At 72.1% G+C, this 57,397-nt stretch carries 51 protein-coding genes, 4 tRNA genes and 1 pseudogene (1 of these 56 cut by a window edge); 48 read left to right on the top strand and 8 right to left on the bottom strand.

What is annotated here, in order from left to right:
* The 20 genes and pseudogenes from K313_RS0108685 to pepN all read left to right on the top strand — a co-directional run.
* Window positions 1–21 carry the 3' end of an NADH-quinone oxidoreductase subunit D gene (locus K313_RS0108685; RefSeq protein WP_019286416.1) on the top strand. It extends 1,326 nt beyond the left edge of the window, so 21 of the gene's 1,347 nt are visible here — the last part of the coding sequence; its start codon lies off the left edge, out of view; it ends in the stop codon at window positions 19–21.
* Entirely contained in the window at window positions 21–953 is a 933-nt protein-coding gene (gene nuoE / locus K313_RS20565) for an NADH-quinone oxidoreductase subunit NuoE (RefSeq protein ID WP_029211288.1), read from the top strand. Before K313_RS0108685 ends, nuoE begins: the two co-directional genes overlap by 1 nt.
* Window positions 950–2,269, top strand: coding sequence for an NADH-quinone oxidoreductase subunit NuoF (nuoF, locus tag K313_RS0108675; RefSeq protein WP_029211287.1), 1,320 nt, complete (start codon window positions 950–952; stop codon window positions 2,267–2,269). Before nuoE ends, nuoF begins: the two co-directional genes overlap by 4 nt.
* Complete coding sequence (locus tag K313_RS0108670; RefSeq protein ID WP_029211286.1) at window positions 2,266–4,707, top strand: NADH-quinone oxidoreductase subunit G; 2,442 nt, start codon at window positions 2,266–2,268, stop codon at window positions 4,705–4,707. The genes nuoF and K313_RS0108670 overlap by 4 nt, the downstream gene beginning before the upstream one ends.
* Entirely contained in the window at window positions 4,704–6,134 is a 1,431-nt protein-coding gene (gene nuoH, locus K313_RS0108665; RefSeq protein ID WP_029211285.1) for an NADH-quinone oxidoreductase subunit NuoH, read from the top strand. Before K313_RS0108670 ends, nuoH begins: the two co-directional genes overlap by 4 nt.
* Window positions 6,127–6,894, top strand: coding sequence for an NADH-quinone oxidoreductase subunit NuoI (gene nuoI, locus K313_RS20560; protein ID WP_019286411.1), 768 nt, complete (start codon window positions 6,127–6,129; stop codon window positions 6,892–6,894). The genes nuoH and nuoI overlap by 8 nt, the downstream gene beginning before the upstream one ends.
* Complete coding sequence (locus K313_RS0108655; protein WP_019286410.1) at window positions 6,891–7,658, top strand: NADH-quinone oxidoreductase subunit J; 768 nt, start codon at window positions 6,891–6,893, stop codon at window positions 7,656–7,658. The genes nuoI and K313_RS0108655 overlap by 4 nt, the downstream gene beginning before the upstream one ends.
* A complete protein-coding gene (nuoK, locus tag K313_RS0108650; RefSeq protein ID WP_019286409.1) occupies window positions 7,655–7,954 on the top strand; it encodes an NADH-quinone oxidoreductase subunit NuoK in 300 nt (99 codons plus the stop codon). Before K313_RS0108655 ends, nuoK begins: the two co-directional genes overlap by 4 nt.
* A 13-nt stretch (window positions 7,955–7,967) precedes the next feature.
* Window positions 7,968–9,911 carry an NADH-quinone oxidoreductase subunit L gene (gene nuoL / locus K313_RS0108645; RefSeq protein ID WP_029211284.1) on the top strand — a complete coding sequence of 648 codons (1,944 nt, stop codon included), beginning with the start codon at window positions 7,968–7,970 and terminating at the stop codon, window positions 9,909–9,911.
* On the top strand, window positions 9,911–11,449 hold the full coding sequence (locus K313_RS0108640) for an NADH-quinone oxidoreductase subunit M (protein WP_019286407.1): 1,539 nt from the start codon (window positions 9,911–9,913) through the stop codon (window positions 11,447–11,449). Before nuoL ends, K313_RS0108640 begins: the two co-directional genes overlap by 1 nt.
* 44 nt (window positions 11,450–11,493) lie before the next feature.
* Window positions 11,494–13,062: an NADH-quinone oxidoreductase subunit NuoN gene (gene nuoN, locus K313_RS0108635; protein ID WP_029211283.1), complete on the top strand. Its 1,569-nt coding sequence runs from the start codon at window positions 11,494–11,496 to the stop codon at window positions 13,060–13,062.
* 5 nt (window positions 13,063–13,067) lie between these two features.
* On the top strand, window positions 13,068–14,093 hold the full coding sequence (locus tag K313_RS0108630; RefSeq protein ID WP_051274069.1) for a polyprenyl synthetase family protein: 1,026 nt from the start codon (window positions 13,068–13,070) through the stop codon (window positions 14,091–14,093).
* A 70-nt stretch (window positions 14,094–14,163) separates the two neighbouring features.
* Window positions 14,164–14,712 (top strand): annotated as a pseudogene (locus tag K313_RS24790) (alanine racemase); the annotation flags it as partial.
* Window positions 14,713–14,962: 250 nt separating this feature from the next.
* Entirely contained in the window at window positions 14,963–15,352 is a 390-nt protein-coding gene (locus tag K313_RS24785; RefSeq protein ID WP_019286404.1) for a type III PLP-dependent enzyme domain-containing protein, read from the top strand.
* Complete coding sequence (locus K313_RS24780; protein ID WP_308191363.1) at window positions 15,349–15,768, top strand: FAD-binding protein; 420 nt, start codon at window positions 15,349–15,351, stop codon at window positions 15,766–15,768. The genes K313_RS24785 and K313_RS24780 overlap by 4 nt, the downstream gene beginning before the upstream one ends.
* Window positions 15,747–16,652, top strand: a complete 906-nt coding sequence (locus K313_RS20550; protein WP_338021328.1) for a D-arabinono-1,4-lactone oxidase — start codon at window positions 15,747–15,749, stop codon at window positions 16,650–16,652. Before K313_RS24780 ends, K313_RS20550 begins: the two co-directional genes overlap by 22 nt.
* Before the next feature lie 96 nt (window positions 16,653–16,748).
* A complete protein-coding gene (locus K313_RS0108605; RefSeq protein ID WP_029211280.1) occupies window positions 16,749–18,572 on the top strand; it encodes a hypothetical protein in 1,824 nt (607 codons plus the stop codon).
* Between the two features lie 94 nt (window positions 18,573–18,666).
* Window positions 18,667–20,751, top strand: coding sequence for a GGDEF domain-containing protein (locus tag K313_RS0108600; protein WP_029211279.1), 2,085 nt, complete (start codon window positions 18,667–18,669; stop codon window positions 20,749–20,751).
* Window positions 20,752–20,813: 62 nt separating this feature from the next.
* The gene (gene htpX / locus K313_RS0108595) at window positions 20,814–21,674 is read left to right on the top strand and encodes a zinc metalloprotease HtpX (RefSeq protein ID WP_019286402.1); all 861 of its coding nucleotides are present in this window, start codon (window positions 20,814–20,816) and stop codon (window positions 21,672–21,674) included.
* A gap of 128 nt (window positions 21,675–21,802) precedes the next feature.
* On the top strand, window positions 21,803–24,292 hold the full coding sequence (gene pepN, locus K313_RS0108590; protein ID WP_029211278.1) for an aminopeptidase N: 2,490 nt from the start codon (window positions 21,803–21,805) through the stop codon (window positions 24,290–24,292).
* Between the two features lie 116 nt (window positions 24,293–24,408).
* Here pepN and K313_RS0108585 read toward each other — a convergent pair whose 3' ends face one another.
* Window positions 24,409–25,308, bottom strand: coding sequence for an AEC family transporter (locus tag K313_RS0108585; RefSeq protein WP_029211277.1), 900 nt, complete (start codon window positions 25,306–25,308; stop codon window positions 24,409–24,411).
* A gap of 54 nt (window positions 25,309–25,362) precedes the next feature.
* Window positions 25,363–25,860, bottom strand: a complete 498-nt coding sequence (locus K313_RS0108580) for a YajQ family cyclic di-GMP-binding protein (protein ID WP_019286399.1) — start codon at window positions 25,858–25,860, stop codon at window positions 25,363–25,365.
* A gap of 147 nt (window positions 25,861–26,007) precedes the next feature.
* Between K313_RS0108580 and K313_RS0108575 the strand changes: the two genes are divergently transcribed.
* The 5 genes from K313_RS0108575 (at window position 26,008) to K313_RS0108555 (ending at window position 31,230) form a co-directional block, all read left to right on the top strand.
* A tRNA-Tyr gene (locus K313_RS0108575) sits at window positions 26,008–26,091 on the top strand.
* 133 nt (window positions 26,092–26,224) lie between these two features.
* Entirely contained in the window at window positions 26,225–27,112 is an 888-nt protein-coding gene (locus K313_RS0108570; protein ID WP_029211276.1) for a CoA transferase, read from the top strand.
* Window positions 27,109–27,873: a helical backbone metal receptor gene (locus tag K313_RS0108565; RefSeq protein WP_019286397.1), complete on the top strand. Its 765-nt coding sequence runs from the start codon at window positions 27,109–27,111 to the stop codon at window positions 27,871–27,873. The genes K313_RS0108570 and K313_RS0108565 overlap by 4 nt, the downstream gene beginning before the upstream one ends.
* Window positions 27,874–27,902: 29 nt before the next feature.
* Entirely contained in the window at window positions 27,903–29,618 is a 1,716-nt protein-coding gene (locus tag K313_RS0108560) for an NAD-dependent malic enzyme (RefSeq protein ID WP_029211275.1), read from the top strand.
* A 214-nt stretch (window positions 29,619–29,832) separates the two neighbouring features.
* Window positions 29,833–31,230, top strand: a complete 1,398-nt coding sequence (locus K313_RS0108555; RefSeq protein ID WP_029211274.1) for an MFS transporter — start codon at window positions 29,833–29,835, stop codon at window positions 31,228–31,230.
* 16 nt (window positions 31,231–31,246) lie between these two features.
* On the opposite strand, the gene K313_RS0108550 is transcribed toward K313_RS0108555, so the two are convergent.
* The gene (locus K313_RS0108550; RefSeq protein ID WP_029211273.1) at window positions 31,247–32,299 is read right to left on the bottom strand and encodes a Gfo/Idh/MocA family protein; all 1,053 of its coding nucleotides are present in this window, start codon (window positions 32,297–32,299) and stop codon (window positions 31,247–31,249) included.
* Between the two features lie 25 nt (window positions 32,300–32,324).
* Here K313_RS0108550 and K313_RS0108545 point away from each other — a divergent pair, with 25 nt between their 5' ends.
* Entirely contained in the window at window positions 32,325–32,960 is a 636-nt protein-coding gene (locus K313_RS0108545) for a YigZ family protein (protein ID WP_029211272.1), read from the top strand.
* A gap of 37 nt (window positions 32,961–32,997) precedes the next feature.
* Here the strand turns inward: K313_RS0108545 and K313_RS0108540 are convergent, their stop codons facing one another.
* Window positions 32,998–34,071, bottom strand: a complete 1,074-nt coding sequence (locus K313_RS0108540) for an AbrB family transcriptional regulator (RefSeq protein WP_029211271.1) — start codon at window positions 34,069–34,071, stop codon at window positions 32,998–33,000.
* A 109-nt stretch (window positions 34,072–34,180) separates the two neighbouring features.
* Here K313_RS0108540 and K313_RS20545 point away from each other — a divergent pair, with 109 nt between their 5' ends.
* From K313_RS20545 to K313_RS0108495, 9 genes are all read left to right on the top strand, one after another.
* Window positions 34,181–34,852, top strand: a complete 672-nt coding sequence (locus K313_RS20545) for a biotin transporter BioY (RefSeq protein WP_029211270.1) — start codon at window positions 34,181–34,183, stop codon at window positions 34,850–34,852.
* A 40-nt stretch (window positions 34,853–34,892) separates the two neighbouring features.
* Window positions 34,893–35,579, top strand: coding sequence for an energy-coupling factor ABC transporter ATP-binding protein (locus tag K313_RS0108530; protein WP_019286389.1), 687 nt, complete (start codon window positions 34,893–34,895; stop codon window positions 35,577–35,579).
* A 1-nt stretch (window position 35,580) separates the two neighbouring features.
* The gene (locus K313_RS0108525) at window positions 35,581–36,180 is read left to right on the top strand and encodes an energy-coupling factor transporter transmembrane component T family protein (protein ID WP_029211269.1); all 600 of its coding nucleotides are present in this window, start codon (window positions 35,581–35,583) and stop codon (window positions 36,178–36,180) included.
* Window positions 36,181–36,294: 114 nt separating this feature from the next.
* Window positions 36,295–37,494, top strand: coding sequence for a pyrophosphate--fructose-6-phosphate 1-phosphotransferase (locus K313_RS20540; RefSeq protein WP_034252438.1), 1,200 nt, complete (start codon window positions 36,295–36,297; stop codon window positions 37,492–37,494).
* Window positions 37,495–37,836: 342 nt separating this feature from the next.
* Complete coding sequence (locus K313_RS24470) at window positions 37,837–38,250, top strand: hypothetical protein (protein WP_029211268.1); 414 nt, start codon at window positions 37,837–37,839, stop codon at window positions 38,248–38,250.
* Between the two features lie 172 nt (window positions 38,251–38,422).
* Window positions 38,423–38,761, top strand: coding sequence for a PadR family transcriptional regulator (locus K313_RS0108510; protein ID WP_029211267.1), 339 nt, complete (start codon window positions 38,423–38,425; stop codon window positions 38,759–38,761).
* A 5-nt stretch (window positions 38,762–38,766) separates the two neighbouring features.
* Window positions 38,767–39,498: a hypothetical protein gene (locus K313_RS0108505; protein ID WP_156911254.1), complete on the top strand. Its 732-nt coding sequence runs from the start codon at window positions 38,767–38,769 to the stop codon at window positions 39,496–39,498.
* A 90-nt stretch (window positions 39,499–39,588) separates the two neighbouring features.
* Window positions 39,589–41,316 carry an NAD(P)/FAD-dependent oxidoreductase gene (locus K313_RS0108500; RefSeq protein ID WP_029211265.1) on the top strand — a complete coding sequence of 576 codons (1,728 nt, stop codon included), beginning with the start codon at window positions 39,589–39,591 and terminating at the stop codon, window positions 41,314–41,316.
* 20 nt (window positions 41,317–41,336) lie between these two features.
* Complete coding sequence (locus K313_RS0108495; protein WP_034252435.1) at window positions 41,337–42,518, top strand: aminotransferase class I/II-fold pyridoxal phosphate-dependent enzyme; 1,182 nt, start codon at window positions 41,337–41,339, stop codon at window positions 42,516–42,518.
* Between the two features lie 60 nt (window positions 42,519–42,578).
* Here K313_RS0108495 and K313_RS0108490 read toward each other — a convergent pair whose 3' ends face one another.
* From K313_RS0108490 to K313_RS0108480, 3 genes are all read right to left on the bottom strand, one after another.
* On the bottom strand, window positions 42,579–44,540 hold the full coding sequence (locus tag K313_RS0108490; RefSeq protein WP_029211263.1) for a glycoside hydrolase family 2 protein: 1,962 nt from the start codon (window positions 44,538–44,540) through the stop codon (window positions 42,579–42,581).
* A gap of 122 nt (window positions 44,541–44,662) precedes the next feature.
* The gene (locus K313_RS0108485) at window positions 44,663–45,745 is read right to left on the bottom strand and encodes a 2-oxoacid:ferredoxin oxidoreductase subunit beta (protein WP_029211262.1); all 1,083 of its coding nucleotides are present in this window, start codon (window positions 45,743–45,745) and stop codon (window positions 44,663–44,665) included.
* The gene (locus K313_RS0108480; protein WP_029211261.1) at window positions 45,742–47,652 is read right to left on the bottom strand and encodes a 2-oxoacid:acceptor oxidoreductase subunit alpha; all 1,911 of its coding nucleotides are present in this window, start codon (window positions 47,650–47,652) and stop codon (window positions 45,742–45,744) included. Before K313_RS0108480 ends, K313_RS0108485 begins: the two co-directional genes overlap by 4 nt.
* A 255-nt stretch (window positions 47,653–47,907) precedes the next feature.
* Here K313_RS0108480 and K313_RS0108475 point away from each other — a divergent pair.
* From K313_RS0108475 to K313_RS0108450, 6 genes are all read left to right on the top strand, one after another.
* Window positions 47,908–47,980: transfer RNA gene (locus tag K313_RS0108475), tRNA-Thr, on the top strand.
* Window positions 47,981–48,018: 38 nt separating this feature from the next.
* A tRNA-Met gene (locus K313_RS0108470) sits at window positions 48,019–48,095 on the top strand.
* Between the two features lie 58 nt (window positions 48,096–48,153).
* A complete protein-coding gene (gene rpmG, locus K313_RS0108465; RefSeq protein WP_029211260.1) occupies window positions 48,154–48,324 on the top strand; it encodes a 50S ribosomal protein L33 in 171 nt (56 codons plus the stop codon).
* Window positions 48,325–48,518: 194 nt separating this feature from the next.
* A complete protein-coding gene (locus tag K313_RS0108460) occupies window positions 48,519–48,965 on the top strand; it encodes an FAS1-like dehydratase domain-containing protein (RefSeq protein ID WP_029211259.1) in 447 nt (148 codons plus the stop codon).
* Between the two features lies 1 nt (window position 48,966).
* Entirely contained in the window at window positions 48,967–49,416 is a 450-nt protein-coding gene (locus K313_RS23455; RefSeq protein WP_029211258.1) for a MaoC family dehydratase, read from the top strand.
* Between the two features lie 115 nt (window positions 49,417–49,531).
* Entirely contained in the window at window positions 49,532–50,620 is a 1,089-nt protein-coding gene (locus K313_RS0108450; protein WP_029211257.1) for a UDP-N-acetylmuramate dehydrogenase, read from the top strand.
* A 122-nt stretch (window positions 50,621–50,742) separates the two neighbouring features.
* Here K313_RS0108450 and K313_RS0108445 read toward each other — a convergent pair whose 3' ends face one another.
* Entirely contained in the window at window positions 50,743–51,774 is a 1,032-nt protein-coding gene (locus K313_RS0108445; RefSeq protein WP_029211256.1) for an adenosine deaminase, read from the bottom strand.
* A gap of 175 nt (window positions 51,775–51,949) precedes the next feature.
* Between K313_RS0108445 and K313_RS20530 the strand changes: the two genes are divergently transcribed.
* From K313_RS20530 to K313_RS0108410, 7 genes are all read left to right on the top strand, one after another.
* Complete coding sequence (locus tag K313_RS20530; RefSeq protein ID WP_029211255.1) at window positions 51,950–53,155, top strand: CapA family protein; 1,206 nt, start codon at window positions 51,950–51,952, stop codon at window positions 53,153–53,155.
* A gap of 146 nt (window positions 53,156–53,301) precedes the next feature.
* A tRNA-Trp gene (locus tag K313_RS0108435) sits at window positions 53,302–53,374 on the top strand.
* A 34-nt stretch (window positions 53,375–53,408) separates the two neighbouring features.
* Window positions 53,409–53,657: a preprotein translocase subunit SecE gene (secE, locus tag K313_RS0108430; RefSeq protein WP_029211254.1), complete on the top strand. Its 249-nt coding sequence runs from the start codon at window positions 53,409–53,411 to the stop codon at window positions 53,655–53,657.
* Window positions 53,658–53,735: 78 nt separating this feature from the next.
* Window positions 53,736–54,611 carry a transcription termination/antitermination protein NusG gene (gene nusG / locus K313_RS0108425; RefSeq protein ID WP_029211253.1) on the top strand — a complete coding sequence of 292 codons (876 nt, stop codon included), beginning with the start codon at window positions 53,736–53,738 and terminating at the stop codon, window positions 54,609–54,611.
* 93 nt (window positions 54,612–54,704) lie between these two features.
* Complete coding sequence (gene rplK / locus K313_RS0108420) at window positions 54,705–55,145, top strand: 50S ribosomal protein L11 (protein ID WP_029211252.1); 441 nt, start codon at window positions 54,705–54,707, stop codon at window positions 55,143–55,145.
* 116 nt (window positions 55,146–55,261) lie between these two features.
* Window positions 55,262–55,981, top strand: coding sequence for a 50S ribosomal protein L1 (gene rplA / locus K313_RS0108415; protein ID WP_029211251.1), 720 nt, complete (start codon window positions 55,262–55,264; stop codon window positions 55,979–55,981).
* Window positions 55,982–56,090: 109 nt separating this feature from the next.
* Complete coding sequence (locus tag K313_RS0108410) at window positions 56,091–57,143, top strand: hypothetical protein (RefSeq protein WP_156911252.1); 1,053 nt, start codon at window positions 56,091–56,093, stop codon at window positions 57,141–57,143.
* Window positions 57,144–57,397: the final 254 nt, after the last annotated feature.

Genomic DNA, 57,397 nt, shown 5'->3' with positions numbered 1-57,397 from the left:
CTCGGAGGAGTGGACCGCTGATGTCAGCTTTCGATGCCCCCAACTACGGCACCCAGCCCAACCACCTCGAGCAGCCCTGGGAGCCCGAGGTCGCGGAGCGTCTGCGCACCGACGCGGCCGCCGTGGTCGCGCGCTACCCGCAGAAGCGCTCGGCGCTCCTGCCGCTGCTGCACCTGGTGCAGAGCGTGGACGGCTACGTCTCCACCCGCGGCATCGAGCTCGCGGCCGAGTTCGCCGGGGTGACGGCGGCCGAGGCGTCCGGCGTGGCCACCTTCTACACGCAGTACAAGCGGCACCGCAACGGCGACTACCTCGTCGGCGTGTGCACGAACTCCCTGTGCGCGGTCATGGGCGGCGACCAGATCTGGGACGACATCAGCGACTACCTCGGCGTGGGTCACGACGAGACGACGGCCGACGGCACGATCACGCTCGAGCGCCTCGAGTGCAACGCCGCGTGCGACTTCGCCCCCGTGGTGATGGCCAACTGGGAGTTCTTCGACAACATGACGCCGCGGTCGACGCGCGAGCTCGTCGACGCGCTGCGTTCCGGTCAGGCCGTCCGCCCCACCCGGGGACCGGACCGCGTGCACACCTTCAAGGAGGTGTCGCGCGTGCTCGCCGGCTTCCTCGACGGGCACGCGGACGAGGGCCCGAGCGGTGGCGTCGCGACCATGCGTGGCCTGCGCATCGCCCGTGAGCACGGCTGGGACATGCCCTCCTCCGCCCGCGCGGGCGAGGAGGCCACCGGGCCCGTCCCCGGCGCCGACGGTGCCGGCAGCAGCGAGAGCGGCAAGGTCGACGCCCAGCCCGGACCGGGCGAGAAGCAGAGCTCCGCCGAGGCCGAGGCCGCCGCGGGCAAGAGCTCCGAGGCCAAGCATCCCGCGACGTCGCCCGTCGACGACCAGGCGTCCGCCGGCAACACCTCCGACCCCAAGGGGGACACCAAGTGACCACCACCGAGCTGACCCCCGTCCTCACCCGCACCTGGGACCAGGAGCGCTCGTGGACGCTGGCGACCTACGAGGCCAAGGCCGAGGGCTACCAGGCCCTGCGCAAGGCCCTGTCGATGGAGCCCGACGCCGTGCTGGGCGCGGTCAAGGACTCCAACATCCGCGGCCGCGGAGGCGCTGGGTTCCCCACGGGGCTCAAGTGGAGCTTCATGGCACCCCCGGACGGCGGACCCCGCTACATCGTGGTCAACGCGGACGAGTCGGAGCCGGGCACCTGCAAGGACATCCCGCTCATGATGGCGGCGCCCCACCACCTCATCGAGGGCCTCGCGATCGCCACCCACGCCGTGCAGGGCGAGCTGGGCTTCATCTACCTCCGTGGTGAGGTCGTCCACGTCTACCGCCGCCTGCTGCGTGCGGTGGAGGAGGCCCGCGCCGCGGGCTACCTCGGCGACAACGCCATGGGCACCGGCAAGCGGATCGACATCGTCGTCCACGCCGGCGCCGGCGCCTACATCTGCGGCGAGGAGACCGCCCTGCTCGACTCGCTCGAGGGTCGTCGCGGGCAGCCGCGCCTGAAGCCCCCCTTCCCCGGGGCTCAGGGGCTGTACGCCCGCCCGACCTCGGTCAACAACGTCGAGTCCATCGCCTCCGTGCCGGGCATCCTGTTGCACGGCCCCGAGTGGTTCAAGGGCATGGGCACCGAGAAGTCCGCCGGCCACGGCATCTTCTCCGTCTCCGGCCACGTCACCAGCCCGGGCCAGTTCGAGGCCCCCTTCGGCATCACCATGCGCGAGCTGATCGAGCTGTGCGGCGGCATGCGCGACGGGCGTCGCCTGAAGTTCTGGACCCCCGGCGGCTCCTCGACGCCGATCTTCACCGAGGAGCACCTCGACGTCCCGCTCGACTTCGACTCCGTCGCCGCCGCCGGCTCGATGCTCGGCACCCGCGCGCTGCAGGTGTTCGACGAGACCGTGTCCGTCGTGCGGGTCGTCTCCCGCTGGACCGACTTCTACCGCCACGAGTCCTGCGGCAAGTGCACCCCCTGCCGCGAGGGCACCTGGTGGCTCAAGCAGATCATGGAGCGCCTCGAGGTCGGCCAGGGCCACGAGGGCGACATCGAGAAGCTCCTCGACATCTGCGACAACGTCCTGGGCCGCTCCTTCTGCGCGCTCGGCGACGCCGCCACCACGCCGATCTCCTCGGCCATCAAGCACTTCCGCGAGGAGTTCGAGGCCGGCATGCACACGCCGTGGTACGACCTCTTCCCGCCGGAGGCCTCCACTCTCTTCGCGAAGGAGACGGTGTCCCGATGACCGCCCCCACCACCAGCGCCGCCGACCTGGTCACGCTGACCATCGACGGTGTGGAGGTCCGCGCGCCCAAGGGCACGCTGATCATCCGGGCCGCCGAGCAGATCGGCATCCAGATCCCGCGCTTCTGCGACCACCCCCTGCTGGAGCCCGCCGGTGCCTGCCGGCAGTGCCTCGTCGAGGTGGCGACGCCGGGGCGTGACGGCAAGATCGCCCCGATGCCCAAGCCCCAGGCGGCCTGCACCATGACGATCGCGCCGGGCATGGAGGTCAAGACCCAGCTGACCTCGCCCGTGGCCGAGAAGGCCCAGGACGGCGTGATGGAGCTGCTGCTCATCAACCACCCCCTGGACTGCCCGGTGTGCGACAAGGGTGGCGAGTGCCCGCTGCAGAACCAGGCGATGAGCAACGGGCGCGCCACCTCGCGCTTCGAGGACGTCAAGCGGACCTATGCCAAGCCCGTCAACATCTCCTCGCAGGTGCTCCTGGACCGTGAGCGGTGCGTCCTGTGCCAGCGGTGCACGCGCTTCTCGGAGCAGATCGCCGGAGACCCCTTCATCTCGCTGACCGAGCGCGGCGCGGCCTCGCAGATCGGCATCTACCAGGAGAAGCCCTTCCAGTCCTACTTCTCCGGCAACACCGTCCAGATCTGCCCGGTGGGCGCCCTCACGGGAGCGGCCTACCGGTTCCGGTCCCGACCGTTCGACCTCGTCTCCACGCCGGGCACCTGCGAGCACTGCGCGTCCGGCTGCTCCATCCGCACCGACCACCGCCGCGGCGTGGTCCTGCGCCGCCTCGCCTCCAACAACCCGGAGGTCAACGAGGAGTGGAACTGCGACAAGGGTCGCTGGGCCTTCCAGTACGCCACGCAGGCCGACCGCCTCGACATGCCGCTCGTGCGGCGCGAGGACGGGGAGCTGCACGTCGCCTCCTGGCCCGAGGCGCTCGCCGTCGCCGCGGCCGGGCTCGAGCGGGCCCGCAGCTCGGGCGTCCTGGTCGGCGGCCGGACCTCGATCCATGACGCCTACGCCTACAGCAAGTTCGCGCGGACGGTCCTCGGCACCAACTCGATCGACTTCCGGGCCCGTCCCCACTCCGTGGAGGAGGCCGAGTTCCTGGCGTCCCACGTGGCGCTCACGGCGCCCGACCACGGCGCGGTGACCTACGCGGACCTCGATCAGGCCAAGGTCGTCCTCCTGGTGGGTCTGGAGCCCGAGGACGAGTCGCCCATCGTGTTCCTGCGCCTGCGCAAGGCCTTCCGCAAGAACCGCCTCAAGATCTACACCGTGGCGCCGTACACCTCCCGGGGCACGACCAAGCTCGGGGGCACCGTCCTGCAGGCCGCGCCCGGCCTCGAGGGCGAGGTCCTCTCCGCGGTGCGTGACGCCCAGGGCGTCTTCGCCGACGCGGGCACCGCGCTGCGCGAGGCCGGCTCCGACGCCGTGATCCTCGTGGGCGAGCGGCTCGCGGCCACCTCGGGCGGCTACTACGCCGCGATGGACGTCGCCCGCGCCACCGGCGCTCGTCTTGCCTGGATCCCGCGCCGTGCCGGGGAGCGGGGGGCGCTCGAGACCGGCTGCCTGCCCGGCCTCCTGCCCGGCGGCCGTCCCGTCACCGCCGAGGGCCTCGCCTCCCTGGCGCAGACCTGGGACGACGCGACGCTGCCCACCGAGCCCGGCCTCGACACGTCGTCGATGCTGCGCGCAGCCGCCGACGGCGAGCTGGACGCCCTGGTGGTGGGCGGTGTCGACGCGGACGACCTGCCGGACCCGAGGACGGCCCGCGAGGGCCTCGAGCGCGCCTTCGTGGTGTCGCTGGAGCTGCGTGAGTCCTCGGTGACGCGGCTCGCCGACGTCGTGCTGCCCGTCGCCGCCTTCTCCGAGAAGTCCGGCGCGTTCCTCGACTGGGAGGGCCGCGTGGGTCCGTTCCAGGCGGCGATCGAGACCGAGCTGATGAGCGACTACCGCGTCCTCGACCTCCTGGCCGGGGAGCTGGGCTCCTACCTCGGGGCCCGCACCTTCGCCCAGGTCGAGCGCGAGATGCACCGCCTCGGCCCCTGGACGGGCGCGCGGACGGGCGTCAACCCGGTGGCCCCCGTGGCTCCGGGCCGCACCGGCTCGGGCCGCGCGGTCCTCGCGACCTGGCACGAGCTGCTCGACGGCGGCTCGCTGCAGGACGGCGAGCCCTACCTCGCCGGCACGGCCGTCGAGCCCGTGGCCCGCATGTCCGTCGCCACCGCCGAGGCCGCAGGCCTGGCCGAGGGCGAGGTCGTCACCGTGCAGTCCGAGTCCGGGACCGTGACCTACCCCGTCCGGATCACCGAGGACATGGCCGACCACGTCGTGTGGATCCCCACCAGCTCCGCGGGCCAGTCGGTCCGCTCCCGCCTCGTCGCCGACAACGGCGACGTCGTCACGCTGACGAAGGGTGTTGCGCAGTGAGCACATTCCCGACCCTCGCGGCCACCGCGCTCGCGGGCACCAACCGGCTCGCGACCGAGCTCGCCCCCGGCGGGACCTACCGCGCGGACTTCAGCGACACCCCCTGGTGGCTGACGCTGATCAAGGCGCTGCTCGTCTTCGTCTACCTGATGCTCAGCGTCGTCGTCGTGATCTGGTTCGAGCGCCGCATCGTCGGCTTCCTGCAGCAGCGGCCCGGCCCCAACCGGTTCGGTCCCGGCGGCATCTTCCAGACCCTTGCCGACGGCTTCAAGCTGGTGTGGAAGGAGACGTTCACCCCGGCCAACGCCGACACCTTCATGTACAACCTGGCGCCGATCATCGCGGGGTCCACGGCCTTCATCGGGTTCTCGATCATCCCGATGGCGGGCGAGGTCAACCTCTTCGGCCACCGCACCCCGCTCCAGCTGACTGACGGCCCCGTCGCGGTCCTGCTCGTGCTGGCCGCCGGATCCATCGCCGCCTACGGCTTCATCCTCGCCGGCTGGTCCAGCGGGTCGACCTACCCCCTGCTCGGTGGCCTGCGCTCGACCGCCCAGGTGATCTCCTACGAGATCGCGATGGGTCTCTCCCTCGTCGCGGTGTTCCTGTATGCCGGATCCATGTCCACCTCGGAGATCGTCGCCAAGCAGGCGAGCCTGTGGTTCATGATCCCGGCGATCTTCTCGTTCATCGTCTACGTCATCTGCATGTTCGGCGAGACCAACCGCCTGCCGTTCGACCTCGCCGAGGGTGAGGGCGAGATCGTCGGTGGCTACCACACCGAGTACTCAGGCATGAAGTTCGGGATGTTCTTCCTCGGCGAGTACGTCAACATGTTCACGGTCTCGGCCCTGGCCACCACGCTCTTCCTGGGCGGCTGGCAGGCACCGCCGCCGCTGACGCTGATCAACGACGGCATGCTCAACCACGGCTGGTGGGGGCTGTTGTGGTTCACCCTCAAGCTGTGGGGCTTCATGTTCTTCTTCGTGTGGGTGCGCGGCACCCTGCCCCGCACGCGCTACGACCACTTCATGGCCTTCGGCTGGAAGCTCCTGATCCCGCTCACCCTGGTGTGGGTCATGGCTGTCGCCTTCGTGCGCGCCGCCATGCTCGGTCACCTCGGCGACACCGCGATCACCGCCTTCGGTCGGTCGTTCTACGTCTCCCTGCTGATCATCATCGGGGTCTTCCTCCTGGGAGCGGTCGTGGCGACCTGGCTGATCGAGAGCCGCAACGAGTCCCGTCGCGAGGCCGCGCGCCCCGAGCAGCCCGCCGAGATCGACCCCTTCGCCGGTGGCCACCCCGTGCCGCCGATGCCCGGCCAGACGCTGCGCGAGCCCACGCTCTCGAGCCACCGCACGGTGACCGCCGCTCCGGCCACCGGCCGCAGCTCCGCGAACGACCACGAGGAGGACCACCGTGGCTGACTCCAAGCCCGAGCCCGGCAGCTCGCTCGACCCCGCGTCCCGCACGGGCGGCGAGGTCAGCCGTGAGCACCGCGCCGCGCAGGACGAGCGCCCCAGGGCCAACCCCCTGATCGAGGCATTGGGCCCGCAGGCCGGCTTCGGCGTGAGCCTGCGGACCTTCTTCCGCAAGCGCTACACCGAGGAGTACCCCGAGGTGAAGCGCCCCACCGCGGCGCGCTTCCACGGCCGTCACCAGCTCAACCGCCACCCTGACGGCCTCGAGAAGTGCGTCGGGTGCGAGCTGTGCGCGTGGGCCTGCCCGGCGGACGCAATCCTCGTCGAGGGCGCTGACAACACCGAGGAGGCGCGGTTCTCGCCCGGCGAGCGCTACGGCCGCGTCTACCAGATCAACTACCTGCGCTGCATCTTCTGCGGCCTGTGCATCGAGGCCTGCCCGACCCGCGCGCTCACGATGACCAACTTCTACGAGCTGGCCGACCACACCCGCGGCGAGATGATCTTCGAGAAGCACCAGCTGCTCGCCCCCGTGCAGGAGGGCATGATCGCCGCCCCGCACCCGATGGTGGAGGGCATGGAGGAGCGCGACTACTTCCGGGGTCGGGTCACCAAGGCCACCCCCGCGCAGCAGTCCTGGGTGGACGAGCACGAGGCCCACCCGGCCGACGGCACGGCGCCCACCGGCGACCCCGTCGAGGGCGTCGACACGATCAGCTCCGGCCGGCAGGCCACCCGAGACTCGGTGAAGGGAGTCCGGCGATGACCTCCAGCGGCGAGGCCGTCTTCTTCTGGATCTCGTCGATCGTCTGCGTGCTCGCGGCGCTCGGCCTGGTCTTCGCCCGCAAGGCGGTCTACGCCGCCATGAGCATGGCCGTGATCATGGTCAACCTCGGCGCCATCTACCTCGCCCAGGGGGCTGACTTCCTCGGCATCGTCCAGGTCGTCGTCTACACCGGCGCCGTGATGATGCTCTTCCTGTTCGTCCTGATGATGATCGGCGTCGACTCGGCGGACTCGACGGTGGAGACCCACAAGGGGATCCGCGTCTGGGGCGTGCTGCTGGGCCTCGGCCTCGGCGCGCTGCTGATCGCCGTCATCGGCCAGTCCCGGCTGCCCGCCCCCGTCGGCCTGGACGAGGCCAACGCCGGCGGCAACGTCAACGGCCTCGCGGACCTGATCTTCGGGCCGTACGTCTGGACCTTCGAGCTCACGTCCGCCCTCCTGATCACCGCGGCCCTGGCGGCCATGGTGCTCGCCCACCGCGAGCGCCTCATCCCCAAGACGACGCAGCGGGTCTACGCGGAGCGGCGGTTCAAGACCGGTCGGTTCCCCGCCGGCAAGCCGGCGCCCGGTGTCTACGCCCGGCACAACGCCGTCGACACCCCCGCCCTCCTGCCGGACGGCACCCCGTCCGAGCTGTCCGTCTCCGCCGTGCTGGAGGCCCGGGACCAGGTGGCGCAGCCCGGCCAGTTCGAGGACATCGAGCACGCCATCGAGCGCGAGATCGAGGAGGGGCGCACCCGATGAGCCTCATGAACTACATCTACCTGGCGACGATCCTGTTCAGCCTCGGCGCGGTGACCGTGCTGGTGCGACGCAACGCGATCATCGTCTTCATGGGCGTCGAGCTCATGCTCAACGCAGCCAACCTCGCCTTCGTGACGTTCGCGCGCATGCACGGCACGCTCGAGGGCCAGGCCATCGCTCTGTTCGTGATGGTGGTGGCGGCGGCCGAGGTCGTGGTCGGCCTGGCCATCATCATGTCCATCTTCCGCGCGCGCCGGTCGGCCTCGGTCGACGACGCCAACCTGCTGAAGCTGTAAAGGAGCGACTGGCGTGACTCTGCTCAGTACCTCGGCCCTCCTCGCCGCGGAGGGCGCTGCCCCCGTGGTGGAGGCGACCGACGTCGCGTCCTGGGGGTGGTTGCTCATCGCCCTCCCGCTCCTCGGCGCTGCGCTCCTGCTCGTCGGCGGACGGATGACCGACAGGTTCGGCCCCGGCCTGGCCACCCTGCTGTCCTGGGGATCCTTCGCCGTCGGCCTGATGATCTTCCTGCAGATGCTCGGGGCCGACCCCGAGCAGCGGTCCATGACCAAGGACCTGTGGCACTGGGTGCCGGCGGGCGGCTTCGACCTGAAGGCCGGGATCCTGCTCGACCCGCTCTCGATCGCGTTCGTCCTGCTCGTGACCTTCGTCGGATCGCTCATCCACGTCTATTCGCTCGGCTACATGGAGCACGACCCCGACAAGCGCCGGTTCTTCGCCTACCTCAACCTGTTCGTCGCGGCGATGCTCACCCTCGTGCTCGGCAACTCCTACCTGATGCTCTTCGTCGGGTGGGAGGGCGTCGGCCTGGCGTCCTACCTGCTCATCGGCTTCTGGAACTGGAACCCGCCGTACGCCTCGGCCGCCAACAAGGCCTTCATCGCCAACCGGGTCGGCGACGTGGGCATGATCGTCGCGATGATGGCGATGTTCGCCGCCTTCGGGACGGTGTCCTTCGCCGGCGTCGACGCGGGCGTCCAGCACGCCAGCCCCGCCCTGCTGACCTTCATCGGCCTGGCCCTGCTGCTGGCGGCCTGCGGCAAGTCGGCACAGTTCCCGCTGCAGTCCTGGCTCGGTGACGCCATGGCCGGTCCCACCCCGGTGTCCGCCCTGATCCACGCGGCGACGATGGTCACCGCCGGCGTCTACCTGGTGGTCCGGTCGCACGCGATCTTCAACGCGGCGCCGAACGCCCAGCTCGCCGTCACGATCGTCGGAGCCATCACGCTGACGCTCGGCGCGATCATCGGCTGCGCCAAGGACGACATCAAGAAGGCCCTGGCCGCATCGACGATGTCCCAGATCGGCTACATGATGCTCGCCGCGGGCCTGGGCCCGGTGGGCTACGCCTTCGCGATCTTCCACCTGCTGACGCACGGCTTCTTCAAGGCCGGGATGTTCCTCGGGGCCGGCTCGGTCATGCACGGCATGGGGGACCGGGTCGACATGCGCACCTTCGGCAACCTGTCCGGCAAGATGCCGACCACCTGGCTCACCTTCGGTGCCGGCTGGCTGGCCATCATCGGCTTCCCGTTCCTGTCGGGCTTCTGGTCCAAGGACAAGATCATCGAGGCCGCGTTCATCGGCGAGGGCTGGCGACCCTGGGTCTTCGGCTCGGTCACCATGCTCGTCGCGGGGCTGACCGCGTTCTACATGTCCCGCCTGTTCTTCATGACCTTCCAGGGCCGCCGCCGCTGGCTGGCGCAGGACCACCCGCACGAGTCCCCGGCCACCATGACGGTGCCGATGATCATCCTCGCCATCGGCTCGGTCGCGCTCGGCTTCGTCCTCAACTTCTTCGGCTTCACCCACTGGCTCGAGCCGGTCGTCGGCGGGCACGGCGAGGAGCACCCGGTCCTCCCGGTCCTCGCGATCACCCTCCTGACCCAGCTGCTCATGGTGATCGGCGTGGCCGTCGCCTGGATGAAGTACTGGCGCGACGAGGTGCCCGTCGTGGCACCCCGCGGCTCGGTCCTCACCCGCGCTGCGCGTCGCGACTTCTACCAGGACGACGTCAACGACGGCCTGTTCGTCCGGCCCGGCAACGGCCTCATCAGCGGCCTGCGCTCGGCGGACAAGAACGGCGTCGACGGCGGGGTGCTGGGGCTCGGCGAGGTCGTCGAGGCCACGTCCAACGGCGTCCGCAAGCTGCAGAACGGCTTCGTTCGCTCCTACGCCCTGACGATGCTCGCCGGCGTCGTCGCGATCCTCCTTGCTCTGTGGGTGGTGCAGTGATGTCCAACGTCCCCTGGTTGACCGCGATGCTGGTGATTCCCCTCGTGGGATCGCTGGTCGTGGCCTGCCTCCCGTCCTCTCTCGCGAGCAAGGCCAAGCAGGTCGCGCTGGGCTTCTCGCTCGTGACCCTGGTGGTCGGGATCGTCGCGGCGCTGCGCTTCGACACCGACTCGAGCGCGCTGCAGCTCACCGAGCAGCACCAGTGGATCCCGTCCTTCGGCGTGTCCTACGCCGTGGGGGTCGACGGCATCTCGCTGAGCCTGATCCTCATGTCCCTCGTCCTCGCCCCGGTGTGCATCCTGGCCGCCTGGCACGACGCGCCCGAGGGCGGCAGCAGGGAGAAGACCTACTTCGCGCTGCTGCTGTCGCTGGTGCCGTTCATGGTGGGCGTCTTCGCCGCGACCGACGTCTTCCTGTTCTACGTGTTCTTCGAGGCCATGCTGGTCCCGGTCTACTTCCTCGTGGCCGGCTACGGCGGAGCCCGCCGCCGCCAGGCCGCGCTGAAGTTCCTGCTGTTCTCGCTGGCCGGCGGCCTGGTCATGCTCGTGGCCCTGATCGCGCTGTACGTCCACGGCCCCGGTGGCGCCGACGGCTTCATGATCACCCGCCTGGTCGGGCTCGAGATGAGCCCGATGGCCGAGCGCCTGATGTTCGTGGGCTTCTTCATCGCCTTCGCGATCAAGGCCCCGATGTGGCCGCTGCACACCTGGCTGCCCGACACGGCCGAGGAGGCCACCCCGGCCACCTCCACGCTGCTCGTCGGTGTCCTGGACAAGATCGGCACCTTCGGGATGCTGCGCTTCTGCCTCCCCTTCTTCCCGGACGCGTCCCGCTGGGCCGCCCCGGCGATCCTGGTGCTGGCCCTGATCTCGATCTTCTACGGCGCCTTCCTCGCGATCGGCAGCAAGGACATGCTGCGGCTGATCTCCTACACCTCGATCAGCCACTTCGGCTTCATCGTGCTGGGGATCTTCGCCTTCACGATCACCGGCGGCAACGGCTCGGCGCTCTACATGGTCAACCACGGCTTCACCACCGCGGCGCTCTTCCTGATCGTGGGCATGCTGATCCGCCGTGGTGGCAGCGCCAAGATCCCGGCCTACGGCGGCTGGCAGCGGGTCACCCCGGCCCTGGCCGGGTGCTTCCTGGTCGCGGGTCTCTCCGGTCTGGCCCTGCCGCCCCTCGGAGCCTTCGTGTCCGAGTACCTCGTCCTCGTCGGGACCTACCAGCGGCACCACGTGATCGGCGGCATCGCCGCGGTCGCGGTCATCCTCGCGGCGCTCTACATCCTGCTGATGTACCAGCGCGTGTTCACCGGCCCCCGGCCCGAGGGTGTCGACCGGGTCCGTGACCTGACCGGCCGCGAGAAGGTCGTCATCGTGCCGCTGATCGCGAGCTTCCTCGTGCTCGGCCTGTGGCCGAAGCCCGCGCTGGACGTCGTCAACCCGGCCATCACCAAGACCCTGCAGACGGTCGGCATCGCCGACCCCGCGCCGTCGACCGGCGCGCAGGCCACCTCCGAGGGGAGTGCCAAGTGAGTGCGTTGGTCAGCAGCCTGGTGGCTGTGACCGGACTGTCCGGTATGCCGCAGGCCGTCCTGCCTGCCGCGGACTTCCAGGTGACGTCCATCGACTACGCGGCCGTGTCGCCCGTCCTCGTCGTGGCGATCGCCGCGCTGGTCGGTGTGCTCGTGGAGGCCTTCGTCAAGCGCGAGCTGCGCTACCGCGTGCAGGTCGTCGTGGCGCTGCTGGGTCTGCTCGGCGCCTTCGCCGCCCTCGTGACGTGCGCCAACGACGGCTGGGTCTCGACCGCCGCGGGTGCCGTCGTGGTCGACGGGCCGACGCTCCTGATCCAGGGTGCGCTGCTGATCCTCGGTGTGATGAGCGTCCTGACGATGGCCGAGCGGTTCGACTCGTCCGCGCCGGACGCGTTCACGCAGTCCGCGTCGTCCGCCCCCGGCTCGCACGGGGAGTCGATGGCCCTGCGTCTCGGCGCCACCACCACCGAGGTCTTCCCCCTCACGATGCTGTCCATGGTCGGCATGCTGCTCTTCCCGGCAGCCGGTGACCTGGTCGTGATGTTCGTGGCGCTGGAGGTCCTCTCGCTCCCGCTGTACGTCCTCGCCGGGCTGGCCCGCCGCCGCCGCCTGCTGTCGCAGGAGGCCGCGCTGAAGTACTTCCTGCTGGGTGCGTTCTCGTCCGGGTTCTTCCTGTTCGGCGCCGCCCTGCTCTACGGCTACTCGGGCACCGTGCGGCTGGCGGGCATCTCCCGCGCCATCGGCACGACGATCGGCATGGAGGGGCTCCTGCTGCCGGGTGCCTTCTTCCTCATGGTGGGTCTGCTCTTCAAGGTCGGCGCCGTGCCGTTCCACTCGTGGACGCCGGACGTCTACCAGGGCGCCCCGACGCCGGTCACGGGCTTCATGGCCGCCTGCACCAAGCTGGCGGCGTTCGGCGCCCTGCTGCGCCTGCTCTACGTCGGCCTCGCCGGCGACCGGTGGTCCTACCTGCCGGGCCTGTGGGTCGTCGCGATCCTGACGATGGTGGTCGGTGCCGTCCTGACGGTCACGCAGACCGACATGAAGCGGCTGCTCGCCTACTCCTCCATCGCCCACGCCGGCTTCATCCTGGTCGGGGTGCTGTCGTTCGACCGCAGCGGCGTGATCGGCACGATCTTCTACCTCGTGGCCTACGGCTTCATGACCATCGCGGCGTTCGCCATCGTCTCCCTGGTCCGCCGTGGCGGGTCCGAGGCGACCACGCTCTCGCAGTGGTCCGGGCTCGGACGCAGGCACCCGGTGACGGCCGCGGTGTTCAGCTTCCTCATGCTGGCCTTCGCGGGCATCCCGCTGACGTCGGGCTTCACCGCGAAGTTCGCCGCGTTCTACCCCGCCGTCGCCCACGGTGGGGGCATGGGCACCGTCCTCGCCGTCGTCGGCGTCCTGTGCTCGCTCGTCACCGCGTTCGCCTACCTGCGGGTGGTGGGTGCGCTCTGGCACGGCGACCGCGACGGCTTCACGGCCGAGGTCGTCATGCCGTCCGTGGGGAGCACCATCGCCATCGCCCTCGGCGTGACGGTCACCCTGGTCCTCGGAGTCTTCCCGACCCCGCTGCTGGACCTGGCCGGACGTGCGGCCACGTTCCTCCCATGACGGGCATGCCGCTTCCCGTCGGGGCGCCCGCCGAGGGCGCCCCGACCGTCGCCCTGGCCACGATGCCGGGGGCGAGCCCCGAGCTCATGGACCGGCTCACCTCGGGGCTGCAGTCCGTCGAGGCCCGGATCCGAGCCGAGGTCGACCACGAGGACCCCTTCATCGCCGGGGCCTCCGCGCACCTGCTGTCGGCGGGCAAGCGGTTCCGTCCCATCCTCACGCTGCTCGCCGCCGAGCTGGGCGGCGGCTTCAGCCGTGACGTCGAGACCGCCGCCGCGGCCGTGGAGCTGACCCACCTGGCGAGCCTCTACCACGACGACGTCATGGACGAGGCCGAGATGCGCCGCGCGGTGGTGTCCGCCAACGCCGCCTACGGCAACTCCACGGCGATCCTCGTGGGGGATCTCCTCTTCGGGACCGCGTCCAAGATGATCGCCGAGCTCGGGCCCCTCGGGGTCCGCATCCAGGCCGAGACCTTCGTGCGCCTGTGCTCGGGCCAGATCCGTGACGACCGCGCCTGCCCCGAGGGGACGGACCCGGTCGACTACTACCTCGGCGTGCTCGAGGACAAGACCGGGGTGCTCATCGCCACCGCGGCGCGCTACGGCGCCATGTTCTCCGGGGCGGGGGAGGAGGCCGAGCGCATCCTCGAGGCCTACGGCGAGAAGCTCGGTGTCGCCTTCCAGCTGGCCGACGACCTGCTGGACATCACCTCTGACGACTCCGGCAAGGAGCCCGGCACCGACCTGCGCGAGGGTGTCGACACCCTGCCGGTGCTCTACGTCAAGGCGTCCACCGACCCCGCCGACGCCCGTCTGCAGGAGCTGCTGTCCTCGGACCTGCGCACCGACGCCCAGGCGCACGCCGAGGCCCTGGGGCTGCTGCGCACCCACCCGGCGCTGGATCGCGCCCAGGCCTACACCCGTCAGGTCGCCGAGGAGGCCCAGCGAGTCCTGGACCCGCTGGGCGACGGCGAGGCGGTCCGGGCCCTCCGTGCTCTCGCGGCCAGCGTGGTGGACCGCGAGGTCTAGCCCTACCTGTCGGTAGGCCGGTGAGGACAATCACGCCCCAGGAGGGGCGGCCGCGCCCTAGAGTGCGCTCATGACCGCCTCCGCCCCGGCCCGGGACCTGCGCGCCGACGAGCTGCGTCTCGCCCTCGCCGGACGGGAGGCGCCGTTCGCCGTCGTCGACCTCGATGCGTGGGACGCCAACGCCCAGGACCTGCTGCGACGGGCCGGGCGGCTGCCCGTCCGGCTCGCGACGAAGTCGGTGCGATGTCGTGCCCTGGTGGAGCGGGCCCTCTCCCGGGGATTCAGCGGCGTCCTGACCTACAGCCTCGACGAGGCACTGTGGCTCGCCGACCAGGGGGTCGACGACCTGCTCGTGGCCTACCCGCCGGTCGGTCTCGACTCGCTCTCGCGCCTCGCCACGCACCCCCGTCGCGACACGGTGACCGTGATGATCGACCACCCCGATCACGTCACGCGTCTCGCCGCGGTGGTGCGAGAGGCCTCGGCCGGCCCGATCCGCGTGTGCCTGGACCTCGACGCATCGCTGAGGATCGGCCCCGTGCACCTGGGGGTGCGACGCTCCTGCCTGCGGACCCCCGAGGCCGCCGCGGCCGCCGCGCGGGCGGTCCTCGCCCGCCCCGAGCTGCGCCTGGTCGGCGTCATGTCCTACGACGCCCAGGTCGCCGGGCTCCAGGACAGCTCGCCCGCGGTCCGGCTAGTCAAGGCGGCGTCGGTCCGCGAGCTCCTGGGACGTCGTGCGGCGGTGGTGACCGCCGTCGAGGACGTGCTGGGTCACCCCCTCGAGCTGGTCAACGGCGGCGGCACGGGCAGCCTGCACCTCTTCGCCGACGGACCCGGCCACCACCGAGCTGGCGGCCGGCTCAGGACTGATGTCACCGCGCCTATTCGACGGCTACGACGCCTTCCGCCACCGGCCCGCGGCGTGGTTCGTGCTCCCGGTGGTGCGGCGACCCGCGAGGCGCGTGGCGACGTGCTTCTCCGGGGGCTATGCCGCCAGCGGCGCGGCGGGACGCGACCGGCTGCCGAGCCCGGTGTCGCCATACGGCCTCCCGCTGCTCGGGGCCGAGGGCGCCGGGGAGGTCCAGACGCGCGTGACCGGACGAGCCGCCGAGGACCTGCGGATCGGCGACCACGTGTGGTTCCGGCACGCCAAGGCCGGCGAGCTGTGCGAGCGCGTGGACCGGCTGCTGCTGGTCAGCGGGACAGAGGTGGTCGACGAGGTGCCGACCTATCGCGGCAAGGGGAGGGCCTTCGGATGAGCACGTGGACCAACTGGAGCGGCAACCAGAGCTGCCGACCCGCGCGGGTCCTCACCCCCGTGGGGGTGGACGAGGTGGCGCAGGTCATGGCCGACGCCGCTCGAGACGGGCTGCGGGTCAAGCCGATCGGGGCCGGGCACTCGTTCACCGCCATCGGCCTCACCGACGGCGTCCAGGTCAGCCTCGACGCGCACACCGGGCTGGTCGCCGTCGACCGGGACTACGGCCGGGTGCGGGTGCGTGCCGGGACGCGCCTGTGCGACCTCAACGCGCTCCTGGAGGCGCAGGGGCTGGCCATGGCCAACCTCGGCGACATCGACCGGCAGTCCGTCGCGGGCGCGCTGTCGACCGGCACCCACGGCACCAGGCCACCCTGCCCGGGCTGGCCGGCCTCGTGGAGGCGCTGGAGATCGTGACCCCGGACGGGCGCGTGCGCCGGTGCGACCGGCAGCGTGACCCGGACCTGTTCCACGCGGCGGGCGTCGGGCTGGGCGCCCTCGGCATCGTCACCGAGGTGACGCTCGCGTGCGTACCGGCCTTCCGCATCGAGGCGCGGGGGGAGCCGGCCGGCCTGAGCGCCGTGCTCGCGCAGCTGGACGAGCACGTCGACGGGCACGACCACTTCGAGATGTTCTGGTTCCCGCACACCGACCGGGTCCTCGCCAAGCACAACCGGCGCCTGGCCCCCGACGACACCTCCGGCAAGGCCCTTCCGCGCTGGCGCTACCTGCTGGACGACCAGCTGCTGTCCAACGGTGTCTTCGACCTGACCTGCCGGCTGTCGGCGCGCGTGCCCGCCACCACGCGGCCCATCAACGCCGTCGCGAGCCGGGCCCTGTCGGCCCGCACCTACACGGACTCCTCCTACCGGGTGTTCGCCAGCCCGCGGACGGTCCGCTTCACCGAGAGCGAGTATGCCGTGCCGCGTGCCGCCCTCCCGGAGGTGCTGCGGGACCTGGACCGGTTCATCGAGCGCTCGCGCGAGCACGTGGCCTTCCCGGTGGAGATCCGGTTCGCCGCCGCCGACGACGCGTGGCTCTCGACGGGCTACGAGCGGGCCAACGCCTACGTCGCCGTCCACCACCACCGCTCGGTCGACCCCCGCCGCTACTTCGCGGCCTTCGAGCAGGTCGTCGCCGCCCACGACGGTCGCCCGCACTGGGGCAAGATGCACACGCTCGGCGTCGACCGGCTGCTCGAGCTCTACCCCCGGCTCCCGGACTTCCTGCGGCTGCGCGACGAGCTCGATCCCGACCGGCTGCTCGGCAACGACTACCTCACCCAGGTCCTCGGCAGGTGACGCCAGCAGGGTGGCGCCACGGGGCGCCGGGCGCACGCGGGTAGTCTGGGCGCGGCGGGGCCGTCCCGTCCCGGACCGCTGGAGGACCCCGCACGCATGTCGACCGTCGAGGTGGCGCACCCCGCCGCACCCCACGGCCACGGCGGCGGTCGCGCCCGTCGGGGCGTTCGTGCCACGTGGTCCCGGGCCACCCGCGAGGAGCGGGGCGTGGGACTCGCCTCGCTGGGTCTCGTGCTGTGGTTCCTGGTGCGGGTGCGGTCGGGGGCCGACCTCTACGACGGCTCGCACGTCATCGCCCTCGCGCAGCGCATCGCCCAGGGCGACCGGTTGTTCGCCGACGAGATGAACGCGCAGGCCGTCGGCTCCGCCGCCGGGGCGCCGTTCGTGTGGGCGTGGACGCACCTGTTCGGGCAGGCCTACCTCGTCCTGGCCTACCGCTACTGCTACATCGTGGTGGCCGTCCTGGTCGGTGTGCTGTGCTACCGCGCCCTGCGCACGCGGTTGCGCCCGCTCGTCGCGTTCCCCGCCGTGGCGGGAGCGTTGATGGTGACGAGCTACCACGTGGTCGGGCTGTCCTACAACACCGTCCCCACGCTGGCCATGGTCGTCCTCACCTGCTGCGGCCTCGCGGCGGTGCTGGGCCCCGGGGCGAGCGCCCGGCGCTGGGTGGTGCCCGTCGGACTGACCGCCCCCCTCGGCGCGGTCAGCCTGCAGTCCCTGCTCCCCGCCGTGGGGCTCAGCCTGCTCGTGCTCGTCGTGCTCCTGTGGCGGGGTGGGCGCCGCGACGCCGTGCTCTGGCTCGTCGGGACCGCCGCGGTGGTCACCCTCCCGGTCGCGGTTTACTTCCTCGGCGTCATCGGCTGGTCGGCGATCAGCGACACCCTGGACTACACCGTGCAGTACCAACGACCTCGCTCCGGCCCGCTCGAGCGGCTGGGGTTCACCTCGATCTCCTGGCTCAAGGAGCTGGTGACCCCCGTGCGACTCCCCGCGGTGCTGCTGGGGCTCAGCGCGGCCGTGCCCCTGCTCTCGGTGCGCTGGCGCCGAGGCGCTGTGACCTGGTTCCCCGTGGTCCTGGGCGCCACCAGCCTGCTGGCGCTGCTCGTGCACGACGTCAACCTGATGCGCTACGTCGGGTCGGTCCAGCTCTACACCGCCCTCGTCATGCTCCCGGTCTGCCTGTGGTGGGTGCGGTCCCGAGGTGACCGCGACGTCGCGACCCTGCTGCTCCTCGCCGCCCCCACCGCCCTCGTCGGCCACCCGATGGTCGCCGCCACGACCTTCGCGGGCCCGTGGTACGGCGAGTTCCCGCCCGCCTCCGTGGCGCTGGCCATCGCAACGACGGTCGGCGCCTGCCGGGTGGTGGAGTGGATCAGCGGCACGAGCGACGTGAGCGCGCTCAAGCGCTACGCCCTCGTCTCGGTGCTCGCGATCCTCGCGTCGCAGTTCGCGACGAACTTCTACGGCAGCTCGCCCTGGGCGGCACGGACACCGGCTCCGGCCGGGGCCTACAGCGGGCTCTACAGCGGCGGGCGCGAGCTCGCCCACCTGCGGATCGTGCAGGACACGACCGACACCTGGGTGCGGCCGGGCGAGAGCCTGCTCGTCTACGGCGCGGTCACCGGCGCCTTCCTGACGTCGGGCGCGCCGGCGGACACCAACATCGTGTGGCTCGAGGACTTCGGCGAGCAGGGCCGCTACACCACCGACTGGATGCGCCGGACCGGTCGGGTGCCGGACGTGGTGCTCGTCTCCACCGACGCCATCCACGGCGACGGGATCGAGGCCATGGCCCAGCGGGACCCCATCCTCGCGACCTTCGCCGGCACCCACCGGATCGTCTCCGGCATCGGCTCCTTCAGCCCGGGGCAGTTCCGCAACGAGGCGGGGCTGGTCGTCCTGCGTCGCATCGGCACCTGATGCATCAGGGGGAGCGGCGGCCTGATGCCCCGACGGCGTCGGCGCCCAGGACTAGCCTGGAGGGGCACACCACCCCACGAAGGACGACCCACCGATGACACCTGCCTCGCGACCCACGTCCGTGGGGCTGGCGTCCTGGCTCGGCCTGCGCGAGGCGTCCCTGCTGCTGGCGTGCGCTCCCGCGGGCGGGCTCCTCGTGGGCGCGGTGGACCTGGCCACCTCCTCCGGCTTCGCCGACCTCGGTATGGCGCTGGGCTTCGCTCTGGTGGCGGCCTTCTACACGGCACAGCTGGCGGTGACGCTCGGACGGCCGGGGTGGACCGACACGTGGTGGGCGCCCGTCATCCTGACGACGTCGGCGCTGTCGTCCCCGCTCTTCACGACCTTCCTGGTGGATCCGCGGCCTCCCATCGTGTGGTTCTGGCTGCTGGAGCCCGTGGTCGTGTTGGCGGCCTACCTGTGCCGACCCGCCCACACGGCCCTGGTCACCGTCGGGTGCCTGGGCTGCGGCTGGATCTTCCTGGCGCTGAGCGACGTCGACGTGGCCCGCTACGCGCACGAGGTGGTGGCGGGAGCGGCGGCGATCGTGATGCCCGGTGTGGTGGCCGCGCTGGTCCTCGGACGGGTGCGGCGCCGGGAGCGGTCGGTGCTCGAGCAGACCCGGTTGGACCCGGTCACGGGGGTGCTCAACCGGCGAGGTCTCGAGCACGAGCTGAGCGAGTGGTCGGAGCGGGGGCGGGGAGCCGAGCCGGTGTGCCTGGTGTCCATCCACCTGGACTCCTTCGACGAGGCCGCCTCGGCGTGGGGCGGAGCCGCTGCCGACCAGGTGATGGCCAGGGTCGCCGTGGCCCTGGAGCGCGCCTACCACCGCAGCCACCTCGTCAGCCGGTTCGTGGACCACGAGTTCATCGTGGTCAGCGACATCGACCCCGACCTGCTCGTGCCGTCCCTGCTGCGCGCGGTGCGGGTGGCCAGCCCGCAGCGCCCGGTCACCGCCAGTGCCGGCGTCGTCTGGGGCATCCCCCTGGACCTGCTGGCCGAGGGGCAGCTCGTCCCGATGGTCGAGCGCGCCCGCCAGCGGGTCACCGCCGCGCAGCTGTCCACCGGGGGGATCGACGCCCAGCAGTTCGAGCCCGAGACCTATGTCCCGGTCCCGGTGCCCCAGCCGGTGCCGGCGGCGCCTCCCCGGCAGGAGGAGCCCGACAAGCCCGACCTCCCGGGCAGCGATGCCCGGGTGCTCGGGTGGTGGCTGGCCGGCACCGGCATCCTGCTGAGCGCGGTGCCGCGGCGCCCCGATCAGTCGAGCCCCGTCGACCTGCTCGTCTACGCCGCCTGCCTGGCGCTCGCCTGCGGGGGGATGTGGGTCGCGCAGAGCGACACGGGTCACCCACGGGTGGGGCGCCTCCTGGTGACGCTGACGCTCCCTGTCACCGTCATGGTGGTGATGAACGTGCCCACGGTCGAGGCGCGCTACCTCGTGGTGGTGCTCGCGGCCTACCCCGCGACCATCGCGGGCGTGCTCCTGGACCGGGTGTGGGCGCAGTGGATGGTCGTGCTCCTGCCGGTGAGCTTCGTCCTGGCCACGGCGGTGGGTCCCACCGCGCTGCCGCACGCCCTTAGCATCACCATCCTCGCGGTCGGGCTGGTCGCGGTGACGGCGCTGCTGGCGGCCATGGTGCGCCGCCGCCGCCTCACCTCGCTCAACCGGCTGCACGTGCTCACCCTCACCGACCCGACCACGGGGGTGCTGACCCGGGCGGGCCTCGCCCGGGAGTTCCTCGACCTGCCGCCCGCCCGCCGGACGGGGATCCTGCTGACCTCGGTGCTGCCCCGCGGGGGCGAGGGGCAGGGCACCGCCCTGGAGGCCGACCTCGCCCTCGTGGCGACGAGCCTGCACGAGCTGGCGCGGGGGAGGGGCGTCGTGGGCCGGGTCAGCGGACGCGACCTGGTGCTCGTCGTGCCCGGCGCGGACCGCCTGGCGCTGCTGCGGCGTCGCCTCCAGCAGGACCTGGGGGAGCGGTCCTCCGAGGTGGAGGTCCTGGTGGGGCTGGCCTACACCGACGACCACACCGAGGGTGGGCTGTGGCAGGCCGTCAACGAGGCCGACGAGGCCGTCCGGCGCCAGAGCCACGGCGACGCCGGGCCCTCCCACCTCGTGCCCGCCGACGTGACGCCCTGACCGTCGGCGCCGCCCACGAACCCACCCGGAACGTTCGCGGGCGCACCGGCGTTGTTCCTGGCATGCATCGGCACTTCAACGGTCTCAAGACCGCTGCGCTCTTCGGCGTCATCTGGGCGCTGCTCCTCGGCCTCGGCGCCCTCATCGGCAACGGCCGCTACATCTGGCTGTTCGCCCTGGTCGGCCTCGGCATGACCTTCTACTCCTACTGGAACTCCGACAAGCTGGCGCTCAAGGCCATGCAGGCCTACCCGGTCACGCGCGAGCAGGCCCCGGCGATGTACCGCATCGTCGAGGAGCTGTCCGCCAAGGCCGGTCAGCCGATGCCCACGCTGTGGATCTCCCCGACCGAGGCGCCCAACGCCTTCGCCACGGGGCGCAACCCCCAGCACGCGGCGGTGTGCTGCACCGAGGGCATCCTGCGCCTGCTCGACGAGCGCGAGCTGCGGGGGGTCCTCGGCCACGAGCTGATGCACGTCTACAACCGCGACATCCTCACGAGCTCGGTGGCGGCCGCGATCGCCGGCGTCATCACGAGCGTCGCGCAGATGGCGATGTTCTTCGGCGGCGGCAACGACGAGGACCGCCCCAACCCGGTGGTCATGATCCTCATGGCGCTGCTCGCCCCGCTGGCCGCGAGCCTGATCCAGATGGCGATCTCCCGCACCCGCGAGTTCGACGCCGACGAGGACGGCTCCTCCCTGACCGGCGACCCGCTCGCCCTGGCCTCGGCCCTCAAGAAGCTCGAGCTCGGCGTGGCCCGGGCGCCCCTGGCGCCCCAGCCCGACGTCGTGAACGCGAGCCACATGATGATCGCCAACCCCTTCCGCGCGCAGGACGTCAGCAAGCTCTTCAGCACCCACCCCGCCACTGCCGACCGGATCTCCCGGCTCGAGCAGATGGCCGGCTACCACGGGCGCTGACCGCGGCCGTCTGACCGCGCCCGTTCGGGCCTCGTGACGCAGCGCCGTATGCCGCCGGCCCGCGGCATACGGCACTGCTGCCTGTCGCCGACCCACCGGCACGACCCGGGGTGTGAAACGGTGGGCCCATGACCAGCCTGACCCGCACGGAGGCGCGAGGGCGCGCCACGACCGTGAAGCACCCCCGCTATGCCGTCGAGCTCGACCTCACCCAGGGCGAGACGACCTTCGGCAGCCGCACCGTCCTCACCTTCGCCGCCACCCCGGGCGAGAGCACCTTCGTCGACCTCAAGGCGACCGAGCTGCAGGAGGCGACGCTCAACGGTGAGCCGGTGCCGTCCGACGCCCTGGCCGACGGTCGGCTGCGGCTGACCGGTCTGGCGGCCGACAACGAGCTCATCGTCCGCGCGACGATGAGCTACAGCAAGGACGGCTCCGGCCTGCACCGGGCGGTCGACCCGGCCGACGGCGAGCACTACGTCTACGGCCACTCGTTCATGGACGCGGCGCCGCGGGTGTTCGCCTGCTTCGACCAGCCGGACCTCAAGGCACCCTGCACGTTCACCGTGACCGCGCCGAGCGACTGGGTGGTGATCGGCAACGGCGCCGCGACCCGCGAGGGCGACGTGTGGCACCTGGCCGAGACGGCGCCGATCGCGACCTACTTCGTGTCGATCTGCGCCGGCCCCTACGTGAGCGTCACCGAGGAGCACGACGGGATCCCGCTGGGCCTCTACGCCCGCCGTTCGATCCGGGCCCAGCTCGAGGCCAACGCACCGCGGGTCCTGGAGGTGACCCGCCGCAGCTTCGACTACTTCCACGAGCTGTTCGGGATCCGTTATCCCTTCGGCAAGTACGACCAGGTGTGGGTGCCGGAGTTCAACGCCGGCGCGATGGAGAACCCCGGCTGCGTGGTCCTGCGCGACGAGTACCTCTTCCGCTCCCGCGTGACCGGCGCCGAGCTGCTGTCGCGGGACAACACCGTCAGCCACGAGATGGCGCACATGTGGTTCGGCGACCTGGTGACGCTGGCCTGGTGGGACGACCTGTGGCTCAACGAGTCGTTCGCGGAGTACATGGCCAGCCGGTGCGTCGTCGAGAGCGGGCTCTACCCCGACGCCTGGTCCGACCAGGGGATCGTCCGCAAGGCCTGGGGCTACTCCGCCGAGCGCTCGCCGTCGACGCACCCGGTGGCGGGCAACGGCTCCGAGGACGCCCTCGCCGCCCTGCAGAACTTTGACGGCATCTCCTACGCCAAGGGGTCCGCGGTGCTGCGGCAGCTGATCGCCTACATCGGCGACGAGGCGTTCGTGGCCGGCGTGCGGGACTACCTGCAGCGGCACGCGTACGGCAACGCCGAGATGAGCGACTTCTTCGCGGCGATGGAGCGGGCGCACGGCGCCTCGCTGACCGACTGGACCGACGCCTGGCTGCGCACGGCGGGGCTCGACGCGATCCGTCTCGACGTGGACTGCGCCGACGAGTCCGACCTCGTGCGGCGCGCCGAGCTGGTCAAGGTCGCTCCCGAGGCGCACCCGGCGCGGCGCTCGCACGCCCTGGACGTCGCCGGCTGGACCGACGGGGTCGAGCAGGTGCGGGCACGGCTCACCCTCGACGAGGACCGCCGCGTGGTGCACGAGCTGCTCGACCGGCCGCGCCCGGCGATCCTCGTGCCCAACGCCTCCGACCTGACCTGGGCGACGGTGGTCCTGGACGAGGACACGCTCCGGCGCCTGCCCGAGCAGCTCGCCCAGGTCGACGACCTGGCCGCCCGCGTCGTGCTCTGGAACGCCCTGCGCGACGGCGTCGCCCTCGCGACGGTCGACCCGCGGCTCGTCGTCGACGTGTTCTGCGCCGCCTGGCCGCTGGAGTCGGACGACTCGGTGCTCTCGGCGGCCGGGCGCTACGTCCCCGAGGTGGTCGTGGCCGTCTACCTCCCCGCCGACGAGCGAGCCGAGGCCCGGGTCCGGGTCGCCGAGGCCGGTGCCGCCGCCCTCGAGGCCGCGGAGCCCGGCTCCACCCGGGCGCTCGCGGCCGCGCGGGTGGTCGCCTCCACGTCGCGCGACGAGGAGCTCCTGCGCCGGTGGTATGCCGGGAGCGACCTGCCGGCGGGTCTCGAGGGCGACGCCGACTTCCGCTGGCTCGTCGCCACGACCCTCGCCGGTGACGGCGCCCTCTCGGTCGAGGAGCTGGAGGAGGCGCACGCGGCCGACGCCACGGTGACGGGCACGCTCGCCTGGCTCGGTGCACGAGCCGCGCGACCCCACGGCGAGGACAAGGCCTGGGCCTGGGCGGAGCTGACCGAGCAGCGCGGTCGCTCCAACCACGAGATGAACGCCCTTGCCGGGTCCTTCTGGCGCAGCGGCGACACGGCGGCGCTGCGGCCCTACGTCGAGCGCTACTTCGAGGACGTGCCGGCGATGTGCGCGTGGGTGGGCGACGACGCGATGGCCCGGGTGGCCAAGCTGGCCTATCCCGTGCAGCTCGCCGAGCCGGAGACGCTGCAGCGGTCGCAGGACGCGCAGGGCCGCTCGGACCTGACCGCGGCGGTGCGGCGCGGGATCGTCGACCAGGAGTCGGTGCTGCGCCAGGTCCTTCTCTCCCGCGACACCTTCTAGACCTACCTCAGGTAGTCACGTCCGCCTGGGTTAGCACGCCAGGCGAACAGACCTACCTCAGGTAGGAACATCAGCCTGGGTTCGCACGCCAGGCTGATGCCTCTACCCCCGGCGGGTCAGCGGATCAGGGGCAGCAGGCTGACCACCAGCGCCACCACCGGCACCGCCACGACGGTGGTCACCGCGACCACGCTCGCCACCATCTCCGAGTCCCCCCGGAACTCCTCGGCGAGCAGGAACGCGTTGACCGCCGTCGGCATCGCCAGCGCCAGCACCAGCGACTGGGCCGACAGCGTGGGCAGCGGCAGCAGCACCGCCACGGCGAGCCCGAGCAGCGGCAGCAGCACCGACCGCAGCCCCACGCTCACCAGCACCGGGGCGGTCAGGTGGATGCGTCGTGACTGCCCCAGCTGCACCCCGAGCTGCAGCAGCACCAGGGGTATGGCGGCGGCCGAGAGCAGCTCGATGCCCCGCATGACGCCGATGGGGACCGTCATACCGGTCAGGCGCACCACGGTGGCGGCCACGAGAGCCCACAGCACGGGCAGGCGGACGAGCGACCGCAGCCCTGCTCCCAGCCCGTCGTGCGAGCCGTAGAGCACGGGCCCGATCGTGAACATCACGACCACCGACACGATGAACAGGACCAGGGCCTGGTCGAGCCCCGGCTGGCCGAGGGCGAGCAGCGCCACGGGCAGGCCGAAGTTGCCGTTGTTGCCGATGACGGTGCAGGCCACCACGCCGCGGCGGGTGCGCCCGGGCCAGCGACCGCCGACCGCCCAGGCGACGAGCCCCGCCAGGACGTTGGCCGCGACATAGCCCGCGACCAGCCACACGCCCTGGCCGGGGGACACCTCGGTCTTGACGATCGAGGTGAAGGCCAGCGCCGGCGTCAGCCCGTGCATCCCCACCTTGTTGAGGGTCTGCCGGTCCAGGGCGAACGACCGCGCCAGCACGTAGCCGACCGCCGCCACGAGCACGACGGGCAGCACGACCTGGACGAGGGCAGCAAGCACCCCGGCAGGCTATCCAGCGCTGCCGGGGTGCGGGCGTGCGTCTCGGTGCTCGGCTCAGCGGCGGTTGGTGAACTGCACCGCGAAGTCGAGGTCGGCCTCCCTCACCAGCTGCTGGACGGCCTGCAGGTCGTCGCGGGACTTGGACGAGACCCGCAGCTCGTCGCCCTGGATCTGCGCCTTGACCGACTTGGGGCCTTCGTCGCGGATGAGCTTGGAGATCTTCTTGGCGTTGTCCTGCGTGATGCCGTCGCGCATGGCCCCCTCGAGGCGGTACTCCTTGCCCGACGGCTTGGCCTCCTTGTCCTCGCCGAAGTCGAAGGACTTGAGCGAGACGCCGCGGCGCACCAGCTTGGTCTCGAAGACGTCGAGGACGGCGGCGCAGCGCTCGGGGGTGTTGGCCTTGATCAGGACGTTGTCGCCGCTCCACTCGATGGACGCGCCCACGCCCTTGAAGTCGTAGCGCTGCGACACCTCCTTGGACGCCTGGTTGAGCGCGTTGTCGACCTCCTGCTTGTCGACCTTGCTGACGATGTCGAACGAGCTGTCCGCCATGGAGTCCTCCTCGGGTGTCCGGTGGGTGCTGACGCCCAGTCTCCCAAACATCGGGCCGTATGGCGGACCGCCGCCTCCCGCTCGCCACCGCGCTGATCGCGGATTCGGCATACCTGCTCGTCGTTGCTATGCTTTCCGACGCACCATGGCGGGTTGCCCGAGCGGCCAATGGGAGTGGACTGTAAATCCATCGCGAAAGCTACGAAGGTTCGAATCCTTCACCCGCCACCACAGTGTCACGCTGCACAGGAACGGCCCAGGATCTCCACGTCCTGGGCCGTTCTGCTGCGTCCGGTCGGGGGATCCGGTGGCGCACGTCCGGTCACCGGTGGCGGTCCGCCCCCTGACCAGGTGAGATGGGGTCATGTCCCAACCGCTGTCGGGGGTCGTCGTCGTCTCCCTGGCCGTCAACGTGCCCGGCCCGGTCGCCGTGGCGCGCCTGGTCGACCTGGGCGCGCGGGGGACCGTGGTGCAGCCTCCCGCCGGTGACCCCCTCGAGCGCTACGCGCCGGGGTGGTATGCCGAGCTGAGCCGCCGTCTCGAGGTGCTGCGGCTCGACCTCAAGGATCCCGGCGGCCGGCGTGAGCTGGACGAGCTGCTCGCCGGCGCAGACGTGCTGGTCACGGCCACCCGGCCGGCGGCCCTGGCCCGGCTCGGGTTCGACTGGCCGCACCTGCACGAGGCCTTCCCGCGACTGGTCCACACCTCGATCGTGGGGCGGGCCGGGGAGCGCGCCGACGTGCCCGGTCACGACCTCACCTACCAGGCCGCCGCCGGGATCCTCGCCCCTCCGGCCGCCCCGCGCACGCTGGCCGCTGACCTCGCGGGCGCGGAGCGGGCCGTCAGCGAGACCCTGGCCGGGCTGCTGCTGCGGGAGCGGACGGGGGAGGGGACCCTGCGCGAGGTGGGGCTGGGCGACTGCGCCGACGACCTCGGGGCGCCGGTGCGCCGCGGGATGACCACGCCCGGCTCCCTGCTGGGGGGCGGCTTCGCGGGATACGGCCTGTATGCCGCTCGCGGGGGCCACGTCGCGCTGGCCGCCCTGGAGCCGCACTTCTGGGCGAGGGCCGAGGAGCTGCTCGGGGCGGACCACGCGCAGATCGCCGCGACGCTCGCCGGGCGCTCGCCGGACGAGTGGGAGGCCTGGGGCGAGGAGCACGACGTGCCGCTGGCGGCCGTGCGGGAGCCCGAGCGGGACCCCGCCTGCGAGCACGAGCACGAGCACGAGGACGAGCACGAGGTGACGGCATGACGCGCTACCTCGACGACCTCGGCCTGTCCGTCGTCATCGACGGGACGCCGCGGCGCGTCGTCAGCCTCGTGCCGTCCCTGACCGAGGCCGTCGCCTGGAGCGCCCCCGACGCGCTCGTCGGCGCCACCGACTGGTGCACGCACCCCGCCGACCTCGACGTCACGCGGGTGCGGGGCACCAAGAACCCCGACCTCGACGCGATCGTCGCGCTGCGCCCCGACCTGGTCGTCGCCGAGGACGAGGAGAACCGCCCCGCGGACCTCGCCGCGCTGCGCGACGCGGGGATCCCGGTGTGGACCACGCAGATCCGCACGGTCGACGGGGCGCTGCGCTCCATGGCGCGCCTGATAGACGCCCTCGAGGTGCCGCCGCCCAGCTGGCTGGACGACGCGCACGACGCCTGGGCCGCGCCGACGCGCGTCGACCCCGCGAGGAGGGTGCGCGCCGTCATACCGATCTGGCGTCGTCCGTGGATGTTCGTCGGCCAGGACACCTATGCCGGGGACGTGCTGCGCCGGCTCGGCGTGGACAACGTGCTGCGGGGGCACGACGAGCGCTATCCCGCGGTGCCGCTGGACGAGCTGCCCGGCGCGGACCTGGCGATCCTGCCGGACGAGCCCTACCGGTTCACCGACGACGACGGCCCGGAGGCCTTCGACCCCCTCCCGAGCGCGCTCGTCGACGGCCGCTCGCTCACGTGGTACGGCCCGGCCATGATCGGCGCGCCCGAGCGGCTCGTGCGCCAGCTCCGAGGGCGGTGACCAGGCCCATCGGCTCTAGGCTGGGGGCCATGTCGAGTCGCCCCTTCGAGTTCGAGTCCACCCCCACCGGCACCACGGTCCGTGTCCGCGTGCGGGGCAACGACGTCCTGGCCATCCCCCTGATCAACCGCGGCACCGCGTTCACCAAGGCCGAGCGGGACTCGCTGCGGCTCAACGGCCTCATGCCGAGCGGCATCGTGCCCATCGAGGGGCAGATCTCGCGGGTCTACCAGCAGTTCCGCGAGCAGCCGGACGCGCTGTCCAAGAACGTCTACCTGTCGGCCATGCGCGACCGCAACGAGGTGCTCTTCTACCGCCTGCTGGCCGAGCACCTCGAGGAGATGCTGCCGATCGTCTACACGCCGACGATCGGCGAGGCGATCCAGCGCTACTCGCACTGGTACTCCCGCCCGCGCGGCGTCTTCCTATCGATCGACGACCCGGACGGCATCGAGAACGCCTTCCTCAACTACGGCCTCGAGCCGGAGGACGTCGACCTCGTCGTCGCCACGGACTCCGAGGGCATCCTCGGCATCGGTGACCAGGGCGTGGGTGGCGTGCAGATCGCCATCGGCAAGCTCTCCGTCTACACCGCGGCCGCCGGCATCCACCCGCGCCGGGCCATCCCGGTCGTGCTCGACGTCGGCACCGACAACCTCGCCCTGCTCAACGACGAGCTCTACCTCGGCGTGCGGCACGCTCGGGTGCGCGGCGAGCGCTACGACGCGTTCATCGACAAGTTCGTCGAGGTCACGACCCGGCTCTACCCCAAGGCCATGCTGCACTGGGAGGACTTCGGCGCGAGCAACGCGCACCGTATCCTCGAGAAGTACCGCCACGACATCTGCACCTTCAACGACGACGTGCAGGGCACGGCCGCCGTCGTGGCCGCCGCGGCCCTCGCCGGTGTCAAGGCCACGGGCGAGCGGATGAGCGACCAGCGCATCGTCGTGCACGGCGCCGGCACCGCCGGCGTCGGCATCGCCAACCTGCTGCGCGACATCATGATCCGCGAGGGGGCGTCGCCGGAGGAGGCCAACGCGCGGTTCTGGTGCCTGGGGTCGCGGGGCCTGATCACCGAGGCGCTCGGCGACCGGGTCCGGCCGTTCCAGAAGCCCTACGCCCGCACCGACGCTGACGTGCAGGGCTGGCGGCTCGACGTCGCGGGCCGGATCGGGCTGGCCGACGTCGTCCGCAACACCCACCCCACGATCCTCATCGGCACGTCCGGCCAGCCAGGCACCTTCACCGAGGCGATCGTCCGGGACATGGCCGCGCACACCCGCAACCCGATCATCATGCCGCTGTCCAACCCGACGAGCCTGTCCGAGGGCATCCCGGAGCGCATCGTCGACTGGACGCACGGCAAGGCGATGATCGCGACCGGGTCGCCGTTCGCCCCCGTCACCTTCCACCAGCGCACCTACGAGATCGCGCAGGCCAACAACGCGCTCGTGTTCCCCGGCCTCGGGCTCGGCGTCGCGGTGTGCGGGGCCTCGCGGGTCTCGGACGGCATGATCGCGGCGGCCTCGGAGGCCATCGCCGGGATCAGCCAGGTCACGCGTCCCGAGATGTCGTTGCTGCCCTCGATCACGCAGCTGCGCTACGTCTCCGCGACGGTCGCGCTCGCGGTCGTCAAGGCGGCCCAGGAGGAGGGGCTCGCGACGGTCGAGGTCGACGAGCCCGTCCAGGCGGTCTACCAGCGCATGTGGCACCCGGTCTATCCGGACCTCGAGGTGGTCTGACCGGCGCCCGTCCTGACGCCCGGACGTGCGCGGCTCCTGAGCACGTCCGGGTGAACCTGCGGGGTCGGGGAATCACGCCGCGCCATTAATGCTTATAGTGAGCACAACAGGCGCCTAGCCTGCCCTCGCGTCCCGGGTGCGGCGTCCGTCATACGGCCTGATCCGTCGTCCGACCCGCTCGCTCCACCCTGTCTCGCCCCCCCAGGAGCCAGCCATGCCCGCCACCTCGACCGGCCCCCTCGGCCCGACCGGCCCCAGCGCCCCCCGGGGCTCCACCGGCCTCGACCGCCACCTCACCCGCACCGAGCGGCTCGACCGCCTGCCGTTCACGAGCAAGCACCGCCGTCTGCTCGCGGGCTCCGGCGTCGGCTGGGCGCTCGACGCGATGGACGTCGGCCTCATCTCGTTCGTCCTGACCGCGCTGGCCCGCCAGTGGCAGCTCACGCCGACCGAGGTGTCCTGGATCGCCTCGATCGGCTCGCTCGGCATGGCGGTGGGGGCGACCCTCGGTGGCCTGCTGGCCGACCGGATCGGGCGGCGCCAGGTGTTCGCGCTGACCCTGCTCGTCTACGGCCTCGCCACGGGCGCGTCGGCGCTGGCCGGCAGCGTGGCGGTCCTGATGGCGCTGCGGTTCGTCGTCGGGCTGGGCCTCGGGTCTGAGCTTCCCGTCGCGTCCACCCTGATCAGCGAGTACTCCCCGGCGCACATCCGCGGCCGCGTCGTCGTCGGCCTCGAGTCCTTCTGGGCGATCGGGTGGATCCTGGCGGCGCTCATCGGCTACTTCGTCATCCCCGGCAGCGCCGACGGGTGGCGGTGGGCGATGGCGCTGGGCGTCGTGCCGGCGCTCTATGCCCTGGTCGTGCGCGCCACCCTGCCGGAGTCGGTGCGCTTCCTGGAGTCCAAGGGCCGGTATGCCGAGGCGGAGTCCGCGGTCCGCAGCTTCGAGGAGCCGGCGGGGGTGCCCGCCCCCGACCACGCGCCGGACGCCGCCATCGACGCCCCCGTCCCGCCGACCGGGCCGGTGCCCGGGCTGTGGAGCTCGCGCTACCGGCTCCGCACGGCGTCGCTGTGGGTCGTGTGGTTCTGCGTCAACTTCTCCTACTACGGCGCGTTCATCTGGCTGCCCTCGCTCCTGTTCGCCCAGGGCTTCGACATGGTCAAGTCCTTCGAGTACACCCTGTGGATCACCCTCGCCCAGCTCCCCGGCTATGCCGTCTCGGCCTGGCTGATCGAGGCGTGGGGGCGCCGCGCGACGCTCACGACCTTCCTGATCGGGTCGGCCTGCGCCGCCGGGGCGTTCGGGATGGCCTCGTCGGTGCCGGCGATCCTCGCCGCTGGGTGCGCGCTCAGCTTCTTCAACCTCGGTGCCTGGGGTGCACTGTATGCCGTCACCCCCGAGATCTACCCCACCGTCATGCGGGGGACCGGGTCCGGGGCGTCGGCGGGGTTCGGGCGCATCGCCTCGATCCTGGCGCCGCTGGCCGTGCCGCCGCTCAAGGCGGCCGGGGGGACGGGCCTGGTGTTCACGACCTTCGCGGTGGCGTTCGCGATCGCGGCGTTCTCGGCCCTCGGCCTGCCCGAGCTGCGCGGCAAGGAGCTCGAGGAGCTCTGACCTACCTCAGCTGATCTCACAGAGGCACGCCGATCTGCCGCCGCGCCTCGTCGAGCAGCCCCATGATCGCGACCGTCTCGTCCAGGGGCAGCAGCTCCGACTCGCGTCGCCCCTCCGCGACCAGCCGCGCCAGGTAGGCCGCCTCGTAGCACAGCCCCCGGTGCCCGTGCACGACCGGCTCCGGGCCCTCGACCACCTCGCCGGAGCGCGACACCAGCCGCACCCGACCGGGCTGGTAGAAGTCGCCGTCCAGCTCGACGCGCGCCAGCGACCCCGAGATGGAGGCGATGGTGGGGGTCTTGGCGGCCAGCGTCGTCGTCAGCACCGCGTGCGCCCTGGGCGCCGCCGCGAAGTCCGACAGGATCATCGACGCCTGCGCCTCCACCCCGGTGAAGGCCGTGGTGCCGACGGCGGTGACCCGCTGCGGCATACCGAGCACGCCGCAGGCGAAGGACACGGGATAGATGCCCAGGTCGAGCAGGGACCCGCCCGCCAGCTCCGGCGCGAACAGCCGGAAGGACCGGTCCTCGGCGAACCACTGCCCGTGGTCGGCGAGCACCGTCTCGAGCTCGCCCAGCACCCCGTCGGCGACGAGCTGTCGGATCACGTCGCTCTGCGGCAGGTAGCGCGTCCACATCGCCTCCATGCACGTCACGTCGGCGGCGCGGGCGGCGTCGACGACCTCCTGCGCCTCGGCCGCCGTGCGCGTGAAGGCCTTCTCCACCAGCACGTGGCGTCCCGCGGCGATGGCCAGCAGCGCGTGCTCGCGGTGCTCGCTGTGCGGCGAGGCCACATAGACCGCGTCGACCTGGGGGTCCGCGACGAGCTCGGCATACGAGCCGTATGCCGTCGCGCCCCCCACCTCGCGCGCGAAGGCCTCGGCGCGGTCCAGGGACCGCGACCCGACGGCGACGACGCGGCTGCGCGTGTGCGTGTGCAGCCCGTCGGCGAACGCCCGCGCGATGCCGCCGGGCCCGATCACGCCCCACCGCAGCGGGGGAGCCTCACGGGGGTCGGGGACGCGGCTGTCGGGCAGCGTGGTGGGCAGGGGGACAGGGAGGTCGCTCACCCCGTCGAGCCTAGGGGAGGATGGCCTGGTGCCCCAGTCCTACCTGACCGTCGCGTCGCCCGTCGACGTCGAGATCGAGGTGCGGCGCTCGCGGTTCCTGGCGCGGCTGGAGCGGGTCGAGGACGAGGCGGCGGCCCGGGCCGTGGTGGAGGCGGCCCGCAGGGCGCACTGGGACGCTCGGCACCACTGCTCGGCGTTCGTGCTGGGGCCGGAGGCGATGACGGAGCGGTCGTCCGACGACGGCGAGCCGGCGGGGACGGCGGGGGCGCCGATGCTCGAGGTCCTGCGCGGCCGCGGGCTGAGCGACGTGGTGTGCGTGGTCACGCGGTGGTTCGGGGGGACGCTGCTCGGGACCGGTGGGCTGATCCGGGCGTATGGCGACAGTGTGCGCGCCGCGTGCGATGCCGCGCAGGTGCTGGAGCGCCGTCTGGCGCAACGGTTCTCGCTGGAGGTCGTGCACGCGGACGCGGGGCGCGTGGAGGCGGCGCTGCGCTCGCGCGGGGTGCACGTCGACGGCACCGACTACGCGGAGCGGGCGACGCTGAGGCTCGACGCGGAGCCGCAGGAGCGCGACGAGCTCGCGGCGCTGGTCGCCGAGCTGACCGGGGGAGCGGGCGTCCTGGTCGACGGCCCCACCGACTACCGCACCCACCCCCGGTAGAGGCATCAACCGGCCTTCGTTCCCCAGGCTGATGCCTCTACCCCCGGCGGGTCCACGCTCCCTGGCGGGTCCGCAGCCAGCGCGCGAGCAGCGGCGCCAGCGCCAGGATCGCGAGGAGCCGAGCGAGCTGCACGGCAAAGACATAGGTCGGTTCGGCGCCGCTGTCGGTCGCCGTCGCCAGCACCGCGAACAGCCCGCCCGGCGTCGTCGCCAGATAGGTCGTCAGCGGGTCGACGCCCGTGACCTGCGACAGCACCCAGCCGAGCACCCCGCACAGGATCAGCAGAGCCGCGATCAGCACGAGCCCGGCAGGCAGCAGCCGCCCGATCGCCCGCACGCTGTCGCGCGTGAACTTCACCCCGACCTGCAGGCCGATCGCCAGCATCGCCAAGGACACGAGCAGGCCGGGTGTCTGCGCGGCGCCGAGCCCGCCCCACAGCGTCAGCCCTCCGGCCACGGCCAGCGGCCCGATCAGCGTGAACGTCGACACCGGCACCAGCCGGGCCAGCCCGAGCCCCACCCCGACCGACAGGGCGACGAAGACCGCGGACGCGACCCAGCCGTCACCGGCCCCGCCGGCAGCGGCGTCCCCGCCCTGCCCCGTCTGCGGGTGGAACACCAGACCCACGACGAGCGGCAGGGTCACCAGGACGAGCAGCACCCGGAGGTACTGCAGGATCGACACGACCCGCGCGTCCGCCCCCAGCTCGTCGGCGATCGACGTGATGCCCGACGCCCCGCCGGCGGCCATCGAGAACAGTCCGGTGGCCAGCGAGATCGGGTGCAGACGCGCCAGTATGACGCCCGCGAGCAGGCTCAGCAGCAGCGTCACCACGGTGACGATCAGGACGGACGGCCAGTCGGCGGCGATCTGGCGCAGCGCCGACAGCGTCACCGTCTCGCCGATGGTCACCCCGACGAAGGCCTGCGCCAGCACCACGCTCCAGCGCGGCAGCTGGGGCGCCCGCGGCGACCCGAACGCCAGCACCGCCCCGGCCGCCAGCCCCCCGAACAGCGATGGCGACGGCAGGGCCAGCAGCGCGAGGCCCGCCCACACGACGGCGCCCACGGCGACCCCGGTGACGAGCACACGGGCGGGAGGGGCGATCACCCCAGCACCCTAGGTGGGCCTCGTCGGCACGCGCCCCTCCGGCTCAGGTGTCGACCATCACCCGGCCCGACCGCCACCTCCTGAACGCCGTTCAGGTACGCTTCGCCCCATGTCCACCGCCGCCCGCCGCACCTCCACCAGCAGCGACCCCAGCGCCAGCAGCACCAGCAGCAGCAGCGACGGGGGCGACCACACCCGACCCACCACCCGGCCCGCCACCCGACGCGGCCTCACCGCCCGCGACCTGGCCCTGGTCGCCGCCTTCTGCGCCCTCATCGTCGCGCTGGTCCCCGTCAAGGTCCCGGTCGGCGGCGCCGCCCCCATCGTCCTGCAGAACCTCGGCATCATGCTCGCCGGCGCCGTGCTCGGGGCGCGCCGCGGGTTCCTGGCCGTGCTGCTGTTCGTGGTCCTCGCGGTCGCCGGCCTCCCTGTGCTCGCCAGCGGCGTGCGCGGGCTCGCCATCTTCACCGGCCCCACGGTCGGCTTCGTCGTCGGCTACCCCGTGGTCGCGCTCGTCATCGGCCTGCTCGTCCAGCGCTTCCTCCCGCGCCTGCACGTCATGGCGGCGGTCGGCGCCTGCCTGGTCGGCGGCATCGTCGTGTCCTACGCCCTCGGGATCCCCGGGATGGCCTGGCGCTCGGCCAAGCTCGACCTCGCCGGCGCGGCGACCTTCTCGGCGACCTTCCTGCCCGGCGACCTCGTCAAGGCCGTCGTCGCGGGCGTCGTCGCCACCGCCGTCCACAAGGCGCTGCCGGACCTCGTGCCGGCCCGCCGCCGCTGACGCCGACCACGGCTCGCAGCAGGCGTCCGCCATACGACCCATGCCCACCATCCGCATCGAGGGCGTCGCCCACGCCTATGGCGATCGCCGCGTCCTCGAGCACGTCGACCTGACGCTCACGGAGCCGCGCGTCGGCATCGTGGGCGCCAACGGCTCGGGCAAGTCCACGCTCGCGCGCATGCTCAACGGCCTGGTGGAGCCGACGGAGGGGCGGGTGCTGGTCGACGGCCTGGACGCGGCGCGCGACGGGGCGGCGGTGCGGCGCAAGGTCGGCTTCGTCTTCCCCGACCCCGAGGCGCAGATCGTGATGCCGACGGTGCGCGAGGACGTGGAGTTCTCGCTGCGGCGCCGCCGTGACCTCAGCGACGACGACAAGCGGCGGCTGGTCGACGAGGTGCTCGAGCGCTACTCGCTGGCCGATCACGCGGATCACCCCGCGCACCAGCTCTCCTCGGGCCAGAAGCAGCTCCTCGCCATCGCCGCCATCCTCGTCACTCGGCCCGACGTGCTGGTCTGCGACGAACCCACCACCCTGCTCGACCTGCGCCACTCGCACCAGGTCTCGCGGCTGCTCGACGCCCTCGACCAGCAGGTCGTGCTCGTCACCCACCACCTGTGGCTGCTCGAGGGGTGGGAGCGGGTCGTGTGCATCGACGAGGGTCGGGTGGCGGCCGACGGGCCGGCCGGCGAGGTGGTCCCCTTCTACCGCCGGCTGATGGGGGCCTGACGTGCTGACCGGCGCGTATGCCGAGGGCCGCTCGCTCCTGCACCGCCTCCCGGTGCCCTGGAAGCTGCTGGCGCTCGCGGTGTTCCTCGTGCCGGTGTCGCTCGTGCAGCGGCCCTGGATGACGGCGGCCTCGGCGCTGGTCGTCCTCGGCGTCTACGCCCTGTGCCGGATCTCGCTGCGCCTGGCGTGGGGCGAGGTGCGGCCGCTGCGGTGGTTCCTGCTGGTGATGGCGCCGTTCCAGTGTTGGAGCGGCGGGTGGGAGGCCGTCGTGGTCACCCTCGGCGGCATGGTGGTCGCGGTGGCGGCGGCCGGGCTCGTCACCCTCACCACGCGCGTGTCCGAGATGCTCGACGGGGTGCAGCGCCTCGCCCAGCCGCTGCGGCACGTCGGCGTCTCGCCGGAGCGCGTGGCCCTGACCGTCAGCCTGACGCTGCGCAGCATCCCCGTCGTGGGGCAGCTCTTGCAGCAGACCCTGGACGCGAGGCGGGCCCGCGGCCTGGACCGGTCCGTGCGGGCGGTGGCCACGCCCCTCGTCATCCGCACGGTCCGGCACGCCGAACGCGTCGGTGACGCCCTCGCGGCCCGGGGCGTCGACGACTGATCGCCGCAGCCACCCCGGGGGGGTCTGCCCACCCGGGGCGCCCTCGATAGGGTGGAGGTCGCAGAGTCGCGACCGTCATACCCCCTCATCCGCTATCGCAGGAGGACCCTCCCGATGACCATCAAGCGCGTTGCCATGCTGACCGCCGGCGGCTACGCCCCCTGCCTGTCCGCCGCCGTCGGCGACCTCATCGAGCGCTACACCGAGATGCTGCCCGACGTGGAGCTCATCGGTTACCGCCACGGCTACCACGGCGTGCTGACCGGCAGCTACACGGTCTTCGACGAGGAGACCCGCCGCAACGCGGGGGTGCTGCGCAACTTTGGCGGCAGCCCGATCGGCAACTCCCGCGTCAAGCTCACCAACGCCAAGAACCTCGTCGAGCGCGGCCTGGTCAAGGAGGGCGAGAACCCCCTCGAGGTCGCGGCCAACCGCCTCAAGGAGGACGGCGTCGACGTCCTGCACACCATCGGCGGCGACGACACCAACACCACGGCGGCGGACCTCGCGGCCTACCTGCACGAGCAGGGCTACGAGCTGACCGTGGTGGGCCTGCCCAAGACGATCGACAACGACATCGTCCCGATCCGCCAGTCCCTCGGCGCCCAGACGGCGGCCGAGCAGGCGGCGATCTTCGCCCGCAACATCATCGCCGAGCACGGCTCCAACCCGCGCATGCTCATCGTCCACGAGGTGATGGGCCGCAACTGCGGCTGGCTGACGGCGGCGGCGGCCCGCGACTACATGACCTGGCACGGCCAGCAGACCTGGCTGCCGCAGGCCGGCCTCACCCCGGAGCGCTGGGCGATCCACGGCGTCTACGTCCCCGAGGTGCAGATCGACCTCGACGCGGAGGCCGCGCGGCTCAAGAAGGCCATGGACGAGATCGGCTGCGTCAACATCTTCCTGTCCGAGGGCGCCGGCGTCGACGACATCGTCAAGCAGCTCGAGGCGTCCGGCCAGGAGGTCGCCCGCGACCCCTTCGGGCACGTCAAGCTCGACACGATCAACCCGGGCAGCTACTTCGCCAAGGAGTTCGGCGCCAAGATCGAGGCCGAGAAGGCGATGGTCCAGAAGTCCGGCTACTTCTCCCGCTCCGCCGCCGCCAACGACACCGACCTCGCGCTGATCAAGCAGATGTGCGACGTGGCGGTCGACGCGGCCCAGGCCAGCACGCCCGGCGTCGTCGGCAACGACGAGGAGCGCGGCGACGAGCTGCGCGTCATCGAGTTCCCGCGCATCGCGGGGCACAAGGCCTTCGACGCCTCGCAGGACTGGTTCCAGGACCTGCTGCGCCAGGTCGGCCAGGCCTGACCGCCCCTCCCCACTCGTCTCCCTCGCAGATCTTCGGGTGGCAACCCGGAGGTCTGCGAGGACCGTGAGCGCCGCCTCGTCCACAGGGCGATCGAGGCGCGCGGATTGCCGCGCCGCCGTCCACAGGTCCGTCGCCAGGTCGTTCGCGGAGGCGCCGGCCCGGCCACCCTGGCGGCATGGACCTCCCCCCAGAGCTGATCGCCCGCCCCGTCTTCTCGACGGCGGAGGCTCGTGCCTGTGGTGTCACGTCGGCGGACCTCGCCTCGGCCCGGCAAGAGGGGCGGATCTCGTCCGTGCGGCGCGGGTGGTGGACGGCGAGGTCGGTGCGCTGGCCGTCGGAGCGTGGCGCGCCTCGCCGCCGTCCTGCACCTCGTGGACGTGAGGCACGAGTCCCCCGGAGAGTCTCGTATGACGTGGGTGGCGCACGGCCTGGGATACCGCCTAGAGCCCCAGGTGCCGGTCATGACCCGGCGCGGGCCCAGGCGACTGGACGCCATGCTCGAGGGGGAGTGGGTGGCCCTCGAGCATGACGGTGAGGTCAAGTACGTCGCCGGCCCGCAGGACACGACGCGCAACGACGTGCTGCTGCGCGAGAAGGTCCGCGAGGACGACGTCCGCGACCTCGGGGTGGAGGTCGTGCGGGTGAGCAAGGCGATGCTCGACACCCCCGCGCTCCTGCTCGAGCGGGTCGAGAGGGCACGGGTGCGCGCCCGTCGTCGCCACGGTCAGGCCCGTCGCCGAGCCGGCCGCATCTGAGTCGTCCGCCTGCTCAAGCCCGCCTCCTCGTACGCACTCGCTCCCTCGTCCAGACTGCATTCGCCTCCGTGGCAGATCTTCGGCTTCCAACCCGAAGATCTGCGACGGATCCGAGTAAACTAGTCAGACGCTCTAGGTAGACAGGCTGATTAAGTAGAGATACTGTCTAGCCATGCCCCAGCAACCGTGGCCGAGCGAATGGCTCCGAGGACTCCTCACCCTGGCGGTCCTCCGGGTCCTGGCGGACGGCCCCACCTATGGCTACGCCATCGCGACGACCCTCGAGGACAACGGGTTCGGCGCGATCAAGGGCGGGACGCTCTATCCCTTGCTCAGCCGCCTGGAGACGGCCGGTCAGGTCACCACCGAGTGGCGCCAGGGCGACGGCGGCCCCGGCCGCAAGTACTTCCAGCTCACCGACGACGGCCGAGAGGCCCTGGGGTGGCAGTCCACCCAGTGGCGGGAGTTCGCCCACCACACCACACGTTTCATCTCCGAGGGGGAGCAGTGATGACCATGACGGCACAGGACCGGAAGTGGATCGAGGAGCTCGTCATCGCGCTGCGGCTGCGAGACGTGCGCGGGGACGCGATCGGCGACGCCGTCGCGGCCGTCGAGTCCCACTGCGCGGAGAGCGGTGAGACCCCCCACGAGGCCTTCGGCGACCCGCACGACTACGCCGCCAGCCTGGACTTCCCGGACGACCTGTTGATCACCACCACGGCCAGGGATTGGCTGGGCCTCCTGGGGCCGGTCGTGGCGGGCCTGATGGGTCTGACGGCAGCCACCGCCACGGTCCGGGCCGTGCGCCTGGGGCAGGAGGTCGAGATCTCTGTCGGTCAGCTGGCCTCGTTCGCCTTCCTGGCCGTGTTCGTGCTCCTGACCGTGCGGGTCCTGGCCGCGTTGTTGCGTCACATGGTGGCCGGGTCCCTCTTCCTGGGCGCCGGGCTCGTGGGCGCGACCGCCCTGGCGGTCGCGCTCCAGCAGACGGCGTTCTCCGCGGATCCGTTGGTCATGGGCCTCGTGGCGGCACTGCTCCTGGCGTGCTCCGTGGTCGGCAACCGGCGTCTGGCCGGCCGTCCGACCGACCCGGTCCGCGACCCGCGGGATGGTCGCGACCGCTACGACCGATCTGACACTGCCGGCGGTGGGCTCGCCGCGGGACGGGCCCTCGCTGCCGCCAGTGGCTGGGTCTACGTGCTGGCCGCGGTGGCGCTCGGCGCCCTCACCTGGTTCACGGCCGGCTGACACGGCACCGCGCGGTGCTGTAAGAGCTCGGGGCGGGGTGCGCGTCAGGGGGAGGCGCACCCCGCCCCGTCATACGGCAGACTGACCGCCATGCCTGCCGAGGACCGCAACCGCCCCGCCATCCTGGTCGTCAGCGGTGCGCACGGCCTCGACATCGAGCGGGAGCTGGCGGCTCGCTACGGCACCGACTACGACCTGGTCCTCACCACCGGGCTGCACGAGGCCCTCGACGTGGCCCAGGGATTCGCGGCGCGCCAGCGTCTCGTGGCCCTGGTCGCGGCCGAGGTGGATCTGCCCGACAGCACGGCGCTCCTGGCCCTGCGGGTCCTGCACCAGGCCCTGCCGACGGCCAAGCGCCTCGTGCTCCTCGTCGGTCCGGACGCCACGCAGCACTTCCCGGCCATGCGCGAGGCGCAGCAGCGCGGCGCCATCGACACCTATCTCATGCTGCCGCGGGGGCCGCGCGACGAGGAGTTCCACGCGGCCGTCACCGACCTGCTCTCCGACTGGGGCGCCACGGTCGCGGCCCCCGAGGTGCCGATGCTCACCATCGTGTGCGAGACGAACTGCCCTCGCACCGCAGGGATCCGGGACTTCCTCGACCGGATGGGCATGCCCTGCCGCTCGGTCGTCGACAGCTCCGAGGAGGGCCGGGCGATCCTCGACGGCCTGGCTCGGGAGGGCCACGAGACCCCCGTCCTCCCGGTCATCGTCGCGCACGGGCGCGAGACCATCGTCGATGCGACCATCGCGGACGTGGGGCGGGCGCTCTACGGCGGGTTCGACGCCCTGGGCGAGGGATTCGTGGCGGACCTGGCCGTGATCGGTGCCGGTCCGGCGGGCCTGGCGGCGGCCGTGTATGGCGCCAGCGAGGGCCTCACCACCGTCGTCGTCGAGGCCGACGCCATCGGCGGGCAGGCCGGGAGCAGCTCGATGATCCGCAACTACCTCGGCTTCCCGCGCGGCATCTCGGGGATGCGGCTGGCGCAGCGAGCCCGCATGCAGGCCATCAGGTTCGGGGCGCGCTTCTTCGCAGGCACCCCCGTCGAGGCGCTCGAGCCCGGGCGGGTGCACGGCGCCGAGCTGCGGCCCGGCGGGCTGCACCGCATCACCGTCGCGGACGGAGCAGCCCTCGAGGCCCGCGCCGTGGTCATCGCGACGGGCGTGACCTATCGCCGGCTCGGCGTGGAGCCGCTGGAGGCCCTCGTGGGACGCGGCGTGCACTACGGCGCCGCCGCCTCCTCGGCCCGCGAGGTCGCCGGCCAGGACGTCTACGTCGTCGGGGGCGGCAACTCCGCGGGGCAGGCGGCCCTGCACCTCAGCCGGTTCGCCCGGTCGGTGACGATCGTCATCCGGCGCGACGACCTGCGAGCGACCATGAGCGACTATCTGATCCGCGAGCTCGACGGCAACCGTCGGATCACCGTCCTGCCCCGCACCCAGGTCGTCGACGGCGGCGGCGACCCGCGCCTCGCCTGGCTCACGCTGCGGGACACCGCCGGCGACGAGCGACGGGTCGACGCGGCCGGCCTCTACCTCCTCCTCGGCGCCCAGCCCCACTGCGCGTGGCTGCCGCCCAAGGTGTCCCTGGACCAGCGCGGGTTCGTGCGCACGGGACCCGACACGGACGAGACCTGCTGGTCCGACGGCCGCCCGCCGGCGTCGTTCGCCACCAACCTGCCGGGCGTCTTCGCCGTGGGCGACGTCCGCGCCGGCTCCATGAAGCGCGTCGCCTCGGCCTCCGGCGAGGGCGCCGCCGTCGTGCCGCTCGTGCACGCCTACCTCGACGAGCCGGGGGCGAGCGACGCCGCCGGGTGACGGCGCCTACGGTGGTGGGCATGAGCCGAATGTCGCTGAGGGGCCAGGTCCCGCCGTTCCACGTCATGGAGGTCATGAAGTCCGCTGCGCGGCGGCGGATCACGCACGGGGACGTGATCGGCCTGCACGTCGGTCAGCCCAGCACGGGCGCACCCCGGGCAGCGCGGGACGCCGCCATCGCCGCGATCGACGGTCAGGTGCTCGGCTACACCGAGGCGGTGGGGGACCTCGTTCTGCGGGAGGCGATCTGCGAGCACTACGCCGCGACATACGACCTCGACGTCCACCCGGGGCAGGTGATCCTCACGACGGGGAGCAGCGGAGGGTTCACGGCGCTGTTCCTCGCGGCCTTCGAGGCCGGCGACGAGGTCGTGGTGACCCGGCCGGGCTACCCCGCCTACCGCAACACCCTCGAGGCCCTCGGGTGCCGCGTCGTCGACCTCGACTGCGGGCCGGAGACGGCCTACCAGCCCACGATCGCGATGCTCGAGGCGCTCGCGACCCCACCAGCCGGCCTGATCCTCGCCAGCCCCGCCAACCCCACGGGCACCGTCGTCCCGCCGGACGAGCTCGCGGCCGTCGCGCGCTGGTGCGAGGCGAACGACGTCCTGCTCGTCAGCGACGAGATCTACCACGGGATCTCGTATGCCGGCGCGCAGCCCACCACGGCGCGGAGCACCTCCCGCGCGGCCGCCGTCGTCGGCAGCTTCTCGAAGTACTTCTCGATGACGGGCTGGCGGCTCGGCTGGATGCTCCTGCCGGACCACCTGCTGCGGCCGGTGGAGCTGCTCCTCGGCAACCTCAACCTGTGCCCGCCCGCCGTCAGCCAGGCGGCCGCGCTCGGCGCCCTCACGCCGGACGCGCAGGACGAGCTGCGCTCGCACGTCGAGCGATACGCCCACAACCGTGACCTCGTGCTGCAGCGGCTGCCGGAGATCGGCGTGCACGACCAGGTGCCGCCGTCCGGCGCGTTCTACGCGTGGTGCGACGTCGCGCACCTCACGAGCGACTCGGTCGCGTGGTGCACCGAGGTCATGGAGCGCACGGGCGTGGCCCTCACCCCCGGCGTGGACTTCGCCCCCTCACGGCCGGGTGGCGACCCGGCGCTGGACGGCAGCCACTTCGTGCGCATCTCCTACGCCGGCAGCCCGGCCGACGTCACCGAGGGCTTCGACCGCCTGGCCCGGTTCGTCACCGGCTGACCACTCCGCCCTTCACCTCCCCGCTCCCCGCTCCCCGATGTCGGGGATGAGGTGGGGGGCTCAGCGGTCGTCGACCTGCTCGTATGCCGCCGGCCGCCGCTGGATCGCGGCGATCCGCGAGGCGTCGAGCTTGGGGGAGCGGTCGAAGGCGTAGATGCCGTTCTGCTCCTGGAAGACGTCGGTGAGCTGGGTGTAGCAGTAGCCCGCCACGCCGGGGTCGTCGAGCAGCACGCGCGTGAGCCCCTCGTAGCGCGAGTACAGCTCGTCCAGGTCCCGCACCCGCTGCCCGTAGCCCCACGAGCTGTCCTGGTCGGTCCCGTCGGCGTGAGCCCCGTCGGTGCGAGTCCCGTCCTGCCCCTCGGCTCCGCCGGACGCGTCACCCGATCCCGCTGGCGCCCACCAGATCCCGCCGTACTCCGACACGAGATAGGGCTGTCCGGCGTACGGCACGGACCAGTCCTGGCCGGGCAGGTCGACGAGAGGCTCACCCGCGGCCAGCCCCTCCATGAGGACCCGGAACCTCCACGGTCGCTGCTCGTAGCAGTGGGCGTCGTAGACGTCGGTCTCGGGCACGCGGTGCGACCACCCGGACGCGTCGATTACCGGTCGCGTCGGGTCGATCGCCTTGGTGGCCAGGAACATCGCCCGCGTCACGTCGTCCAGGACGGTGATGTCGTCGGCGAGGTCCTGCTCGGTCTCGTTGAGCGGGCACCACCCGATGATCGACGGGTGGTTGACGTCCCGCTGCAGCACCTCGACCCACTGGGTGACGAAGGATGCTGTCGGGGACTGGATCTCGCCGTGCCCCTCGCGCACCTTGGCGCCCCAGTCGCCGAACTCGCCCCACACGAGGTAGCCCAGCCGGTCGGCGTGGTAGAGGTAGCGCTCCTCGAAGACCTTCTGGTGCAGGCGGGCTCCGTCGAATCCCGCCGCCAGGCCCAGCCGGATGTCGAGCTCGAGCGCGGCGTCCGACGGGGCCGTCATCAGCGTCCCGGGCCAGTAGCCCTGGTCCAGGACGAGCCGCTGGAACAGTCGCTCGCCGTTGAGGCGGATCTCGTTGCCGTGCACCGAGATCGAGCGCAACCCGGCGTATGACGTCAGCTCGTCGACGACCTCCCCGTCGCGGTCGACCAGCCGCACGACGAGGCCGTAGAGGTGTGGGTCGCCGGGTGACCAGGGACGAATCTCTGCCTCCGGCAGCGTGATTCGCACCCGTGGCGCGAGGTCGAGGTCGGATCGCGTCGTGGCGGAGGCGATCACGACGGCGGCCCCGGCGTCGGCGTCGTCGGTGCAGTCCGTGACGTCACCCGACCCGCCACCGTCGTCCCCCGGCCCAGCACCGGCGTCGCCCAGCCCTGCGTCGCGCATGACCTCCACGACGACCCGGCCACCGGGCAGGTTGCCGCTCAACGGGATCGACACGTCCAGCGCCCCGCCCGCGAGGTCGGGCGAGACGTGCAGCCGTCGCACGTGCACCGGTGGGACGGCCTCGAGCCAGACGGTCTGCCAGATGCCGGTGGTGCGGGTGTAGAAGCAGCCCGACCGGGCATAGCTCGTCGCCTGCTTGCCCCGCGCCTGCGGCCCGCGGCGCGGGTCACGCGCCCGCACGACGATCTCGACGGTGTCGCCCGGGCCCACCCCGGCGCGGGACAGGGGCGCGGACACCGGCGTGAACCCGCCGCGGTGGCGGGCGATCTCGACGCCGTTGGCCCACACGGTCGCGTCGTGGTCGACGGCGCCCAGGTGCAGCCACGCGTCGGCCCCGGCCCAGGACGCCGGCACGACCACCGTCCGGCGATACCAGACCGCCTCGTGGAAGTCTTCGTCCCCGATGCCGGACGCCGTCGACTCCGGGCAGAACGGCACGAGGATCCGGCCCGACAGCGGGCGGGACACCAGCCCCCGCTCGTAGCCGCTGTCGCCGCGGTCGGTCTCGAACTCCCACTCGCCGTTGAGGTTCAGCCACCGCGTCCGCACCAGCTGCGGACGCGGGTGCTCGGGGCGCGGGACGCCCGACCCCACCCCGACGGACAGGTCCGGCGCCGCTCCCAGCACCGGCTGGGCAGCCGGCCGCAGGGAGGGGCGTCGGCGCCAGACGGCCTGCTGGGCCCGCCACGCGAGGCGGGCCGCCCGCCCGGCGAGCCTCACCCGATGGTCCACGTGTCCTTGCCGCGCAGCAGGGCGTCGAGGTCGGCGTCGCCCGCGGGGCCCCCGGCGGAGGTAACCGCACCGGCGATCTGGCCGCGCACGAGGTCGTCGTAGGTCGGTCGGGAGACGGACCGGAAGATGCCCATGGGCACGTGCAGGTGATCGCCGGAGTCGAGCCGCGACAGCGCGAAGGCCTGGGCGGGGTCGTCGGCGCCGGCGTCGTGGACGACGATCCGGCTCTCGTCCGTCACCGAGCCCTCGTGGACGACGTCGAGCGAGCCGGAGTCGGACCGCACGACGACGTGGTCGGCACCCGCGCGGACCGGCTGTCCGTCCTCGAGGTGCACGAGCCGGGCCGCCGCCTCGCCGCGGTCCTTGAGCAGCTGGAACGCGCCGTCGTTGAAGATCGGGCAGTTCTGGTAGATCTCGACGAAGGCCGTGCCGCGGTGCTCCGCCGCCGCGCGCAGCACCTCGAGCAGGTGCTTGCGGTTGGAGTCCATGGTGCGGGCGACGAAGGTCGCCTCCGCGCCGAGCGCCAGCGAGAGCGGGTTGAACGGGTGGTCCACCGAGCCGGCCGGGGTCGACTTGGTGACCTTGCCGACCTCGGACGTGGGGGAGTACTGCCCCTTGGTCAGGCCGTAGATCTGGTTGTTGAACAGCAGGATCGTCATGTTGACGTTGCGCCGCATCGCGTGGATGAGGTGGTTGCCGCCGATCGACAGGCCGTCGCCGTCACCGGTGACGACCCAGACCGACAGGTCGGGACGCGCCGTCACCAGACCGGTCGCGATGGCCGGGGCACGGCCGTGGATCGAGTGCATGCCGTAGGTGTCGAGGTAGTACGGGAACCGGCTCGAGCAGCCGATGCCCGAGACGAAGGCGATGTTCTCCCGCTTGAGGCCCAGGTCGGGCAGGAAGGACTGCACGGCGGCCAGCACGGCGTAGTCGCCGCAGCCGGGGCACCAGCGCACCTCCTGGTCGGAGGTGAAGTCCTTCTTGTTCTGAGGGGCGTCGCTCTCTGCGAGGCGCGGCACGCCGCTGAGCCCGTGGGTGGGGATGCCGAGGTCGATGGTGGTCATGCGCGCTCCTCCTTGGGGGTCGCGGGAGCGGGGGTATGACGGGGGTCCAGCTCGTGCAGCGCCTCGTGGATGGCGTCGGACAGCGTGCTCGCCGTGAACGGCAGGCCCCGCACCTGGGTGAGCGCCCGCACGTCCACCAGGTATTCCGCGCGCAGCATCGTGGTGAGCTGGCCCATGTTCATCTCCGGGACGATCACGCGGTCGTAGGCGCGCAGGACCTCGCCGAGGTTGGCGGGGAAGGGGTTGAGGTGCCGGATGTGGGCCTGCGCGACCTCGGCGCCGGTGGAGCGGGCGTAGCGCACGCCTGCGCTGATCGGGCCGTAGGTCGAGCCCCACCCGAGCATGAGCACCTTGGCCTCGCCGGTCGGGTCGTCGACCTCGACGTCGGGTATGCCGGCCACGCCCGCGACCTTGGCTGCCCGCAGCCGGGTCATCCGGTCGTGGTTGTCGGGGTCGTAGGAGATCTCGCCGGTGACGTCCTTCTTCTCGATCCCGCCGACGCGGTGCTCGAGGCCGGGCGTCCCGGGGATCGCCCACGGGCGGGCCAGGGTGTCGGGGTCCCGCAGGTAGGGGTGGAAGACGGGGGTGCCGTCGGCGGCGGTGGCGTTGGGCTCGGTCGCGATGTCCGGGTCGATCGGGGCGAGCTCGGAGACGGACGGGACCTGCCACGGCTCGGACCCGTTGGCGAGGTAGCCGTCCGAGAGCAGGAACACCGGCGTGCGATAGGTCACCGCGATGCGCACGGCCTCCAGCGCTGCGTCGAAGCAGTCGCTGGGGGACTGCGCGGCGACGATCGGGACCGGTGCCTCGCCGTTGCGGCCGTACATCGCCTGCAGCAGGTCAGCCTGCTCGGTCTTGGTGGGCAGGCCGGTGGAGGGGCCGCCGCGCTGGACGTCGACGATCACGAGGGGAAGCTCGAGCGAGACGGCGAGGCCGATGGTCTCGGTCTTGAGGGCGATCCCGGGGCCCGAGGTGGTCGTGACGCCGAGGGCGCCGCCGAAGGCTGCGCCGAGCGCCGCGCCGATGCCCGCGATCTCGTCCTCCGCCTGGATCGTGGTGACGCCGTACCTCTTGAAGCCGGACAGGGCGTGCAGGATGTCGCTGGCCGGGGTGATCGGGTAGGCGCCGAGCACGAGCGGCAGGCCGGCCTTGTGCGCGGCGGTCGCGAGGCCGTAGGCGAGGGCGGTGTTGCCGGTGATGTTGCGGTAGAGCCCGGGCCGCATCGGCGCGGGGCCGATCTCGTAGGCCACCGCGAAGTCCTCGGTGGTCTCGCCGTAGGCGTGGCCGGCGTGCAGCGCGGCGACGTTGGCGGCGAGGATGTCGGGCTTGCTGCCGAACTTGGCGGACAGGAAGCTCTCGGTCGAGTCCAGCGGCCGGGTGTAGAGCCAGGACAGCAGCCCGAGGGCGAACATGTTCTTGGCCCGCTCCTTGTCCTTGCGGGACAGCGGGAAGTCGGCCAGGGCCTCGACGGTGATCGAGGTCAGCGGCAGGGCGTGCAGGTGATAGCTGTCCAGCGAGCCGTCCTCGAGCGGGTTGCTGTCGTAGCCGACCTTGCCGAGGTTGCGCTTGGTGAACTCGTCCTGGTCGGCGATGACGGTGGCGCCGCGGGGCACGTCCGGCAGGTTGGCCTTGAGCGCCGCCGGGTTCATCGCCACGAGGACGTCGGGGTTGTCGCCCGGCGTGAGCACGTCGTGGTCGGCGAAGTGCAGCTGGAAGCTCGAGACGCCGGGGAGGGTGCCCTGCGGTGCCCGGATCTCGGCCGGGAAGTTCGGCAGGGTCGACAGGTCGTTGCCGAGGACGGCGGTCTGCGAGGTGAACCGGTCGCCGGTCAGCTGCATGCCGTCACCGGAGTCTCCTGCGAACCGGATGACGACACGCTCGAGCCGGTGGACTGCCTTGGTGGCCATAAGGGCGAACTCACTTCGCTTTCATCGACACGACATCTTTGGATCAACCAAACGCCATGTTATGCATGGCGGGCGCCGTCGGGCACCTTCGTCCATGGTAGGGCTCACATGCTGGGCGCCGACGTGCTGCGACGGCAGGGGCTGGCGCCGGAGCAGGCCGTGGGGGCGTCACCTCGATTTCATCTCTCGGCCCAAGCCGTGTATTTTGGTCGACGCACTCCCAACGAGTGCACTTCCGAGCGCCTAGGCACTCGGGCCCCCTTAGCTCAGTCGGCAGAGCGTTTCCATGGTAAGGAAAAGGTCGTCGGTTCGATTCCGACAGGGGGCTCTCGCAAGCTCCGTCCACCGCGGTGGGGCTTGTCCCAAGGCGGGGTAGCTCAGCTGGTTAGAGCGCACGACTCATAATCGTGAGGTCGCGGGATCGAGCCCCGCTCCCGCTACCAAGTTCATCGTTTCGCAAGGCCGGATCCTCCGGCACCCACTCCGAGAGCAGGTTGCCCCGTGGCTAGCAAGTCCGCAGACGTTCGCCCCAAGATCACCATGGCGTGCACTGACTGCAAGGAGCGCAACTACATCACCAAGAAGAACCGTCGGAACCACCCCGACCGGCTCGAGCTGGCGAAGTACTGCCCTCGCTGCAAGAAGCACACCGCGCACCGCGAGACCCGCTGAGCGCGTCCTCCGCATCCCGAGCGCCGTCCCTCCACCCGGAGGGGCGGCGCTCGTGCGTCATACCGGCTCGTATGCCGCACCGCACCCCTCGTCGACTGGTCAGTTCTCGACGGGCCGTCTTCGTCGACCGGTCAGTTCTCGACGGGCCGCCCACGACCGGCGGGTAACCGCGCGACGCCGTTAGGGTGACGCCCATGCCAGTCAACGAGCAGTTCGCCGGGCGGACCTACCCGCCGACGGCGCCCTACCAGGTGGGCCGGGCCAAGATCGCGGAGTTCGCCGGGGCCGTCGGAGCCGTCGACGAGGTCCACACCGACGTCGAGGTCGCCCGCGCCCGCGGCTACGCCGACGTCATCGCCCCGCCGACCTTCGCCGTGCTGATCGCCCAGCAGGCCGACCGACAGCTGATGGAGGACCCGGAGGCGGGCGTCGACTTCAGCCGCGTCGTCCACGGCGAGCAGAAGTTCGTGCACCACCACCCCCTGACCGCCGGGGACGAGGTCGTGGCGACGATGACCGTCGACACCGTCCGCCTCGTCGGCGGCCACGCGATGGTGACCACCCGCAGCGAGCTCGCGACCGTCGGCGGCGAGGCCCGCTGCACGGCGACGAGCACCCTCGTCATCCGGGGAGAGGACTGACATGACCACCAGCAGCACCAGCAGCACCGGCAGCGCCAGCAGCACCGATCTCGGTGCGGTCGAGGTGGGCCAGACCCTGCCCGAGCGGACCCTGCCCATCACCCGCGCGATGCTGGTGGCCTATGCCGGCGCGAGCCTGGACCGCAACCCGATCCACTGGGACGAGCGCTTCGCCACGGGCGTGGGCCTGCCCGACGTCATCGCCCACGGGATGCTCACGATGGGCTCGGCCGTCCAGGTCGTCGTCGACTGGTGCGGTGACGCGGGCCGCGTCGTGGAGTACTCCACCAAGTTCGTGGCCCCCGTCGTCGTCCCTCACGACACCGGAGCTGAGGTCGTCCTCGGTGGTGTCGTCAAGAAGGTCGAGGACGGACGGGCTACGGTCGAGATCAGCGCCACGTGCGAGGGCAAGAAGGTCCTCGGGCGCGCGCTCGCGGTCGTCCGCCTCTGACGGCGCCGCGCCACCTGGCCTCAGCGTCACTGGGCCTCAGCGTTACCAGGCCTCAGGGTCACCAGGCCTCAGCGCCGGTGGACCCGTCATACCTCCGATCCCCCGAAGGACATCCATGCAGGTCGAGCACGACGCGCCCCTCGCACCGCTCACCACGATGCGCGTCGGCGGCCCCGCCGCCCGGCTGGTGACCGTGGAGACGACCGACGAGCTCGTCGAGGCGGTGCGCGAGGTCGACGACGCCGACGAGCCGCTGCTGCTCGTGTCGGGCGGGTCAAACCTCGTGATCAGCGACGAGGGCTTCGAGGGCACGGTCGTCCGGGTCGCCACGCAGGGCGTCGACGTGCAGTCGCAGGACTACTGCGGCGGCGCGTTCGTCCGGGTGGCGGCGGGGGAGTCCTGGGACGGCCTGGTCGAGCGGGCCGTGACCGAGGGCTGGGCGGGCATCGAGGCCATGTCCGGGATCCCGGGCCTCACCGGCGCCACCCCGGTGCAGAACGTCGGCGCCTACGGCCAGGAGGTCGCCCAGACCATCGCGCAGGTCCGCGTCTACGACCGGCGTGAGCAGCGCGTCCGCACGTTCTTCCCCGACGACTGCGCCTTCACCTACCGCCACAGCGTGTTCAAGGGCGCCGACCGCTATGTCGTCCTCGACGTCGCCTTCCAGCTCGAGGTCGCCGACCTCTCCCGCCCGGTGGCGTATGCCGCCCTCGCGGCCGGTCTGGACGTGCCGCTGGGCACGCGCGTGCCGCTGCAGGACGCCCGCGAGGCCGTGCTGGTGCAGCGGCGCCGGCGGGGGATGGTGCTCGACGCGGACGACCACGACACGTGGTCCTGCGGCTCCTTCTTCACCAACCCGATCCTGCTCGCGCGCGAGTTCGCGGACCTGCAGGAGCGGGCTCGCGCCCACCTCGGGGCGGACGGCCCGGAGCCGCCGCGCTTCGACGCGGGGGAGGGCATGGTCAAGACCAGCGCCGCCTGGCTCATCGACAAGGCGGGCTTCACCAAGGGCTTCGGGCTGCCGGGCGAGGCCTCGCTGTCCACCAAGCACACCCTCGCCGTCACCAACCGGGGCGGGGCCACGGCCGAGGACGTCCTGGCCCTGGCCGGCACGGTCCGCGACGGCGTCCACGAGGCATTCGGCGTGACGCTGGTCAACGAGCCGGTCCTCGTCAACCTCTCCCTCCCGACCTACCTCAGGTAGTCACATCGGCCCGCCTTCGCACGCCAGGCGGATGTGACTACCTCAGGTAGATCCGCGCGCGAGGCCCCGTCCAGACGCAGCGCCGCACCGACCAGCACCGACCAGCACCGACCAGCACCGAGTCAGCCGTCGGGCTGGGCCAGCCACACGTCGATGTCCTCCTCGGCCCGCGCCACGACGTCGCGCGGTGCTGTCGACGCCCGCAGCGACATGCGCGCCAGCCCCGCCAGCGCCTCGTCGTCGAGCCCGTGCACCTCTCTCGCCGCGCGATACTGGTCCACCAGCCGCGTCCCGAACAGCAGCGGGTCGTCCGCGCCCAGCGCCACCTGGATCCCCGCGCCCAGCAGGGTCCGCAGCGGCACGGCGGGCGGGGCGTCATACACCCCGAGGGCGACGTTGCTCCCGGGGCACACCTCCAGCGCGACCCCCTCGCGGGCCAGCCGCTCCAACACCCGGGGGTCCTCGGCGGCGCGCACCCCGTGGCCGATCCGGTCGGGCAGGAGCGCGTCGAGGGTCCGTATGACGGCCTCCGGCCCCACCAGCTCGCCGCCGTGGGGCACGAGGGCCAGACCCGCACCGCGGGCGATCCCGAACGCCGGCGCGAAGTCCTCGACCGCGCCTCGGTGCTCGTCGTTCGACAGCCCGAAGCCCACCACCGCACCCGTGCCCTCGCCGGCGTACCGCGCCGCCAGGCGGGCCAGCGTCCGGGCATCCATGGGGTGGCGGATCCGGCTGGCGGCCACCACCACGCCCACCCCGATGCCGGACTCCGCCGCCGCGGCGGTCGCCGACTCCAGGACCAGCTCGAGCGCTGGTGTCAGCCCCCCGCAGAAGGGCGCGTAGGACGTCGGGTCCACCTGGATCTCGAGCCACCGCGACCCCTCGCTGGCGTCGTCGAGCGCCGCCTCCCGCACGATCCGGCGCATGGCCTCCAGCGACCGGACGCAGGCCCGGGCGGCGTCGTACAACCGCTGGAACCGGAACCACCCGCGCGACTCGACCGAGGTGAGCCGCGGCGGCCACTCGTCGACGAGGGCGTGGGGGAGCCGCAGGCCCTCGGTGGCCGCGAGCTCGGCGAGCGTGGACAGCCGCATCGACCCGGTGAAGTGCAGGTGCAGGTGCGCCTTGGGGAGCTGGTCGAGGGGGCGGGGCATGTCGTCATCCTCACAGACGGTGGCGAACGCTCGGCCACGGTGGCCGCCCGCGCGCCGCGGCCGCCGACGCAGGGGGCTGTGCCTACGGTGGGGTCGCTCCACCCGGAGCGTCCGCCACACCCAGCCGCGCAGCACGCCCTGTCGCCGCCCGTCGTCGAGCTCACCGAGGTCACCGATGCCCAGCCCAGACCCCTTGCTCAGCCGTGCCCGCCGCAGCACCAAGGTCGGGCTGCTGGCCGTGGTCGCGACCGCCGTCACCGCCGGGGGCCTCTCGGTCGTGGACGCCTTCGGCCCTCCCGACCCCACGCCGGCCACGCTCGCACACGAGGCAGCCTCCCCGGCGGCCCGGTCGTCCGCCATCCCCACCTCGGCCGCGGGCGGAGCCGGCTCGACCGTCGCGCCGCCCCGCACTGCCTCGCCGACGACCGGTTCCAGGCGCCAGGGCGTGCCGGGGGCCCAGCCCATCACCCTCGCGTTCGGGGGCGACACCCAGGCCCACGGATCCGCCGGCCGCATCGTCGACGAGGGCCTCGGCGCCACCGGGAAGCTGCTCGCCCGCGCGGACCTCGCGATGGTCAACCTCGAGACGGTCGTGGCGGCCGACCGCACGGGGCTGCGACCTCAGCCCAAGCCGTTCACCTTCGTCACCGGCCCCTCGATCCTGGGCGCGCTGCGCAAGGAGGGCGTCGACGTGGTCACGGCGGCCAACAACCACACGATGGACTTCGGCGACCGCGGCATGACGCAGATGCTCGCCGCCAAGGCATCCTCGCCGCTGCCGATGGTGGGGCTGGGCAAGGACGACACCGAGGCCTGGGCGCCCTGGTCGACGGACGTCAAGGGTCGCAGGGTGGTGGTGTTCGGGGCGACGGACGTCCTCGACTCGCACCTGGACTGGAAGGCCGGGCCCGGCAAGCCCGGTCTGGCCAAGGTCAAGGACAAGGAGGGCTTCGACAAGCTGCTGGACGGCGTCCGTCGGGCCCGTGCCGCCGGTCCGACCGACGTCATCGTCGTCTACCTGCACTCCGGGATCGAGAAGCAGCGCTGCCCGACGCCTCGTCAGGTCCTCACGGACTCCGCGCTCGCCGAGGCGGGCACGACCGTCGTGGTAGGGGCGCACGCGCACGTGCTGCAGACGACGACGACCGTCGGGGACACGGCGGTGGCCTACGGCATCGGCAACTTCGTCTTCGGCAGCGGCAGCAGCGCCGAGACCCGCGCGTCCGGCGTCCTGACGGTGACCGTCCCGGGCGACGCCGGCGCTCCGACCATGGCCTTCGACCCCGCCCGGGTGACCCAGGGCCTGCCCGTCCTGCTCGAGGGGGCCGAGCGCGAGCGGGCGCTCCAGACCTGGCGGGCGCGCGGCGAGGGCTGCTCCTGACCGTATGCCGTCCGCCCGGCGTCACAGCCGGTCGCCGGCTCACGCGTCGGTTCGCCTCGGGCCGTCCCTCTGACGTATGCTCGTCTCTTGGATGGATCCCGCGTCGATCGTCGCTGTGCTGCGCCGGCCGGCTCGAACCGTCCTGAAGGGTAGTAGCTCAATTGGTAGAGCACCGGTCTCCAAAACCGGCGGTTGGGGGTTCGAGTCCCTCCTGCCCTGCGGATCACGTGATTGTCTGACGAAACGAGGGGCCGTGAGCGAGGTCAACACCCGTGGTGGTGCTGGGCACGACACCGCGTCCCGTCGTGGCTTCTTCGGGCGCATCGCGTTGTTCGTCGCCCAGGTGCTGGACGAGCTCCGCAAGGTCGTCCGTCCCACCCGCGAGGAGCTGATCACCTACACCACGGTCGTCATGGTCTTCGTGATCGCGGTCATGCTGTTCGTCGCGGCCCTCGACTACGGGATCGGCAAGCTCGTCTTCTGGGCGTTCGCCGGCAGCTGACGGCCCGACCGGCCCTCCGGTCAGCATCGCCCCGTGGCGGCACCCGCCCGATCACCAGCAAGGAAGTAGGCCCGCACCGTGTCCGACCAGCCCTCGAACGACCCGTTCGCCACCCGCGACGAGGCCGACGTCGACGCTCCCGTCGAGACGACCGAGGTCCTGACGGACGAGGCCGACGTCAACGCACCCACCGAGACCGAGGCCCTCGACGTCGAGGCCGCCGACGTGGACGCGCCCCCCGTGGACGCCGGCGCCGAGGCCGACGACGCCGAGCCTGTCGAGCCGATCGACACGGAGGAGCAGCCCTCCGTACCGGACGCCCCCGCGGTCAACCCCCTCGAGGAGTTCAAGCGCGACCTGCGCATGCTCGAGGGCGACTGGTACGTCGTGCACTCCTACGCGGGCTACGAGAACCGCGTCAAGACCAACCTCGAGACCCGCGTGACCAGCCTCAACATGGAGCCTTACATCTTCCGGGTGGAGGTCCCTATGGAGGAGGTCACCGAGATCAAGAACGGCCAGCGCAAGGTCGTCCGCCGCGTGCGGATGCCCGGGTACGTCCTGGTGCGCATGGACCTCACCGACGAGAGCTGGGGAGCCGTGCGGCACACCCCCGGCGTGACGGGCTTCGTGGGTCACACCCACCAGCCGGTGCCGCTGAGCCTCGACGAGGTCGTCACCATGCTGGCCCCCAAGTTCGAGGAGCCCGCGGCCCCGGCCGCGTCCGGCACCGCCGGTCAGACCGGCTCCGGCCAGGCGGCCTCCCCGCGCCCCACGGTGGACGTGGAGTTCGAGGTCGGCGAGTCGGTCACGGTCATGGAGGGCCCCTTCGAGACCCTCGACGCCACGGTCTCCGAGATCAACGTCGAGACCCAGAAGCTCAAGGTTCTGGTGTCGATCTTCGGCCGGGAGACCCCGGTCGAGCTGGGCTTCAACCAGGTCGCCAAGATCTGATCGCAGCCCTCCGGCCCCGCGGCACCCCGCGGCGGTCCTGCAACCGGGTCATCGCCCACGGCGTCGGCCCATCACACAGCAAGGAAGTTCTACATGCCTCCCAAGAAGAAGGTCTCCGGCTTCATCAAGCTGCAGATCCAGGCCGGTGCCGCGACGCCGGCCCCGCCCGTCGGTCCCGCCCTGGGTCAGCACGGTGTCAACATCATGGAGTTCGTCAAGGCCTACAACGCCGCGACGGAGGCCCAGCGTGGCAACGTCATCCCGGTCGAGATCACGGTCTACGAGGACCGCTCGTTCACCTTCATCACCAAGACCCCGCCGGCCGCCGAGCTGATCAAGAAGGCCGCGGGCGTCCCCAAGGGCTCCGGCGTCCCCAACAAGACCAAGGTCGCGACGCTGTCCGCCGACCAGGTCCGCGAGATCGCCCAGCAGAAGATGGACGACCTCAACGCCAACGACATCGAGATGGCCGCCCGCATCATCGCCGGCACCGCCCGCTCGATGGGCATCAACACCCCCGGCTACGAGTCCTGAGCTCGTGACCTGCGGGCCCACCGGGTCCGCTGTGGCAGGACCAGCGCTGGTCCGATCGACCACGACTCCCGCAGGGTGAGCCTCCGGGCCACCCGACATCCCCGAAGGAGAAGCACATGAAGCGCAGCAAGGCCTACCGCGCCGCCGCCGACAGGATCGACGACGCCAAGCTCTACGCCCCGCTGGAGGCCGTCCGTCTCGCCAAGGAGACGGCGTCCAACAAGTACGACGCGACCGTCGAGGTGGCCTTCCGCCTCGGCGTCGACCCGCGCAAGGCGGACCAGATGGTGCGCGGCACCGTCAACCTGCCGCACGGCACGGGCAAGACCGCTCGCGTCCTGGTCTTCGCCAACGGCGACAAGGCCGAGGCCGCCCGCGCCGCCGGCGCCGACTTCGTCGGTTCCGACGACCTGCTCGAGAAGGTCCAGGGCGGCTGGCTCGACTTCGACGCCGTCGTCGCGACCCCGGACCTCATGGGCAAGGTCGGTCGTCTGGGCAAGGTGCTGGGCCCCCGTGGCCTCATGCCCAACCCCAAGACCGGCACCGTGACGATGGACGTGACCAAGGCCGTCAACGACATCAAGGGCGGCAAGATCGAGTTCCGCGTCGACAAGCACGCCAACCTCCACTTCATCATCGGCAAGGTCTCCTTCGACGAGAAGAACCTGGTGGAGAACTACGCGGCGGCGCTCGAGGAGATCCTGCGCCTCAAGCCGTCCGCCTCCAAGGGTCGCTACATCACCAAGGCGACCATGGCGACGACGACGGGCCCCGGCATCCCCCTGGACGCCAACCGCACCCGCAACCTCACCTCCGAGGAGGAGGTCCAGGCCTGAGCCTGACCTCCAGCCCGCGATGCCCGGACCGACCTCGTCGGCCCGGGCTTCGCGCTTCCCGGGTGAGCCTTCCGGTATGCCGTCCGCCCGGCCTCTAGGATCGGTGATCATGCGCGCTGCCCGTCCCGACCTCCGGCCGACGCCTCCTGCGGGCCCCGTCCGGGTCTCGCGGGGCGCCGGTGGCGGTGTCCTTGCTCTCGGCACGGCGCTGCTGCTGTCGGGGTGCGTCGCGGGCTCCCACACGACGACCTCCACGCTGGGGGCGGCGACCTCGGCGCCGACGACGACCGCCACGGCCACCCTCCCCAGCGACGGCGCGTCCCTCGCAGGCACGACACCGGATCCCAACGCCCAGCCGGTGCCGTCCGGCGAGGGGGTGCCCGGTGACCAGTTCGCGCAGACGATGAAGGACCTGATCGCAGGCAAGGGTTCGGTCCGCATGGCGATGACCACCCCGGCGGGCGCCGCCAAGGCCCAGGTCGACACCCGGACCAAGGCCATGCGGGTCGAGGTCGACGCGTCCGGACGCGTCGTCACCCTGGTCCACCTCGGCGACCGCACCTGGGTCAAGGGGGCGGGCACCGTCCAGGTCCCCGTGCCCGCGGCGACGCCCGGCGCCAGGCCCAAGCAGGACGTCCGTCGGTGGCTGCTCCTCGACCCGAGCGGCACCGACGCCATCAGCCAGAAGCTCGGCACTCAGGCGCGGGTGGCCGAGACCCTCGACCCCGCTCGCTTCACCGCCATGCTGGGCGGCCTGCTGGGGGACCGGACCCCGCGCGGGGACGGGGCGCAGGTGGCGTTCACGGTGCCCGCCACCCAGTACCTCGACGCCGTGTCGGCGCCCGCAGCCCTGCGCGGTGCCGTCACCAAGCCGGTCAAGCTCGTGGTGGTGCTCGACGCGTCCGGTGCGCCCACGTCGGTGACGGCGACCATCCCCACCAAGAAGTCCGACCTCGTGGACCGCACGGAGTACTCCCGCTGGGGCGCGCCGGTGTCGATCGAGGCGCCGGCTGCCGACGACGTGGCTCCGGCGCCGGGTTCCCAGCGCACGGCGGCGACATCCTCGCCCAGCGCCAGCGCCAGCGCCAGCGCCAGCGCCAGCGGCAGCGCCAGCGCCAGCGCCAGCGCCAGCGCCAGCGCCAGCGCCAGCGCAGCGCGCTGACCAGCCGATTTGGTGGTGGGCCGGGCGCCCCGTACGCTTGGCGAGACCAATGACCGCCGGTCTGCCGTGATCACCCCGAGTCCTGCTCGGGTCCGATAGCGGCACGAAGGTCCCGTGACGGGGCGTCCAGCGCAGGCTACGACGATCGTGCTCGCCCCTGGCGAGACCTCGAGCTCCGTGCGCCTGCGCCGGGGCTCTTTTTCATGTGGCCACCGGCTTCACGCTACGGAAGGAGGCCACATGGCAACCGCTGA

It is taken from the genome of Arsenicicoccus bolidensis DSM 15745 (assembly GCF_000426385.1).
In the GTDB taxonomy this organism is placed as follows: Bacteria; Actinomycetota; Actinomycetes; order Actinomycetales; family Dermatophilaceae; genus Arsenicicoccus; species Arsenicicoccus bolidensis.
This window is presented reverse-complemented; position numbering and strand designations above follow the sequence as displayed.

Coding starts and splice junctions, on each gene's coding strand:
- K313_RS0108630 (WP_051274069.1), top strand. CDS start 13,068: ATGCCGCTTCCCGTCGGGGCGCCCGCCGAGGGCGCCCCGACCGTCGCC.
- nuoE (WP_029211288.1), top strand. CDS start 21: ATGTCAGCTTTCGATGCCCCCAACTACGGCACCCAGCCCAACCACCTC.
- K313_RS23455 (WP_029211258.1), top strand. CDS start 48,967: ATGACCACCAGCAGCACCAGCAGCACCGGCAGCGCCAGCAGCACCGAT.
- rplK (WP_029211252.1), top strand. CDS start 54,705: ATGCCTCCCAAGAAGAAGGTCTCCGGCTTCATCAAGCTGCAGATCCAG.
- K313_RS0108560 (WP_029211275.1), top strand. CDS start 27,903: ATGTCGAGTCGCCCCTTCGAGTTCGAGTCCACCCCCACCGGCACCACG.
- K313_RS0108670 (WP_029211286.1), top strand. CDS start 2,266: ATGACCGCCCCCACCACCAGCGCCGCCGACCTGGTCACGCTGACCATC.
- nuoN (WP_029211283.1), top strand. CDS start 11,494: ATGCCGCAGGCCGTCCTGCCTGCCGCGGACTTCCAGGTGACGTCCATC.
- K313_RS24780 (WP_308191363.1), top strand. CDS start 15,349: ATGAGCACGTGGACCAACTGGAGCGGCAACCAGAGCTGCCGACCCGCG.
- K313_RS0108655 (WP_019286410.1), top strand. CDS start 6,891: ATGACCTCCAGCGGCGAGGCCGTCTTCTTCTGGATCTCGTCGATCGTC.
- K313_RS0108555 (WP_029211274.1), top strand. CDS start 29,833: ATGCCCGCCACCTCGACCGGCCCCCTCGGCCCGACCGGCCCCAGCGCC.
- K313_RS20545 (WP_029211270.1), top strand. CDS start 34,181: ATGTCCACCGCCGCCCGCCGCACCTCCACCAGCAGCGACCCCAGCGCC.
- K313_RS0108485 (WP_029211262.1), bottom strand. CDS start 45,745: ATGACCACCATCGACCTCGGCATCCCCACCCACGGGCTCAGCGGCGTG.
- K313_RS0108410 (WP_156911252.1), top strand. CDS start 56,091: ATGCGCGCTGCCCGTCCCGACCTCCGGCCGACGCCTCCTGCGGGCCCC.
- K313_RS0108640 (WP_019286407.1), top strand. CDS start 9,911: ATGTCCAACGTCCCCTGGTTGACCGCGATGCTGGTGATTCCCCTCGTG.
- K313_RS0108580 (WP_019286399.1), bottom strand. CDS start 25,860: ATGGCGGACAGCTCGTTCGACATCGTCAGCAAGGTCGACAAGCAGGAG.
- nuoK (WP_019286409.1), top strand. CDS start 7,655: ATGAGCCTCATGAACTACATCTACCTGGCGACGATCCTGTTCAGCCTC.
- pepN (WP_029211278.1), top strand. CDS start 21,803: ATGACCAGCCTGACCCGCACGGAGGCGCGAGGGCGCGCCACGACCGTG.
- K313_RS0108505 (WP_156911254.1), top strand. CDS start 38,767: ATGACGGCACAGGACCGGAAGTGGATCGAGGAGCTCGTCATCGCGCTG.
- K313_RS0108495 (WP_034252435.1), top strand. CDS start 41,337: ATGAGCCGAATGTCGCTGAGGGGCCAGGTCCCGCCGTTCCACGTCATG.
- htpX (WP_019286402.1), top strand. CDS start 20,814: ATGCATCGGCACTTCAACGGTCTCAAGACCGCTGCGCTCTTCGGCGTC.
- K313_RS0108605 (WP_029211280.1), top strand. CDS start 16,749: ATGTCGACCGTCGAGGTGGCGCACCCCGCCGCACCCCACGGCCACGGC.
- K313_RS0108510 (WP_029211267.1), top strand. CDS start 38,423: ATGCCCCAGCAACCGTGGCCGAGCGAATGGCTCCGAGGACTCCTCACC.
- K313_RS20530 (WP_029211255.1), top strand. CDS start 51,950: ATGCCCAGCCCAGACCCCTTGCTCAGCCGTGCCCGCCGCAGCACCAAG.
- K313_RS0108460 (WP_029211259.1), top strand. CDS start 48,519: ATGCCAGTCAACGAGCAGTTCGCCGGGCGGACCTACCCGCCGACGGCG.
- K313_RS24785 (WP_019286404.1), top strand. CDS start 14,963: ATGTCACCGCGCCTATTCGACGGCTACGACGCCTTCCGCCACCGGCCC.
- K313_RS0108570 (WP_029211276.1), top strand. CDS start 26,225: ATGTCCCAACCGCTGTCGGGGGTCGTCGTCGTCTCCCTGGCCGTCAAC.
- rplA (WP_029211251.1), top strand. CDS start 55,262: ATGAAGCGCAGCAAGGCCTACCGCGCCGCCGCCGACAGGATCGACGAC.
- K313_RS0108565 (WP_019286397.1), top strand. CDS start 27,109: ATGACGCGCTACCTCGACGACCTCGGCCTGTCCGTCGTCATCGACGGG.
- K313_RS20540 (WP_034252438.1), top strand. CDS start 36,295: ATGACCATCAAGCGCGTTGCCATGCTGACCGCCGGCGGCTACGCCCCC.
- K313_RS0108480 (WP_029211261.1), bottom strand. CDS start 47,652: ATGGCCACCAAGGCAGTCCACCGGCTCGAGCGTGTCGTCATCCGGTTC.
- K313_RS0108500 (WP_029211265.1), top strand. CDS start 39,589: ATGCCTGCCGAGGACCGCAACCGCCCCGCCATCCTGGTCGTCAGCGGT.
- K313_RS0108445 (WP_029211256.1), bottom strand. CDS start 51,774: ATGCCCCGCCCCCTCGACCAGCTCCCCAAGGCGCACCTGCACCTGCAC.
- K313_RS0108600 (WP_029211279.1), top strand. CDS start 18,667: ATGACACCTGCCTCGCGACCCACGTCCGTGGGGCTGGCGTCCTGGCTC.
- K313_RS0108530 (WP_019286389.1), top strand. CDS start 34,893: ATGCCCACCATCCGCATCGAGGGCGTCGCCCACGCCTATGGCGATCGC.
- K313_RS0108450 (WP_029211257.1), top strand. CDS start 49,532: ATGCAGGTCGAGCACGACGCGCCCCTCGCACCGCTCACCACGATGCGC.